Genomic DNA, 56,552 nt, shown 5'->3' with positions numbered 1-56,552 from the left:
CGCGGCCGGCTCACCGTGGTGGCGAGCCGGCGGTTTGCTTCCGGTTCCCGTCAAAGGTCGGCCAAGGCCGGGTCAGGCCTTCTTGACCACGCTGGACTTGAGTTGCATGGCGCCGAAGCCCTCGATGCGGCAGTCGATGTTGTGGCCGTCGACGCCGTCGACCAGGCGGATGTTGCGGACCTTGGTGCCCGCCTTGATGCCGGAGACGCTGCCCTTGACCTTGAGGGCCTTGATGACGGTCACGGTGTCGCCGTCGTTCAGCACGTTGCCGACCGCGTCCTTGACGACCCGCTCGCCGACGCCGGCCGACGCGACGGAGTCGCCCTCGGCGGGCACCCATTCGTGGCCGCACTCCGGGCAGACCATGAGGGCGTTCATCTCATAGGTGTACTCGCTGGAGCACTGCGGGCACGGGGGGAGGTTGTCGCTCATGTGTTCAGGATATCCAGTCGTGGTGGGGCGTTTTCCGTGGTCAGCGGGCACGGAAGGGCTCAGTGGCGGTTGCCGAGGGCGAAGAGCAGGATGACGAAGCCGGCGAACAGGTGGGTGCCGAGGATGTAGACCGAGGCGCGGATGAGCATGGCCTTGCGGCGGCTCTTCTCGTCGCTGGTGCTGTCGCTCATCGGGGCTCCTGGGCGGGTGCGGAGTGGCCGTCTTCTCGGGGCTGGGGGCGGATGTGGAGGCGTCGGCCGGTGGTGGCGGCTTCGGCGAGCAGCGTCTTGAGGGTCGTGAGGTCGACGGTCTGCGCGGCGGCGGGAGTGCCGTGGTCGTCGTAGGAGGTGACGGTGAAGCGCAAGAGTGGTGTTATTCCGGGGTCGTGGTGGGTGGGGTGAGCGGGAGGTGGACGAGGACGGTCTTGCCGCCGTCGGGGTCGGGCTGGACGGTCAGTTCTCCACCCAGGTGGCGGGCCAGGTCGGCGATGGCGGCGAGACCGCCCGTGGCGCCCTGGTGCGGCGGCAGGTCGAACAGACCCGGATGGCTGTCGCGGACGGCGACTTCGACGTGAGTGTTGGTGACGGCCAACAGCAGTTCGAAGAATGGGGAGCGCGACCGGGCGTGCCGGACGGTGTTGGTGACCAGTTCGGTGACGGCGAGGACGGCGGCGTCGTGGACGGTGGTCCTCGGCCGAACGCCCCAGCCGGTGAGGACGGTCACCGTGATGCGGCGGCTCACTTTGGCGGCGAGCCAGGTGCTGGCCAGGCTCATCCGGTACTTCCGATACCGACCGGATGGGGCTGCCAGGGCCGGGACGCGGTCATCACGACGGCCCCGGTCACGCCATCGGCGGATCACCATGGTGCTTCGGCTCGGGTCAACGGGCTGCTCCTGCGGCGAGGGGGAGATCGGCGGACTCGGTCTGACCGTGCAGGTGGTTGCGGGCGTAGGCGATGGCGTCGGGGGTGGTGGCGAACACGTGGCCGTCCGCGCGGAGCCGGTCGAGTGTGCCGAGGGCGTCGAGCGGGCGGTGGTGTTCGGCATGGATGCCGGAGACGAGCACCAGCGTGCCGCGGCGCTGGAGCTTGGTGATGGCGTCGCCGAGGACGGTGGCGCCGCTGGCGTCGATCGCGCTGACCCGGGACATCCGCAGGATCGCGACCTTGACCTCGGCGGATTCGGTGAGTTCCAGCAGGAAGCGGTGGGCCGCGGCGAAGAGCAGCGGGCCGTCGATGCGGTAGGCGACGATGTGTTCGGCGAGCAGCGCCTGTTCCTCGTCGTGGTGGTCGGCCGGGGGAAGGTCGGCGTACAGCGGGACCTGCTCGACGCGTGCCGCCTTGGCGACGGCGGCGAGCGCCAGGACGCCGGAGACGAGCAGGCCGACGACGACGGCGGTGACCAAGTCGAAGGCGAGGGTGGCGGCGGCGGTGAGGGCCAGGACCGCGGCCTCGCCGCGCCCGGTGCGGGCCAGCGCGCGCAGTGAGCCGACCTCGACCATGCGGACCGCGGTGGCGATCAGTACGCCGGCCAGGGCGGCGAGCGGGATCCCGGCGACCAGGGGCGCGGCGGCGAAGATGATCACCGCGAGGACGGCGGCGTGGACGAGGGCGGCGAGCCGGGAGGCGGCGCCGGAGCGGACGTTGACGGCGGTGCGGGCGATCGCGCCGGTGGCGGCGACGCCGCCGAACAGCGGGGCGGCCAGGTTGGCCAGGCCCTGGCCGAACAGTTCGCGGTCGCTGTCGTGGCGCTCCGAGACGCTCATCGCGTCGGCGGCGGTCGCCGACATCAGCGACTCCAGCGCGGCCGGTACCTGCGCGCCCAACGTTGCTCCTACCGGCGCCGCCGCGACACACTCGTGGCGGCCGTCAGGCCCGCCCCCGCTTTCGGCCGTTCTCAGCCGATGTCCCGGCGGCGCAGCCCGGCGAGACCGGTGCCGATCAGACTGGCGGCCACGAGAGTGAGGCGCAGCCGACGCGCTGCTCGGACGCTCCGCCCGGGAGCAGGGGCGGATGCCGGAACGGGGGTCGAATCCATTCGGGACGGGACGAGGCGGGCGCGTCGAGGGCCCGAGACCTCCCGAGGCCTTCACGAGGTCGGACACATCGATCGTCGCTGTCAGGTGCGCGAGTGCTCGGTCCGAAGTCGTCGTCATCGCGTCGAGGAGGCGGGGGAGCCGCCCGGACGGGCCTTCAGCGGTTGCGTACGGCGACTACCGGGAGGTCGTTCCGTGGGCGGGGTCAGGTCCGGGCCGGCTGTGTGAACTCGCATGGCAGGGACCGGTGCAGGCCGAGCAGCCGCAGCACCTTCGCGGGCTGTCGGGTGACACCGCGCAGGAACAGCCTGGTGCCCTTGGTCAGGCGCCGGTTCACCTGTAGGAAGGCGCTGGCCCCCGCGCTGTCGCAGAAGCTGACGCCGGACAGGTCCAGCACCAGCTCCCGGTCGCCGTCACCCGCCAGTCCCAGCAGTTCCGGGACGAGCTCGGACGCGGTGAGCATGTCCAGTTCGCCGCGCAGTCGCACCACCGTGGTGCGGGCCTGCGGATCGCGGGTGACCGATCGGACCACGCTGTGCCCGACCGTTTCTGCTGTCGCGTCCACCACAACCTCCTGGAGTCCCCGTCGTCTCGCGGCCCTCGCGCCCGGTCCTTCGAGCGGCGCGCGGTCCCGTGTCGTACCGGAGTCAATCAACTGCCGGGTGGAGAGGGGCAGAACCGATGGGCCCCGGTCTTGGGGCCAGTGGTCCCAGGGGACGTGGTCGGTTCGGGTAGTGCCCGTTCGCACAGCCTGGGGTGACCGGACCGGAGCCAGCCGTCCAGGCGGCGGTTGCCGGGGCGGCGCGCAGTTCGGCGCCGGTGCCGGTGCCGGCGCGGCGAGCGAGGCGGAGGTGCTCGTGCACGGAGCCTCCGCGCTCACCCGGACTGCGGGGACCCGGCTGCCTCGGTTCGTGGCCGTGTCACTGCTGGACGGGGCTCGACTGCGGGAGGTCGAGCCGGCGGAGCTGGAGGAGCCGGGTGACGTCGTGTGCGGTGACGACACCGGTCGGCCCGCCGGAGTCGAGGACGATGATCCGGCCTGCCGTTGCGACGGCGGATCGCTGGATCACGGCGGCCAGCGGTTCGTCCGGTTCCGCGGTGGTGCACAGGGCGAGCGGGGTCATGACGTCCCGTACCCGCAGGTCGTTCCGGCGCTCGGGCGGAACCGCGGCGAGCTGCCGTCGGGTGATCAGGCCGCTGGCCAGGCCGTCGAAGTCCACCAGGACCAGTGCGCAGTGGTGGCGGTTCGCGGCGATCTCGGTGCGGAAGCGTTCCACGGTGAGCCAGTCCGGGCCGGTCTCCACCGGGCTGGACATGGCGTCGGCCACGCGTACGCCCCGGAGCGTGCTTTCGAGGACCGAGCGGCGTCGTTCGGCTGCGGCGCTCGCGGCGAGGAAGAGCCCGACGGCCATGAGCCAGAGGCCGTCGCTCGCTCCGTCCAGGAGCAACGCGGTGCCGAGGGCGGCCAGCAGCAGGCCCACGGCCTGGCTGGCCCGGTCGGTCGTCTGTTCGGCCCCGTCCCGGTCGGCGCCGCGCCACCACAGTGCGGCCTGCAGGGTCTGCCCGCCGTCCATGGGGGCCGCGGGAAGCAGGTTGACGACACCGAGCACGAGACTGGCGCCTCCGAGCCAGGCGAGCAGCGCCGTGACCAGCGTCCAGTGCGCGTCCGGCCGGAGGAGGACGCCGGTGCCGAGGGCGAGGACTCCGACGGCCAGACTGGTGGCCGGACCGGCGGCCGCGATGACCAGCGCCGCCTTTGGTGACGCGGGCCGGTCGCAGCGGGTCGTCCCGCCCAGGGCCCAGACGGTGATGTCCGTTACCTTCAGGTGAGCGCGCCGGGCCGCGAGCGCGTGGGCGGCCTCGTGCAGCAGCAGGCAGGCCAGCAGTGCCACGGCCGCGCCCGCACCCGCGGTGGTGTAGCCGGCGGCCGAGTGGCCCGGGGACCAGCCGGGCAGCGCCTGCCGTACCAGGCCGTGGGCCAGCACGGCGGCCAGCAGGGGAGCACTCCAGTGCACGCGCAGCGGTGCACCCGCGAGGTGGCCGACGGGCAGGGATCCGGTCACCGGGGAGCCTCCACCGAAAAGACCGAGACGGTGATGCCCGCCGCCCCGGCGGCCGGTCCGCGCCATCGTGGACCCCGCCGGGACCGCGTTTCCGTACTTGCCCTGCCCCGCTCGTGGCGGGGCCTCGTCGGCCGTTCGGTATCCCTCATCTCAGCCCCTGCCTCTGCTACGCCGTCGTCGGTGTCACCAAGGAACACGACGGCCGCACCTCGGGGGAGAGACCGTAGGTCCCGATTCCGGCGGACCAACGGGCACATCTGCCAACAGCGCACGGGACCTTCCGGCGAGGACCCGTTTCAGCGGGGCTTCTGCCCACGGGCCAGGTGCGGTTGCGGTCCGGTGGCCGGCCGTGTGTGCCGACCTGGCGGTCCCGCCAGGTCGGAGGCGGTTCCTGCCTCGGCCGGCGGCGGTGGGCTTCTGCGACAATCGACCGGCCGGTAACAAAGACGGACGGAGGGAGGCCTGCGTGGGCGGGGACGGAGTGCGGTCGCGGATGCCGCAGCTGCGACTGGATGAGCTGTTGGAGGAACTCCAGGCGCGGATCGACGCGGCCCGGGGTACCCGGGACCGGGTGCACAGCCTCCTGGAGGCCGTGCTGTCGGTGGGCCGGGAGCTGGACCTCACCCAGGTGCTGCGGCGGATCGTGGAGGCGGCCGCCGTGCTGGTGGACGCGCGGTACGCGGCGCTGGGGGTGATCGGCCCGGACGGCGAGACGCTGTCGGAGTTCCTGACCGTGGGGCTGTCGGAGGAGGAGATCGCGAAGATCGGCCCGTACCCGACGGGTCGGGGCATCCTCGGCGAGCTGATCCGCAATCCCGAGGCGCTGCGGCTGACGGACCTGTCGGACCATCCGGCCTCGCACGGCTGCCCGGTGCACCACCCGGTGATGCGGACCTTCCTGGGCGTGCCGGTGCGGGTGCGCGAGGAGGTGTTCGGCAACCTCTATCTGACCGACAAGCGGGGCGGTGAGGAGTTCGACGCCGACGACGAGTCGGTGCTCTCGACCCTGGCGGTCGCTGCGGGGGTGGCGATCGACAACGCCCGCCTGTACGAGGAGGCACAGCGGCAGCAGCGCTGGCTGAGCGCGAGCGCGGAGATCACCCGGGGCCTGCTGTCGGGCAGTTCCCGCGCGGACGTGATGGAACTGATCGCGCGGCGGGCGCGGGAGATCACGGGCGCCGCGCTGGCGGACGTGTCGATCCCCGTCCCCGGTACCGACACGGTCCGGGTGGAGCTGGCCCTCGGGGGTGACGCGGCTGCCAGGCAGGGCCTGGTGGTGCCGCTGGACGGGACCCTGTCGGGGGAGGCGTGTGCGCAGGGCTCGCCGGCGACCACGGTCGACCTTTCCGGTGATCCGCGGCTGTCCGCCGGCCCTCGGAGGTTCGAGGGGCTCGGCCCGGCAGTGGCGGTCCCGCTGGGGCCGGCCGAGGGGCCGGTCGAGGGCGTGCTGCTGCTGGCGAGGGAGGTCGGTGAGCCGGCGTTCACCGAGCGGGAGACCGGTCCGTTGCTGGGCTTCGCCGACCAGGCGGCACTGGCCCTGGAGGTGGCGGAGCGGCGGCGCGACGCCGAGCAGCTGGCGATGCTGGAGGACCGGGACCGGATCGCCCGGGACCTGCACGACCTGGCCATCCAGCGGCTCTTCGCGACGGGGATGACGTTGCAGAGCGCGGCCCGGTTCATCGAGCACCCGGGTGCGTCGGACCGGGTGCTGCGTGCGGTCGCCGACCTGGACGAGACCATCAAGATCATCCGGTCGACGATCTTCGGGCTCCGAGCGCGCGAGGAGCAGGCCGGGCAGGGATTGCGGGCCAGGGCCGTGCGGGCCGTCGAACAGGCGCAGGCTGTCCTGGGCTTCCCACCCAGGCTGAGCATGGAGGGCTTGCTCGACACCGATGTTCCCGCGGAGGTCGCGGAACACGTCGTGGCCGTGCTGGGGGAGGCGCTGAGCAACGCGGCCCGGCATGCGAAGGCGAACCGGGTTGAGGTGGTGCTGCACGCCAGCGGGCAGCGGGTCGTGCTGACGGTGCAGGACAACGGTGTCGGCGTCCCCGAGCAGGGGCGGCGCAGCGGCCTGCGCAATCTCGCCGAGCGGGCGGAGGGCCTCGGCGGCGCGTTCGAGGTGATCGTCCCAGCTGAGGGCGGGACCCGGCTGACCTGGTCGGCTCCGCTGGTGTGAGAGTCGGATGCCGATGTTCGCGGGGCTCGTCACGCCTCGTAGACCGGTGAGCCGGGCAGGGAACGCCCGGTCACCAGTTCCGGGCGGATCCGGATGGTCACACTACCGGCTGTTCTCGCGGGGGCGGGCACGACGGCCGGAATGGTGCGGCCCTCCTCGATGTCGGAGGTGACGTCCGCCCGCCCGAGGACGGTGACGCTCCAGCCGCTGCCGTCGGCTTCGTCGAGTTCGCTCGCCTCGAAGGCGACGATCGCGTCGGCGACGGCTCGGGTGATCTCGGAGTCGGTGTGAGCGTGGAGCAGGACGCTGCCGTCCGCCGCGATCCGGTAACGGACCGGCATGACGGCCGGCAGCGCACCAACGGTGTAGACCAATCGGCCGACGGCTGTCCCGCTGAGAAGCCTCAGACAATGCAGCTCGTCCAGTGGTGTGAATTCGGCGGTCATGACATCCATGCTCGGTGGGGGCATGTCCTTCCGCGAGGGGCTGATGGTCCCCCGGGAGGCCTCCGGGTGGTCCCCGTACACCGGGTGCTTTCGGCCCGGGCACGAGTGCCGCTCAGACGGTCCTGCGGGCCGCCAGGTGGCCCTGGCCCGTCAGTACCTGGGTGGCGATGATCGCGGCCTGGACGCGGCGCTCCACACCGAGCTTGGCGAGCAGGCGGGAGATGTGGTTCTTGACGGTCTTCTCGGCGAGGTAGAGCCGCTGGCCGATCTGCCGGTTGGTCAGGCCCTCGCCGACCAGGGCGAGGATCTCGCGTTCGCGCTCGGTGAGCTGCGGGGCATCGGACGGCTGCTGGGTCGCGGCCTCGCCGCGCAGCCGGGCCATCAGCCGGGTGGCGGCGCCGGAGTCGAGCATGGACTGTCCGGAGGCGACCGTGCGGACCGCGGAGACGAGGTCGGTGCCGCTGATCTGCTTGAGGACGTACCCGGCGGCACCGGCCATGATCGAGTCGAGCAGGGCCTCCTCGTCGTCGAAGGAGGTGAGGATCAGGCAGGCCAGCTCCGGCATCCGCGAGCGCAGTTCGCGGCAGACCGTCACGCCGTCGCCGTCGGGCAGTCGCATGTCCAGGACCGCGACGTCCGGGCGCAGCGCCGGAACGCGGGTGAGCGCCTGCGCCACCGTGGAGGCCTCGCCGACCACCGTGAAGCCGGGCTCCGCGTCCAGCAGGTCGTGCACACCCCGCCGGACCACCTCGTGGTCGTCGAGGAGGAACACCTTCACCGGGTCGCCCGCGCCTGCCGCGTTGTCCGCCATCACCACTCCGCGCTCAATGTCTGCCCCCAGCGGCAGGTCATACAGATCTCATCGCAGTCTGCCGGACGCCGGGCGGGGCCGATAGGGCCGGAGGGCCCTAATCGTGAGGGGTGTCCGGACGCCGTGTGTGCGGGTCGGCCGTCAGGCCACCGCGGCGGCGGGCTCCGGTACCGGCTGATCCGTCGGGGGTACGGGCATGCGGCGCGGGGTGGGAAAGCCCACAGGGCCGTACCCGGCACGCAGCAGCATCTGGGGTGCGCCGCGCTGCGGCAGGGCCCGGGCCATCCGGCTGCGCAGGTCGGGCCACTCCAGGGCCTGGTGGAGCATCGACGCGCGCAGCCCGTGGAGGGTGAGGATCAGCAGGGCGTGCTGCAGGGCCTGACCCGCGCGCAGCCAGTCGGCGGGGTGGTCGCTCCGGGTGGCGAGCATGAGGAGGTGCGGGTCGGGTTCGTACTTGGCCTTCGGCCGGCCTGCCGTGCGTTGCGGTGTGAAGTTCCGCATCGGCAACAGGCCGTCAGAGTCCAGGGTGCCCAGGGCGCGGGGCGGCACACCGGTGTCGTCGCCGGGCCCGGCGATCCAGTTCAGGCCCTCGGCCAGGCGCTCCGGGGCCAGGCCGTTGCGCTGTTCCGCCTCCGCTGTGAGTTCGAGCAGGCGGATCCGGGAGGTGTGTTCCGGCAGCCACAGCGTTGCACCGTCCTGGTGTGCGGCCTCGGTGGCCTCGGCGAGGTCGGCGGAGGGCACGGGCTCGGGGGTGAACGGGAAGCGGCTGCTGCGGCGCTGCCGGACGGCTCGGTACAGGTCCGGCCTACGGGTCAGCGAGGCCCGGGGCCGACCGGCGAGACGGACGACGGCCAGCAGGTCGGGGACGCCGGGTCGGGCAGCAGCCGGACCACCGGTTCCCGACCCAGATGCACCGCGGCGACCCGGGGGTTGAACAGGGCGGCGCCAATCGAGAGGTGCAGTGCCCGGCCCTGGGGGTCGGTGCGCGGCAGCCTCCGCAACGGGTGTGAGAACACCTCGATGGTGTCCGCCTGCGCGTCGGTGCGGAACAGCCAGGGTTGCGTGTTGTGGATGGACGGGGCGGCGCACGCAGCGGCGATGAGAATCCTGTGGACGGGATCGTTGACATCGCGGCTGCTGGCGGACTGTGCGGACATCGGGGTCTTCTCCTTCCGAGTGGCCGGTGCGGTCAGCCCGCCCGGTTGTCGCGTGAGGCGCGGCCGCTCCACACGGGCTCCAGCAGGGCCCAGGAGTGCTGCCATGCCTGGTCGGCCCGGCGGTCCAGGACGTCCAGACGGATGCCGAGACCGGTGACGACGAGGACGCCGAGGCCTCCGAGGAGGAACAGCCCGAGGCAGGCCGCCTTGGCGGCGATGGCGGCCGATCCGAGCGGGGACGCCACGGAACGGCCGGCGTCGTCGACCCATATGCCGATGGTCGAACCGGGGGCCGTACCGCCCGGCACCGGGACGCTGCCCGTGGTGCGCTGCCCGGTGGGGTAGACCCAGACGGCGTCGGCCTCGTACCGCCGCCTGCCGGCGCCGGTGTCGGCCTCCCGCTGCGCCGGAGTCAGCACGACCGCCTGGACCTGGTGCAGGCGGGCGGCCGTCACCGAGGCCTGGTGCCGGACAACGGCGAAGTCGGCCGCCGCCGCGCCCGCGCTGCCGAGCACGGCAAGTCCGATGCCGAGCACGGCTAGGACCAGGGCCCGGCTGCGTGAGCGGTCGATCGTGCGACCCAACGGATTCCGGCCCTTCCCGAGAGCCTGCCGCAGGTGGTGGCGGAAGGGCGGCACCGGGCCGGCTTGCTCGGGCGCGGTGTTCATTTCCGGTCCTCCTTCATGGACGGTCTGGCAGATGGTGGCAACCGGCACGGGCCGGTCTTCAGGGGTGGGGGACGACCGCCACCGGGGCGGTGGAGTGGTGGAGTACGGCGTGTGCGACAGGTCCGAGCAGCATGCCGATGTGGTGACGGCGCTCGCGTCGACCGATGACGACCAACTCGGCACCGGCGGAGGCGTCCAGGACGGCCTTCGCCCCGCTGCCGAGCCGGACGTCCTCGACGACGGCCACGCCCGGATAGTTTGCCAACTGACGGGTGAGGTGCTGTGACAGCAGAGCCGCCTTCGTGCCCTCCTGGCCAGGGATGTCCACCGGAGGCGGCATCATGCCTCCGAAGGCCCAGGCCGGGGCCGGGTCCCAGCCGTGGACGGCGCGCAGCCCGGCGCCGCGGCGCTCCGCCTCTGCGAAGGCGAATTCTAGGACCGCTTCGCTAGGTTCACCGGAGTCGATGCCGACCACGACGTCGCCGACGGCGGCGGTGCTCGCGCGAGGGAGGGGCCCTGCCCCGCGGACGAGGACCGTCGGGACCGTCGCGCGGGCGGCGACCGCGAGGGAGACCGATCCGACGAGCAGGCCGGCGAATCCCCCGAGACCCCGGGAGCCGAGCACCAGCATCTCCTGTCCCCGTGCTTCGGCGACCAGTCCGTCGACCGGGTCGTCGGGCCTGACGGCGGTCTCTACCGACAGTTCCGGGTGGGCGAGGCGGATTCGGTCGGCGACGCGGGCGAGGGCGTCGAGCGCGGCGGGCCTGAAGTCGCCGGGCTCGGCCCGGTCCGCGTTCTCGCCGTTCAGCCAGGGCCAGACGTGCAGGAGGCGCAGGGCCGCTCCGAGCCGCTGGGCCTCCGCCGCCGCCCACAGGGCGGCGGTCTCGCTCTGCGGTGAGCCGTCGAGGCCGGCCAGGACGTGTCGCGTCGTCACGGACGCTCCTTTGGAGTCGGGCTGAGGGCCGGGCTCGACCGTGGCCCGGCGAGCACCAATCTCCCGCGGGGCCTCGCGGGACCCCAGGGCCGGACGGAACCCGTCGGTGGGCCGGTGGTCCCGAGGGGGCGGATCCGGCAATGCGTCACGCGCCGTGCGCCGGTGGGCGGTCCGGTGCTGTCGGGACCATCGGACAGGGAAGACAGGGACCGCCGGTGCGGGAAGCGGGACCGTTGGCCCATGGGGTCGGCCGCTCGCGGATTCGAGGATCTTCTCAGCGGGCCACGGCGGAGACCGGGCCCGTCAGCGCGGTCAAGCACCTGGCAAAGGAGCCCCTGATGTCCGTACACGACAGCGGAAGACCACCGGCGAGCACGCCGGAGGACGGCCCACAAGGGCGGAACACATTCTTCGGGCTGCCCGCGGCGACGGCGCTGGTGGTCGGCAGCATCATCGGTACCGGCGTGTTCGCGCTGCCGTCGGCGCTCGCGCCGTACGGGCCGATCGCGCTGGTGGCGTTCGTGCTGGTGACCGTCGGGGCGCTGGCGCTGGCGGTGACCTTCGGGCGGCTGTCGGAGCGGGTGCCCGGCAGTGGCGGGCCGTACGTCTACGCCCGAGAGGCGTTCGGCGAGTTCGCCGGGTTCCTGACCGCCTGGTCGTACTGGATCACGGCCTGGGCCGGGAACGCGGCCATCGTGGTGGCCTGGGTCGGCTACGTCGAGGTGTTCGTCAACAAGGGCCACCACACCGGGGCTTCGGTCGCGATAGCCCTGGTGGGCCTGTGGCTGCCGGCGATCGTGAACCTGGCCGGTGTGCGCAGCATCGGGGCGTTCCAGGTGGTCACCACGGTGCTGAAGTTCCTGCCGCTGGCGTTCATGGCGACGGCCGGCCTGTTGTTCGTGAAGTCCGGCAACTTCGGGGCCTTCAACGCGAGTGGCGGTTCGGCGCTGGGCGCCGTGTCGGCGGCCGGGGCGATCGCGCTGTTCAGCTACATCGGCCTCGAGACCGCCTCGGTGGCGGCCGGGCGGGTGCGGGACCCGAAGCGGAACGTGCCCCGGGCGACCGTCTACGGCACCCTGGCCTGCGCGGCGATCTACCTGCTCGGCACCCTGGCCGTGTTCGGCACCGTCCCACACGCGCAACTCGGTTCCTCCACGGCGCCGTTCACGGACGCGATGAACAACATCGCGGGCGGCACCTGGGCCGGGAACCTGGTCGCCGTCGCGGCGATCATCTCCGGGCTCGGGGCACTGAACGGCTGGACCATGATCTGCGCGGAGATGCCGATGGCCGCCGCCCGCGACGGGCTGTTCCCGTCCGCGTTCGCCGGCACTCGGGGCCGTGGTGCGGTGCCGGCCTTCGGCATCGTCTCGGCGACGGTCCTCGCGTCGGTGCTCACCGTGATCAGCTACACGCGGTTCACGCAGGTGTTCACCGAGATCGTGCTGCTGAGCGTGCTGACCGCTGTCATCCCGTATCTGGTCTCGGCGGCCGCGCAGCTGTACTGGCTGGTGCTGCACGGTCGGGAGGAGCTGGACCGGCGCCGCTTTGCGCGGGACGTCACCGTCACCGCCCTGGCGCTGGCGTTCTCCTACTGGTCGATCCAGGGCAGCGGCTACCAGACCGTCTACTACGGCCTGTTCACGGTCCTGCTCGGCATCCCGGTCTACATCTGGCTGAAGCGACCGCACGCCCGGCCCGAGGCGGGGGCCCTCACCGGCGCCGCCGCCCCGCTCACCGCCACCGAGCCGGCCCGCCACGACGAGCCGCCGCTGAAGGCGGCCCGCACCGTACGGCCCGTCGGCCTGCCGACCATTCTCCGGCGCGCACTGACCCCGCGCCACCTGCACTGAACTCCGAGGAGCACCACCGATGTCCACCCTGCGTGTCGATTCCGAAGCGGGCCGCCTGCGTCAGGTGATCCTGCACCGTCCGGGCCTGGAGCTGTCCCGGCTGACCCCGCGCAACGTCGACGACTTGCTCTTCGACGACATCCTGTGGGCCAAGCGCGCCCGCGAGGAGCACGACGCCTTCGCCCAGGTACTGCGCGACCACGGCGTGCGCGTGCACCACTACGCCGACCTGCTCGCCGAGACCCTCGACCTGCCGCCGGCCCGGTCCTGGCTGCTGGGGCAGGTGGTCACCCCGGCCGTTGTCGGCCCTGCCCTGGTCGAGCCAGTGCGCGAGCTGTGCGCGCAGCTCGACGGCACCACCCTCGCCGAATACCTGATCGGCGGCGTGCTCAAGCACGACCTGCCGCTGCGCAGCCCCCGCAGCCTGCACTGGAACACCCTCGGCGAGCAGGACTTCGCCCTCCCGCCGCTGCCCAATCACCTCTTCCCGCGGGACAACTCCTGCTGGATCGGCGGCCGTTACAGCCTGAACCCGATGGCGAAGCCGGCCCGCAGGCGGGAGACCCTGCACACCGCCGCGATCTACCGTTTCCACCCGCTGTTCGCCGAGACCGCGCCCCCGCTGCTCGACGGAACCACCACGCCGCCTGGGCTGAGCCTGGAGGGCGGGGACGTCCACGTCGTCGCCCCGGGCGTCGTCATGGTCGGGATGGGCGAGCGCACCACGGCGCAGGCCGTCGAAACCCTCGCCCAGCAGCTGTTCCTGACCGGCACCGCGCACCGGCTGATCGCCGTCCGCCTGCCGGAGAGCCGGGCGTTCATGCACCTGGACACCGTCCTGACGATGATCGACCGGGACACCTTCACCGTCTATCCGGGCCTGGCCGACGACATGCGCTCCTGGACCCTCACCCCCGCCCCCGAGCTCCCGACCGGCTTCGACGTGCGGACCGACACCGACCTCGCCGCCTCGCTCGCCGAGGCCCTCGACCTGGACAAGGTCCGGTTCCTGTCCGCCGAACAGGACGAGCGGGCCGCCGAGCGCGAACAGTGGGACGACGGCAGCAACTTCCTCGCCCTCGCCCCCGGCGTCGTCGTCGGCTACGAACGCAACACCGCCACCAACACCTACCTGCGCAAGCAGGGCGTCGAGATCGTCACCATCGCCGGCTCCGAGCTCGGCCGCGGCCGGGGCGGCCCGCGCTGCATGAGCTGCCCGATCCAGCGCGACCCCGCCAACTGACCGCCGAGCCCACTGACCGCCTAGGAGCAACCGCCATGACCGTCGACCTCACCGGCCGCCACTACCTGCGCGAACTCGACTTCACCGCCGCCGAGATCCACCACCTGCTCGACCTCGCCGCCGAGCTGAAGGCGGCCCGGCGGACGGGCACCGAGACGCCCCGGCTGACCGGCCGCCGGATCGCCCTGATCTTCGAGAAGAGCTCCACCCGGACCCGCTGCGCCTTCGAGGTCGCCGCCGCCGACCAGGGCGCCATGACCACCTACCTGGGCCCGGACGGCTCGCACATCGGCCACAAGGAGAGCATCGCCGACACCGCCCGCGTCCTCGGCCGGATGTACGACGCCATCGAGTACCGCGGCTTCGACCAGGACGCCGTCACCGAACTCGCGGCCCGTGCCGGTGTCCCGGTGTACAACGGCCTCACCGACCAGTGCCACCCCACCCAGAGCCTGTGCGACGTGTTCACGATGCGCGAGCACAGCGCAAAGCCGCTGGGGGAGATCTCCTTCTGCTACCTCGGCGACGCCCGCAACAACACCGCCAACTCCCTGATGGTCATGGCCAGTCTGCTCGGCATGGACGTTCGCATCGCGGCCCCGCGCGACCTGTGGCCCGATCCGGAGCTCGTCTCGGAGTGCCTCCGGCTCGGCCGGGACAGCGGCGCCCGGTTCACGCTCACCGACGAGGTCGAGGAGGCCGTGCGCGGAGCGGACTACCTCTACACCGACGTATGGGTGTCGATGGGCGAGGACCACGCCCGATGGTCCGAGCGCATCGCCCGGCTGCTGCCGTACCAGGTCAACGCGAAGACGATGGCGGCGACCGGCAAGGCGGACACTGCGTTCCTGCACTGCCTGCCCGCCCTGCACGACCGTCGCACCGACCTTGGCGCCGAACTCGCCGCAGAACACGGGCTCGACGGCCTCGAAGTCACCGACGAGGTCTTCGAGTCGCCGGCCTCGCTGGTCTTCGACCAGGCCGAGAACCGCATGCACACCATCAAGGCGATCCTCGTCGCCACCCTCGGGAGGAAGTGACCATGCGCATCGTCGCCGCACTCGGCGGGAACGCCCTGCTCCAGCGGGGCGAGCACCCCGACGCCGCCGTCCAGCAGCACCACGTCCACGACGCGGCCCGCTCGCTCGCCGAACTCGTCGCCGCCGGGCACGAGTTGGTGATCACCCACGGCAACGGGCCGCAGATCGGCCTGCTCGCGCAGGAGAGCGAGGCCGACCCGGCGCTCACCGCGCCGTACCCGCTGGACGTCCTCGGCGCCCAGACCCAGGGCATGATCGGCACCCTGCTCGCCCGCGAGCTCATGGGCCGACTGCCGGGCCGCGCCGTCACCGCACTGGTGACCCACACCGAGGTCGACCCCCACGATCCCGCCTTCCAGCGGCCGGGCAAGTTCATCGGCGGGCAACTCACCGATCACCAGGCCAGGATGATGGAGGTCGAGCGGGGCTGGACGATCGCGCGGGACGGTGAGCACCTGCGCCGGGTCGTTCCCTCACCCCGTCCCACGGCGATCGTCGAACTCCCGGCCATCCGGGCGCTCCTGGCCACGGGCTCGGTGGTGATCGCCGCCGGGGGCGGCGGTGTCCCGGTGAAGCGGAACCCGGACACCGGCCTCGTCCACGGTGTCGAGGCGGTCGTTGACAAGGACCTGGCCGCGGCGCTGCTCGCCGAACAGCTCGACGCCGACGCGCTGCTGATCCTCACCGACGTCACCCATGTCTTCACCCGCTTCGGCTCCACTCGTCCCGGCCCGCTGGTCAGCGTCACACCCGACCGGCTGCGCGAACTGGACCTGCCGGAAGGGTCGATGCGGCCCAAGGCCGAGGCCGCCGCCGCCTTCGCGGAGCGGACCGGCCATCTCGCGGCCATCGGCCCCCTCGACAACGCCCTCGGCACGATCCTCGGCACCACCGGCACCACCGTCCGCGCACTGCCGGGCGCCGCAGGGGAGGGACCCAAGGCGTTGCCGGCGGGACCTTCGACCCTCGGCCCGGCCGATCAGCGCGCGGCAGTCTGACAACCACCCGGAAGGAAACTGCGATGACCCGTCTGCAGGCCCGACCCGCCACCGAGGTCCTGGTGGCGACCCGCGGCGAAGTCTCCCTGGCCGCACCCGACTACGCCCGGACCAAGCTGCTCGCGGTGCTCGAACGCCTCGACGAGCCGGTCCTCGCGGTCCGGGTGAAGCTCACCCAGGAGCCCAACCACGCCGTGGCCAAGCCGTCGACCGCCCAGGCCACGCTCGACCTCAACGGCCGGCCCGTCCGGGCCCACGTCGCCGCCACCACCATGCAGGAAGCTGTCGACCTGCTCCAGGACCGGCTGAACGCCAGGATCGCTCGGGTCCGGACCCACCAGCGGCACCACCGCCACCACACCGAGCCGCCCGCGGCCAGCGGGCGCGAGCACAGGCCGCAGCGCCGGGTGCTGGATGCCGAGGAGCGCCGCATCGTGCGGCACAAGAGCTACAGCCTCGCGCGCCAGACCATCTGGGCGGCGGTGTTCGAACTGGAAGCGATGGACTACGACTTCCACCTGTACACCGACGCGGCGACGGGCTGCGACAGCGTCGTCCACCACGACGGGGCGACCGGGACGTACCGGATCGTCTCGGCCGGGCCCGCACCCGAAGCCGAGCCGGGCATCGCGGTGAGCACCACGGCCGTGCCCGAACTGACCGTCGCCGACGCCGTCTCGCGCCTCGACCTGAGCGGCCTGCCGTTCGTCTTCTTCACGAACGGCGAGACCGGTCGTGGCAACATCCTGTACCACCGCTACGACGGCCACTACGGCCTCATCACACCCGCGCAATAGCCAGCGCGAGCCGGGGGCCAGCCGGGACCGGTAATGCGAGCGGGGGAGCGGTTGGGGCCGTCCTCCGGCCGCCCTGGAGCGGCCCTGGACATCCGCGCGCATGACCCGCCACCGAAGCCACGGTGGCGGGCCGTGGCGTTGGGCGCTGCTCTGGACGCGAGGCTGTTCCACACGCACTGCTGAGTGCGGATCCACGCTGCCGCGTCGGGGGTGATCCTTGTCTGCCGGTCGTTCACTTCTGCCGATGCCCGCCGAACCCACGCACTTCGCGGAGCACTGACCGGCGCGGGCGCAGGTCGAGCGCAGGCCGGAAGCCGGATGCCGCGTCCACCTGGGGTGGACGCGGCATCGGAGCGTCATCGCTTTGCGCCCGGTACCCCGGAGGGCACCTGCGCCGTTTCAGTCGTGCGGGATGACGGCGACCGGCGCCTGTGCGTGGTGGATCACCGCGTGGGCGACCGGTCCGAGGCGCAGGCCGAGGTGGTGGCGGCGCCGGTGGCGGCCGACCACGACGAGTGCGGCGTTGCCGGATGCGTCCACCACCGCGCCGGCGCCGCCGGCGATCCGGCTGTCCTCGACCACCGCGACGTCCGGGTACTTGTCCCGCCGCACGCTGAGTGCCTGGCTGAGCAACTCGTCCTCGATGGTGCGGAACTGCTCGGTCTCGATCCGCGGTGCCACCCAGCCCGCGTAGCCCCAGACCGCCGGAGGAGTCCAGCCGTGAACGGCACGCAGCACGGTGCCGCGGGCCGCGGCTTCCCGGAACGCGAAGTCGATGACCTCGTCCGCCGGGGCACGGGTGTCGATGCCGACGACCACCTCGGCGGCGTCGCGGGCGTCGGCCTGCTGCGTCTGGGCGGCGGCCCGGACCAGGACGACGGGCACGTCGCATCGTGCCGCGGCGTTCAGACCGACCGATCCCACTAGCAGACCCTCGAAGCCGCCCAGGCCCAGCGAACCGACGGCGAGCAGTTCGGATTCGGCCGCGGCAGCGAGCAGGGACGCGGTCGGCTCGTGGCCGGGCAGAAGGCCGGTGTGCACCTCCAGCCCCGGGTGGGCCGAGCGCACCTGCCGCGCGGCGTCGGCGAGCATGCGCTCGGTCAGGGCGCGCACCTGCGCCGGTTGGCCGGGATCGGCGTGGACGTCGTCCTCCCAGGTCCAGGCGTGGACGAGTCGCAGGGCGTGGCCGCGGCGCACCGCTTCGTCGGCCGCCCACTGCGCTGCCGCGGTGCTCTCGGCCGAACCGTCGATACCGGCCAGAACGAACTTCCTCATGGCAGTGCCCTACTTTCCGCTGCTCGGGACCGCCTCGGGCGCACCCGCCTGAGGCTCGGGATCAGCCTGGCCGAGGGCGATTGTGCATCCCAGGGCCGGCCGGGTCCGCAGGCGGGGCCCAAGGTCCCGAATGGCCGAAGGCGGTCTTCAGCGCCCGGAACGCCGTCTTCGGATCGGAGAGGGCGTGGTGGACGGGCGGAATCGGCTTGTCGAGGCCGAGCAGTTGGTACACGGCGTGCATGGCGCCGCGCACCGAGTACTCGACGGTGAAGACGACGTCCTCGGGGATCTCGACGTACTGGCCGAGGAAGGCGAAGTTCCGGGCACCGTGCGGGATCACCCGGGGCCGGTCGTGGACCGAGCGGCGGGCGAACTGGCTGGTGATGTAGGGCATCATCACGGTGGTGACGGTGGTGGTGGCGCGGACCTCGTCGGCGATGTCGTCGAAGCCGAGCTGGCCGAGGAGTTCGGTGAGGATCTCCCGTCCGGTGGACTCGGCCATCGTCGTGCCGGTGTGCTCGCCGGGTGTGTCGATGAACAGGCCGTAGCCCCAGAGGGTGAAGACGTCCTCGGGCTGGCCCTCGAAGTGCGGCGGGCGGGGAACGACGATCGACATCAGCCAGGGCGAGTCCTTGAAGGTCATCAGCGCGCCGGTGCCCGGGGCGTTGCCGCTGAACTCCTCGATGCGATCGAGCAGTGCGGGGCTTCGCATGGTCAACGTGAAGGATTCCCAGGCGGCTTCGCCGATGTTGCCGTTGAAGACCGCCGGCTGGCCGAAGTCCGGCGCCTTGCGGGAGAGGGTCTCCCACAGTGTCCAGTTGCCGTCCCGCTTGTCCCGGACCAGCTCCGGTGCGGTGTCGTCGTCGCCGTAGGCGGCGTCGGCGGTCATCGAGCCGAGCGTGATGAACGCCAGGTCGAGGTCGGCGAGTTCGACGGTCTCCCGCTGGCCGTCGCGGAGCAGGTGGAGGCGCTTCGCGCGGCGGATGCCGTCCTGCTCGGTGAAGTCGACGTCGGTGACGGTGACGCCGTGCTCGAAGCGCACACCGTGCTCCTGCAGCCACCGGGTGAGCGGCCGGACGATGGAGTCGTACTGGTTGAGGCGGGTGCGGCGCACGCCCGCCAGGGTGTGGATGCGCGGGAACTCCTGGAGGAAGCGCAGGAAGTAGCGCTTGAGCTCGATCGCGCTGTGCCAGTTCTGGAAGGCGAAGGTGGTGCGCCACATCGCCCAGAAGTTCGTGGCGAAGAAGTGCTCGGAGAAGAACTGGTCGATCCGGCGGTCGCCGATCACCGACTCCGGCAGGACGAGCAGCCGGGCGAGCTCGACCCGGTCCTGGGCGTCGAGACCCAGGCGCGCGGCGTCGAGGACGCGGTGGTCCCGGTCGATCAGCCGGGCCCTGGCAAGGGTGGGGCAGTCCCGGTTGAACCGGATGATCTCGTCCCGCACCGAGACGTTCTCGTCGTCGAGGGTGGGGATCGTCCCCAGGAGGTTCCACAGGCAGGTGTACGCCTCGTCCTCCAGCATCCGCCCGCCCCGGGTGACGTACGCCCGTTCCGGGGACCCGCGCCCGTCGAGCGAGCCGCCGGCCAGCGGCAGCTGCTCCAGGACGTGGATGTTCTCGCCGGGGAACTCGCCGTCGCGGATCAGGAAGGCCGCGGCGGCCAGTGCCGCTATGCCGCCGCCGACCAGGTAGGCCTTCGTCCCACGCCCGCTGTCGATCATGATCTGTCCCACTCGTCCACGCGTCCGCGCCGTGCGGCGCGCCTGCACGGGGTGTGCAGGTGCCGCCAGCCTCTGGCACGCGACGCACCTGCACGCAGGGCCAGCGGTCCCCACTTCGGGGCCGTACGTCCCGGGGCGGAGCGCGGTGCGGGGCCGTCCGGATGAAGTCGTGGACAGCAGGGACCACCGGCCCCCAGCATCCCGTGGAACGGGGCCTGTTCGGCCCTGCGCGGACCTCGGCCGAGGGGTAAGGATGAAGGTCGGCCGACCGTCGGCGGTCGGTGAAGCCGACAGACTCCGAGGAGTGCACAGTCATGTCCGTCACCCCAAGTTCGGCTCCCGGTGAACCCTCCGAGGAGGAGATCCGGGCGCTCGACGCCCACTGGCGGGCCGCCAACTACCTCGCGGCCGGCCAGATCTACCTGATGGCGAACCCGCTGCTGCGCGAACCGCTGCGCCCGGAGCACATCAAACCCCGCCTGCTGGGACACTGGGGCACCTCGCCCGGCCTCAACCTGGTGCACACCCACCTCAACCGGGTGATCAGCGCACGGGACCTCGACGCCGTCTGCGTCTGGGGCCCCGGGCACGGCGGGCCCGCCGTCCTCGCGAACTCCTGGCTCGACGGCAGCTACACCGACACCTACCCCGACATCACCCGCAACGAGGCCGGAATGGCCCGGCTGTTCCGCCAGTTCTCGTTCCCCGGCGGTGTGCCCAGCCACGTCGCACCCGAGACGCCCGGCTCCATCCACGAGGGCGGCGAACTCGGCTACGCGCTCTCACACGCCTACGGTGCCGCCTTCGACAACCCCGGCCTGCTGGTCGCCTGCGTGATCGGCGACGGTGAGGCCGAGACCGGCCCGCTGGCGGCCTCCTGGCACGGCAACAAATTCCTCGACCCGGTCCACGACGGCGCGGTGCTGCCGATCCTGCACCTCAACGGCTACAAGATCGCCAATCCGACCGTGCTCGCCCGCCTGCCCGAGGCGGAACTCGACGCCCTGTTGCGCGGCTACGGCCACGACCCGCTGTACGTCGGCGGCGATGACCCGCTCACGGTCCACCGGGCCATGGCCGAGGCCATGGACACCGCCCTCGACCGGATCGCCGCCATCCAGCACGAGGCCCGCGCCGGCGGCAGCACCCGCCGACCGCACTGGCCGCTGATCGTGCTGCGCACGCCCAAGGGCTGGACCGGACCGGCCGAGGTGGACGGCCTGCCGGTCGCGGGCACCTGGCGCGCCCACCAGGTGCCGCTCGACCAGGTCCGCGACAACCCCGCGCACCTGCGGCAGCTGGAGGACTGGCTGCGCTCCTACCGGCCGGAGGAACTCTTCGACGAACACGGCCGTCCATCGGCGCAGGTCCTCGGCCGCGTCCCCGAAGGCCCCCGCCGCCTCGGCGCGAATCCGCACGCCAACGGCGGCCTGCTGCTGCGGGACCTGCCGATGCCGTCACTTGAGCGCTACGCCGTACCCGTGGACAAGCCCGGTGCGACACTGCACGAACCGACCCGGGCCCTGGGCGACCTGCTCGCCGACCTGACGGCCGCCACCGCCGAGCGCCGGGACTTCCGTCTGGTCGGCCCGGACGAGACCGCCTCCAACCGCCTCCAGGCCGTCTACCGGGCGACCGGCAAGGCGTGGCAGGCCGAAACCCTGCCCGTCGACGAACACCTCGCCCACGACGGCCGGGTGATGGAGATCCTCTCCGAACACACCTGCCAGGGCTGGCTGGAGGGCTACCTCCTCACCGGCCGACACGGCCTCTTCTCCTGCTACGAGGCCTTCGTCCACATCGTCGACTCCATGGTCAACCAGCACATCAAATGGCTGCGCACCACCCGCGCCCTGCCCTGGCGCGCTCCCGTCGCCTCGCTCAACTACCTGCTCACCTCCCACGTCTGGCGCCAGGACCACAACGGCTTCTCCCACCAGGACCCCGGCTTCGTCGACCACGTCCTCAACAAGAGCCCCGAAGCCGTGCGGGTCTACTTCCCACCGGACACCAACACCCTGCTCGCCACCGCCGACCACGTGCTGCGCAGCCGCGACTACGTCAACGTCGTGGTCGCCGGCAAGCAGCCCTGCTTCGACTGGCTCACCCTCGACCAGGCCCGCGCCCACTGCGCCCGAGGTGCCGGGATCTGGGAATGGGCCGGCAGCGAGGACGGCACCGAGCCGGACGTCGTCCTCGCCTGCGCCGGGGACGTGCCGACCCAGGAGGCCCTGGCCGCCGCCGACCTGCTCCGCCGGCACCTGCCCGGCCTCCGCGTGCGGGTGGTCAACGTGGTCGACCTGGCCCGGCTGATGCCCGCGGAGGAGCACCCGCACGGGATGCCCGACGCCGAGTTCGACGCCCTGTTCACCCGTGATCGGCCGGTGATCTTCGCCTACCACGGCTACCCGTGGCTGATCCACCGCCTCGCCTACCGCCGGGCCGTCCACCCGCAGCTGCACGTGCGCGGCTACAAGGAGTCCGGCACCACCACCACGCCCTTCGACATGGTGGTCCGCAACGACCTGGACCGCTACCGCCTGGTCATGGACGTCATCGACCGCGTCCCCGGCCTGGCCGTGCGCGCCGCCGCCCTGCGCCAGGAGATGACAGACCGACGTACCCGTCACCACGACTGGATCCGCGAGCACGGCACCGACCTGCCCGAGGTCACCGACTGGACCTGGCAGGGCTGACCCGAAACCAGGGGGGCCGACCGTCAGGAGAACAGCATCATGGACCTGCCCGTCACCGTCGGAGTCGACGGCTCCGAAGCCAGCCTGGCCGCCGCCGACTGGGCCGCCCGCGAGGCGCTGCTGCGCGTGCTGCCCGCTACGCGTCCTGCACGCCCTGCCCCTGATGCCCCAGCTCCTGCCCAGCCGGTCCGCCGGGCGGCGCCCCGACCCGGGCGCCCTGTTGCACGAGGTCCGCCACGTCCTGGCGGTGCGCTACCCGCAGCTGGAGACCCGCACCGACGAGGTCCACGACCTCGCCACCGTCGCGCTGGTGGCCGCCGGGGAGGACGCCGAACTGGTCGTCGTCGCCGCCCGCGGCGCCGGCGGCTTCCCCGGGCTGCGCGTCGGGGCCACCGCCCTGCACCTGGCCGCCCGGGCCGGCTGCCCGGCGGTGGTGCTCCCGGTGGACCCGCCGGGCCCGGAACCGCGCGAGCAGGTCGTGGTCGGGCTGGACGCCCGGCGGCCCGCCGAGGCCGCCCTGGAGTTCGCCTTCGCCGCCGCACACCGCCACGGACTGCCGCTGCACGTCGTGCACGCCTCGGGCACCGGGGTGCCGGACGACGAGGACGAACTTCTCGCCCGCGTCCTTGCACCGTGGCAAGCCGCCCATCCCGAGGTCGAGGCCGTCGCGGACAGCACGGGCGCGGGAGCGGGCCTGGCGCTGGTGGAGGCGTCGGCCAAGGCCCGACTGCTGGTGCTGGGCAGGCGGCCCGCGTTCCTGGTCGGTGCGCTCGGCCCGGTTGGCCACGCCGTCCTGCACCACGCGCTCTCCCCGGTCGCCATCGTCCCCGAGGCGTGACCGGGACCTTCGGGCCGTCCCTGGGGCTGCTCGGCCCCTGGGGCCGGCCCGCGGCGACCGCGATCGTGGATCGCACACTGGGGTCGCCGGTATCCGCGCCGCGACCGTCGAATGAGGGAGGGCTGTCATCATGCCGTACGCCGTAGTGGTCGGGGTCGACGGATCGGAGCCGAGTACGGCCGCGGCCGAGTGGGCCGCCCAGGAGGCGCACCGCAGCGGCCGGCCGCTGCGGCTGCTCCACGTCGGGGGCGCGAGCTCGCCCGCGCCCGGGGAGGCCGACCGTGGCGGCGAGCCGCTGCCGCCGTCGGTGCTCGCCACCCGGGACCACATCGCGAGCGTGCTGCCCGGGCTGGAGTTGACCTGCGAGCACGTCCCCGGGAATCCGGCCTACGCGCTCGCCGCCGCCGGTGGCCGCAACGGTCTGCTGGTGCTCGGCTCGCGCGGGCTGGGAGGGTTCGCCGGGCTGCTGGTCGGCTCCGTCTCGCTGCGGGTGGCGGGCCACGCGAACTGCCCCGTCGTGCTGGTCCGCGCCGGGGCCGACGGCCAGGGCGGCGGCCAGGGCGACGTGGTGGTCGGGCTGGACAGCGACCAGGCATGCCCGGACGTCATCGCCTTCGCCTTCGAACAGGCCGCGGCACGGGGCGCGACGCTGCGCGTGCTGGAGAGCCGGAAGGTGCCCGCGGGGCCCTACTCGACCGAGGTCGTGGTGGACCAGCGGGAGATCAGGGAGGCGTTGGAAGCCGCGGAGCTGATGCGGCTCCAGGACGCCCTGGCCCCCTGGCGGGAGAAGCACCCGGAGGTCCGGGTCCAGGCCGAGCTCACCGCCTGGCCGGCCGGGCGGGCCCTGGTGGAGGCCTCCCGGAGCGCCTGCCTGACGGTGGTGGGACGCCGCCGGCCCAGGCTCCACCCGGCCGCGCCCTGGCTGGGCTCCGTCGCCCACGCCGTCCTCCATCACGCGCACAGCCCAGTCGCGATCGTGCCGCACGACTGAGAACGACCCCGCACAGGGCCGTGGGGGGGGGGGGGCCCCCGGCGCCCCCCCCCCCCCCCGGGGGGGGGGGGGGCCCCCCCGGCGCCCCCCCCCACGGCCGTCGGCGTGTCCACAGGGGACCACGCGGGCGAACGAGGGGACCTTCGGCCCGCGGGACTACCCCCAATGGCCGGGGCCCGGCCCGTACCGGCCGGGAGAGGCTGTCGGTGGACAGCCCGACCGGACATCTGCGGGCGCCAGCTTCCCCGGAAACCGAAAGGTGGTCCAGCCCATGCCCCGCCAGACACAGACCGAGGCGAAAGCCCCCTCCGCCCCGGTCCAGGCCCAGGTCGTAGCGCCGACCGCGGACATCGCTGTCGACCGTCTGGTGCGCAACGCGCTCGACGCGCTGGCCGCGTACGCGCCGTTCACCCAGGAGCAGGTCGACCACATCGTCAAGAAGGCCTCGCTGGCCGCGCTGGAGCGGCACACCTCGCTGGCGGTGCTGGCGGTGGAGGAGACCGGGCGCGGCGTGTTCGAGGACAAGGCGGTGAAGAACGTCTTCGCCTGCGAGAACGTCACCCACGTGATGGCCCGGACGAGGACGGTCGGGGTGGTGCACCGGGACGAGATCGACGGCATCGTGGAGATCGCCGAGCCGGTCGGCGTGGTCGCGGGCATCACCCCGGTCACCAACCCGACCTCGACCGTGATCTTCAAGTGCCTGCTGGCGCTGAAGACCCGCAACCCGATCGTCTTCGCCTTCCACCCCTCGGCCCAGCGCTGCTCCGCCGAGGCCGCCCGGATCGTCCGGGACGCGGCGGTGGCGGCCGGCGCGCCGACACACTGCGTCCAGTGGATCGACCAGCCCTCGATGGACGCCACCCACGCCCTGATGAACCATCCGGACGTGGCGACGATCCTGGCCACCGGCGGCAACGCGATGGTGCGGGCCGCGTACTCCTGCGGCAAGCCGGCCCTGGGCGTCGGCGCGGGCAACGTCCCGGCGTACGTGGAGCGGAGCGCCGATCTGCGGCGGGCGGTGAACGACATCGTGCTGTCGAAGTCCTTCGACAACGGGATGATCTGCGCTTCCGAGCAGGCGGTGATCCTGGACCGGGAGATCCGGGACGCGGCGCTGGCCGAGTTCCGCACGTTGAAGGCGCACCACGCGAGCGCCGAGGAGAAGGCGCTGCTGGAGCGGTACCTGTTCGGCTCCGGAGCGGGCGCCTCCTGCTCGGGCGGTCGGCTGAACTCGGCGGTGGTGGGCCGTTCGGCCGCGCAGGTGGCCGAGGCGGCGGGCTTCGTGGTGGCGGCCGACACCTCGGTGATCCTGGCCGACTGCGAGCGGGTCGGCCCGGCCGAGCCGCTGACTCGGGAGAAGCTCTGCCCGGTGCTGGCCGTCCTCACCGCCAGCTCCCGCCCGGAGGGTGTGGAGCTGGCCGCCGCCACGGTGGAGTTCGACGGGCTCGGGCACTCGGCCGCGGTGCACACCGAGGACGCGGCGTTCGTGGAGGAGTTCGGGCACGCGGTCAAGGCCTGCCGGATCATCTGGAACGCGCCCAGCTCGCAGGGCGGCATCGGTGACGTCTACAACGCCTTCACGCCCTCGCTGACCCTGGGCTGCGGCAGCTACGGGCACAACTCGGTGTCCGGGAACGTCTCGGCGCTGAACCTCGTCAACATCAAGCGGATCGGGCGGCGCAACACCAACATGCAGTGGTTCAAGGTCCCGCCGAAGATCTACTTCGAGCGCAACTCGGTCAAGTACCTGGCGAGCATGCCGAACGCGCACCGGATCGTCGTCGTCACCGACCGGACCATGGTGGAGATCGGCCACCTGGAGCGGATCCGCGGCGTGCTCGACCACCGCCGTGACCCGGTCGAGGTGCGGGTCATCGACTCCGTCGAGCCGAATCCGAGCATCGACACCGTCCGCAAGGGCGCCGCCCTGATGCGGGAGTTCGAGCCGGACACCATCGTCGCGCTGGGCGGCGGCTCGCCGATGGACGCGGCCAAGGTGATGTGGCTGATGTACGAACACCCGGAGGTCGAGTTCGCGGACCTGAAGGAGAAGTTCTTCGATATCCGCAAGCGCGCCTTCACCTTCCCCGACCTCGGCGCGAAGGCTCGACTGGTGTGCATCCCGACCACCTCCGGCACCGGCAGCGAGGTCACCCCCTTCGCGGTGATCACCGACACCGCCACCGGCCAGAAGTACCCGCTCGCCGACTACGCGCTCACCCCGAGCGTGGCCATCGTCGACCCGGCACTCACCACACACCTGCCGAAGGACGTCACCGCGGACACCGGCTTCGACGCCCTCACCCACTGCATCGAGACCTACGTCTCGGTCTACGCCAACGACTTCACCGACGGGCTCGCGCTCCAAGGCATCCGGCTCATCTACGAGAACCTGGAACGGGCCGTGCTGAACGGCCCGGACGACCCGGTGGCCAGGGAGAAGATGCACAACGCCGGGACGATCGCCGGCATGGCCTTCGGCTCGGCCTTCCTGGGCGCGGTCCACGCCATGGCGCACACCCTCGGCGCAACCTTCCATATCGCCCACGGCCGCACCAACGCGCTCCTGCTGCCGCACGTGATCCGCTGGAACGGCTCCGCCCCGGCCAAGGTCACCGGCTGGCCCAAGTACCAGAGCTACACCGCCCCCGAGCGCTACCAGGCCATCGCCCGGACGCTCGGCCTGCCGGCCGCCACCCCGGAGCAGGGCGTCGAGTCCCTCGCCGCCGCCGTGGAGGAACTGCGCGACAAGGTCGGCATCCCGCGCTCCTTCAAGGCCGCCGGCGTGGATGAGGCGGCCTTCCTCGCCGCCCTGCCCCAGCAGGCGATGAACGCCTACGAGGACCAGTGCGCACCCGCCAACCCCCGCATGCCGATGACCGCCGACCTGCAGCAGCTGATGCGCCAGGCCTACTACGGCGACCAGGCCTGAGAGAGGACACCGACATGACCACCTCGCAGCAGGAAAACACCACGAGCGCCTGGGACGGCTTCAAGGGCGGACTCTGGCGGGACGCCATCGACGTCCGGGACTTCATTCAGCACAACTACACCCCGTACGAGGGCGACGCCGCCTTCCTGGCCGGCCCCACCGAGCGGACCACCGCGGTGTGGCGGCAGATCACCGCCCGCTTCCCCGAGGAGCGCGCCAAGGGGGTCCTCGACATCGCGTACGACGTCCCGTCGAGCATCACCGCGCACGCGCCCGGATACATCGACCGGGAGCGGGAGTTGATCGTCGGCCTGCAGACCGACGCCCCGCTCAAGCGCGCGATCATGCCCTACGGCGGCTGGCGGATGGTCGCGGGCGCGCTGCGGACCTACGGTTACCCGGTCGACCCGCAGCTGGAGAAGGTCTTCACCGAGTACCGCAAGACCCACAACGACGGCGTCTTCGACGCGTACACCCCCGAGATCCTCGCCGCCCGCAAGGCCGGCGTCATCACCGGCCTGCCGGACGCCTACGGGCGCGGCCGGATCATCGGCGACTACCGCCGCGTCGCCCTCTACGGCGTCGACCGTCTGACCGAGGCCAAGCTCGCCGAGAAGGCCGAACTGGACGCCGCGCCCACCGACCCCGCCCGGCTCGAGGAGACGATCCGCGAACGCGAGGAACTCGCCGAGCAGATCCGGGCGCTGGGCGAACTCAAGCAGATGGCCGACGGCTACGGGTACGACATCTCCGGCCCGGCCGTGACCGCCCGCGAGGCGATTCAGTGGCTCTACTTCGCCTACCTGGCGGCGGTCAAGGAGCAGAACGGCGCGGCCATGTCGCTCGGCCGCACCTCGACCTTCCTTGACGTCTACCTCCAGCGCGACCTGGAAGCAGGGCTGCTGACGGAAGACCAGGCCCAGGAGCTGGTGGACGACTTCGTCATCAAGCTGCGGATCGTCCGCTTCCTGCGCACCCCTGAGTACGACGAGCTGTTCTCCGGGGACCCGACCTGGGTCACCGAGTCGATCGGAGGCATGGGAGCGGACGGGCGGACGCTGGTCACCCGGACGTCCTTCCGCTACCTGCAGACCCTCTATAACCTGGGCCCGGCGCCCGAGCCGAACATGACCGTCTTCTGGTCACCGCAACTTCCGCAGGGCTTCAAGGAGTTCTGTGCCCGGGTCTCCATCGACACCTCCTCGGTGCAGTACGAGTCCGACGAGCTGATGCGCCCGCGCTTCGGCGACGACACCGCGATTGCCTGCTGTGTCTCCGCGATGGAGGTCGGCCGGCAAATGCAGTTCTTCGGCGCGCGGGTCAACCTCGCCAAGACCCTCCTCTACGCGATCAACGGCGGCCGGGACGAGCTGACCGGCGCCCAGGTCGGCCCGGCCACCGATCCGGTCGACGGAACCGTGCTCGACTACGACGAGGTGCTGGCCCGCCTCGACGAGCAGGTGGAGTGGCTGGCCGGGACGTACGTCCACGCCCTGAACGTCATCCACTACATGCACGACAGGTACGCCTACGAGCGGATCGAGATGGCCCTGCACGACCGGGACGTCCGGCGCACCATGGCCTGCGGCATCGCCGGGCTCGCGGTGGCCGCCGACTCGCTGTCGGCCATCAAGTACGCGAAGGTCCGGCCCGTGCGGGACCAGACCGGGCTGGTCACCGACTACCTGGTCGACGGGGAGTACCCGGCGTACGGCAACAACGACGACCGGGTGGACTCGATCGCCGTCCGGCTGGTCGAGGACTTCATGGCGAAGGTGCGCAAGCACCCCACCTACCGGGGCGCCGAGCACACCCAGTCCGTCCTGACCATCACCTCCAACGTCGTCTACGGCAAGAAGACCGGCAACACCCCGGACGGACGGCGGGCCGGCGAGCCGTTCTCCCCCGGCGCCAACCCGATGAACGGGCGCGACGCCCACGGCTACGTGGCGAGCGCGCTGTCCGTCGCCAAGCTGCCGTACGACCAGGCCGAGGACGGCATCTCGCTCACCAACACCGTCACCCCGGACGCGCTCGGCCGCACCCCCGAGGACCGGGTGTGCAACCTGGTCGGCGTCCTGGACGGCTACACCACCTGCCGCGGCTTCCACATGAACGTCAACGTCCTGGACCGGGACACCCTGCTGGACGCCATGGACCACCCGGAGAAGTACCCGCAGCTGACCATCCGGGTCAGCGGCTACGCGGTCAACTTCGTCCGGCTCACGCGGGAGCAGCAGCTCGACGTGATCGGCCGCACCTTCCACGACGCCCTGTAGGCCGCATCCGCCGCTCGCGGTGCCGGCGCTTCCCCGACCAAGGGCGCCGGCACCGCGCTTTACCGGGAGATTCCCATGCCCGATCCCGTTCTGCCCGTCCATCTGTCGAGTCGATCCGCGTCGGCTGAGACACCGGCCGCCGTCGCCGGCAGGCGCCCGGCCGGCGGAATGTTCCACTCCTGGGACCTGTCCACGGGCGTCGACGGCCCCGGCACCCGCTTCGTCGCCTTCCTGGCCGGGTGTCCGCTGCGTTGCCTGTACTGCCACAACCCCGATACCTGGCACTTGCGTGACGGGCGACGCATCCGCGCGGACGAGATCGTCGGTGCGGCGGCCGGGTGCGTCGAGTTCATCCGCGCCGCCGGCGGCGGCGCCACCGTCAGCGGTGGCGAGCCGCTGCTTCAGCCGGTTTTCACCGGGGAGTTGCTGCACCGCTTCAAGCACGACCTCGGGCTGCACACGGCGCTGGACACCTCCGGCTTCCTGGGCGCCCGTGCCACCGACGCGCTGCTCGCCGACACCGACCTCGTCCTGCTCGACATCAAGTCCTGGGACCGCTCCCTCTACCGGCACCTCACCGGACGGGAGCTGGCCCCCACCCTCGACTTCGCCCGCCGTCTGGCGGATCTCGGCAAGGAGGTCTGGGTCCGCTTCGTCCTCGTCCCCGGCCTGACGGACCCGGTCGAGAACGTCGAGGGGGTCGCCGCCTTCGCCGCCTCGCTGGGCAACGTCACCCGGGTCGATGTCCTCCCGTTCCACAAGCTCGGCATGGCGAAGTGGCGTGCGCTGGGCCTGGAATGCTCGCTCGCGGAGACCCCGGTGCCCACCAGCGACCAGATGGCGAAGGTGCGTGCCGTGTTCGAGGCCCACGGCCTGCACACCGTCTGACAGCCCTGATCGGCCGCGGACGCATCGCGCGAGAGCGAGGCTCCCAGAGGGGAAGCCTCGTTCTCGTGTGCCCGGGAGTCGAAGCGCCGTGGCTGGTGGGCGCCGCGGCCTGACACGGTGCGCCGGCCTCGGTCTGGCTGCCCCAGCCGACAAGGGACGCCTGCCGGTGTGGTGTCGGAGATCAGGGGCGCGCTGAACCGGAAACCGCCGGAGCCGACGGCACCCTTCCCCGTGGAGGGGTTGGTGCCGCCGGCTCCGGCAGCGGGGCCTCGGCGTGCGGTGCTTCCGAGACGGCGGTGGGGTCTCAGCGGAGCCAGGCGTGCTCGCGGACGACCGGGAGGGCGGCCCAGCGGCGCCCCAGCCCCCACGTGTCGCCGGCGCCGACGGCGGCCAGCGCGATGAGCAGCAGCGCGTAGACGACGTGGTAGTCGACGACGGGGTTGCTGGAGCCGCTGGCGGCGCCGTTGGCCAAATGGCGGGCGGGTGGCCACTCGGCGGCCCACATCAGGGCCAGCAGCAGGGTCCCGCCACCGGCGGCGACGCGCATCCCGACGCCGCCGACGAACGCGAGGCCGATGCCGAGCAGGCCGAGCATGAACAGCCAGTCGGCCCAGGCCTGCCCGGCCCAGGCATGGAAGGTGGACTGGAGCGGACCGGCCCAGACGTGGCTGAGGAAGCCCTTCGTCGGGGAGCCGCCGTTGAGCCAGGAGCCGGCCTCTCCGGTGGCGTAGCCGAGGCCGAACGTCTTGTCGAGGAAGGCCCAGAGGAAGACGAAGCCGACGGTGATCCTGGCGCCCGCGATGGCGAGCCCTGTTCCGGTGGTCAGGGCGACGGCGCCCGATGCCTCCGGGGAGCGCCGGGTCGCGACCGGGCGCCAGCCCGTGGTGAGACGGTGGGTGAACCGGGGGAGGTGCGGGTGATGGACGGCCATGGCTAGCTCTCCTTGTCGACCTCACGGTGGATCGGTCGTTCTGTGGCGCCGGGACAGGACGGTCGGCCGGGCCTTGAGGCGCCGGGCTCCAAGGCGCCGGGCCGGGTCGTGCGGGTGGAGTGGGGAGGCGGGCGGTGCCCGCCTCCCCCGGGCGCGCCGGGCGGGCTACTTGCGGTGCATGGTGTGCAGGGCCTCAGCCAGGACGTGCGGGTCGTGGTGGCCCTCGTGGACGGCCGGGGGCTGCCGGTCGAGGTCGAGCAGTTGTGCGACGGCGGCCCAGGCGGTGCGTACGGAGTACTCGACGGTGAAGACGACGTCGTCGGGGACCTCGGCGTACTGGCCGATGAAGGCGAGGTTGGTGGAGCCCTTCGGGACCACCTGCGGCCGGTCGCCGTGACTGCGCGCGAGGAACTGGCTGGTGATGTACGGCATCAGGCAGGGGATGGCGGTCGAGGTCCCGGTGATCTTCTCGGCGGTGTCGGGGTCCACGGCCAGGTGCTGGAGGACTTCCTGGAGGATCTCCGCGCCGCTGCACTCCCGCATCGACTTCTTGACGAAGGTGCCGGGCCTGTCGGGGAAGAGGCCGTAGCCCCACCACACGGATACGCCTTCGGGCTGCTGCTGGTAGACCGGCTGGCGGTTGACGACGACGGTGAGCAGCCACGGGGAGTCGGTGAGGGTGAGCAGGCCGCCGCGGCCGGTCGGGCGGCCGGTGAACTTCTCCATCCAGTCGAGGAAGGCGGGGTCCTTGGCAGTGACGGTGAAGGACTCCCAGGTGGATTCGTCCGGGTGGTGATCGAAGACGGCGGGGTTGCCGAAGTCGTCGCGGCCACGGGCGATCCGGTGCCACAGCAGGAAGGAGTCGGGACTGAGAGAGGTGTTCGGGCTCGCCGGCGGGGCGGTGTGGGAGCCGAGGACGGAATCGGCGGTCATCGATCCGTTGGTGACGAACACTAGGTCCTCCTCGGCGACCGGGATGTCGGCGTGCGCGCCGGTGAAGTGGATGCGCTCGACGCTCGTTCCCGGCCCGCGCCGGAAGGCCAGGTCCGCGACCCGGCGGCCGGTGTGAAGGTGGACTCCCTGCTCCAGGAGCCAGGCGGTGAGCGGGCGGACGATCGAGTCGTACTGGTTGTAGCGGGTCCGGTAGATCCCGGACATCGTCTGGAACTCCGGGAAGAGGTGGACGAAGCGCTTGAGGTAGCGCCGGAACTCGATGGCGCTGTGCCAGGGTTCGAACGCGAAGGTGGTGCACCACATGTACCAGAAGTCGGTGGTGAAGAAGCCCTCGTCGAAGCAGTCCGTGATGCGCTTGCCGTCCAGCAGCCGCTCGGGCGTGGCCAGGCACTTGACCAGTTCGAGCCGGTGACGTTCGGAGAAGCCCATGGCGTGTCCGTCGCAGATCTCGCCGCCCGCCCGCACCAGCCGGGCGGTGTCGTCCCAGGGGGACTCGTCGTGCGAGTCGAGGATGTCCTGCGTGGCCGACTTCGACGGGTCGTCCAGCGACGGGATGCCGGATAGCAGGTCGTACGTGCAGCGGAACTGGGCCTCGAACATCCGGCCGCCGCGCATCGTGTACCCCGTCTCGGGCGTACCGCCCGCGTCCAGGCTGCCGCCGACCACCCCCTGGTCCTCGTAGAGGTGGATGTCGTCGCCGGTGAAACCCGCGTCCCGGATGAGGAACGTTGCTGCGGACAGGGCGGCGATGCCGCCTCCGACCAGGTGGGCCTTGGGCATCGGAGGTCTCCTCAACTGCCGTGCAGTGAACCGCCATCGGCTGGATGAGCAGCGATCCCGGCGGTTGGTGCCGGGCGATCGAGTCCATCGATCGGGGGTGCGAACGACAGCTTGCTCCCGGGCCGGCCGGCGGGTCGTTGGGCCATTGGTCACCGGTGGCGGAACGACGGTCCCGGTGGCATCCCGGGTTCGCGGGACCGGTGGACCGGGACCTTCGGGCCCTGCCGCGGGGCAACGTGGACCCTGTCGAACAGCGTGCGCGAAGGAAGGGTTGATCGGGCGGACACCTATCGCAGGACCCGAGGAGGAGACCCATGAACAGTCGCGGACCGACCCCCGCCGTGCCCGCGCCCGGGCCCGAGCCCGTGGCCCTGCTCGGGCCCGTGGTCGTCGGCGTCGGCCGCTCCGCGGCCAGTCATGGAGCCGTGACCTGGGCGGCGGACGAGGCCGCCCGCACCGGCCGGGCTCTGCGGCTGGTCGCCGTCCTGGAGTGACCGCAGACCGATCAGGGTGGGGACCCCCGCGGCTGCTGGACGATCACCTCCGGGGCGGGGCGACATCGTCCTGGCGCAGGCGCGCAAGCTCGTCGAGCAGTGGCACCCCAGTGTGGAGACCGAGACCCGCGCGGTCGACGGGCCGCAGGCGCGCGGGCTGCTGGAGCAGGCCGCGGACGCCTCGCTCCTGGTGGTCGGAGGCAAGCGCAGGCCGGTTGCCGAGCAGGTGTTCACGCTCCCGCCGATCGGTGTCCCGCTCAGCTCCCACGCCCCCTGCCCGGTGGCGGTCGTCCGCGAGGCGGATACCGCCGTGAATGCCCCCAGGCCGCTGGTCGTCGTCGAAGTGGACGGATCGCCGGGCTCCCTGGTGGCTCTGGAACTCGCCTTCGCGCAGGCCGCGGCACACAGTGCCGTGCTGCGCGTGCTCCAGGTCTGCCGGGCCCGTCCAGGGCGGACCTCCGCCGCGCACACGGAGGCTGCGGGCCGGGCTGAGGCCGAGCTTCTCCGTGCAACCGGCGAGTTGCGCAAGCGCGATCCGCGAGTCGAGGTCGAACACGAAGTGGTGTTCGGGCGCCCCGTGGGAGCACTGCTGGGCGAGGCTGCTCGGGCCCTGTGTCTCGTCGTCGGTTCGCGTCGCCTCGGCGGCTTCCGGGGCCTGCTCCTCGGGTCGGTGAGCCATGCCCTCGTCGAGCACGCGGAGTGCCCGCTGATCGTCGTCCCCGTGCAAGGGGCGCTGAGGGGCATGGCGTGGATCCCGACCTCGGCCGCTCACACGGTCCGGGCGGGACCGTCACGCCCAAGACCGCACCGCACGGCATCGCCCTCGGCAGAGAACTCACATTCCTGTGCCGGGCAAGGACCGGGCTGAAGGTCCCGGCCTCCGGGACCCGTTCGGTCCTTCGCAACTTCGCCAGCAGTGCCGATGGTTGAGACCAACGAGAACACGAAGGAGAAGGCACATGGGCGAGCAGACCGGACCGGAGCAGCGGATCGTGGTCGGTGTCGACGGATCGCCGGCATCGGTCGACGCACTCCGATGGGCCATCGGCCAGGCCCGCATACAGGAGGCCGTAGTGGAGGCCCTGATCGCGTGGCAGCACCCGGTGGCCACCGGCTGGACGGTGCCGATCGAGGCCTACGAGGATCTCCCGGGCATCGCGCGGAAGACCCTCGACGACAGCGTCACGGAGGCGACCGGCTCCGACGCCCCGGTTGAGATCAGGACCCGGGTGCAGGAGGGCGGCGCCGCGGCGTGCCTGCTGGACGCGGCCCGCGGCGCCGACCTCCTGGTCGTCGGCAGCCGGGGCCACGGAGGCTTCGCCGGAGCCCTGCTCGGCTCGGTCGGCCAGCACTGCGTCCAGCACGCGCCCTGCCCCGTCGTCGTGGTCCGCCACCGGAACGACTGACCCGCACACCCAGCACCAGACGCGCGGCCGCGCCGCCGATCGGAAAGGAGCGAACCGACCATGCGACACCGGATCGTGGGAGAACTGATGACCCCGGCCGTCGTGCACGTACGGCCCGACACCGGCTTCAAGGAGATCGCCCGACTGCTCGCCGAGCACGACATCACCGCCGTGCCCGTCCTGGACCACGAGGACCGGCCACTCGGCCTGGTCTCCGAAGCCGACCTGCTGCTCAACGAAGCGGCCCAAGAGGACCCCGCCGGCCTGCTGCTCACCCCGGACCTGCCGCCCCGCGAGCGCGCCCGCAGCCGGGCGACCACCGCCGTGGGCCTCATGACCACCCCGGCCGTGTGCGCGCGCCCGGAGTGGACGGTCGTCGAAGCGGCCCGCCTGATGCAGAGCGAGCGCGTCAAGCGCCTGCCCGTCGTCGACGAGGCCGGCCGCCTGGTGGGCATCGTCAGCCGCAGCGACCTGCTCCGCGTGTTCCTACGCCACGATGCGGCGATCCGCGAGGAGATCCGCGCCGAGGTCCTGCGCCGCCTCCTGGGCATCGACCCGGACACCGTGGACGTCCGGGTGCAGGACGGCCGCGTGACCCTCACCGGCGCGCTCGGCCACGGCGGCCAGGCGGCGGTGGTCGAGCGCCTGTGCCGCGGCGTGGACGGCGTCGTCGACGTCACCAGCCACCTCGACCACCGCACGAAGGCCACCACTGCCCTGAACCGGGCCGGCTGACTCTCCCCCGCCGCAACCACCCGCGGCATCCGGCACCGGCCGCCGTCGACGACTTCGACGGCGGCCGATGGGGGCAAGGGGTCGCAGGTTCAAATCCCGTCGTCCCGACCGCGAGTTTTCGCAGGTCGGAGGGCGCTTCCATCGGAATGATGGAAGCGCCTTTTTGTGCGTGTCGCGGGGTGGTGGTCGCATGGTGGACGCCCCCTGACCGGCCTGGGAACGCCGCCTGATGGTGGGCGGTGCTAAACAACTCGCCGCAGTCAGGCTGGAGTTGAGGCTGGATGGTCAAGCGTGGTGCCTCGCGGTCGGAGGACCTCAGCTCTCCTGAATGGGTGACATGTTGCCGTCGAGTTGACGGGCACCATGCGTGATCTGCCCCGTCGGTGACTGATCCGTGCAGATTTGTTCGAATTTCTGGGCCTGAATCCTCGCTCGCAGTTCGGTCGAGTGATCGTTCCGGTGCGACCACCACGCGATCACCAGAACCTGGCCGTGCTCGCTGAGCTGCTGTCACCCCTTGAAAGTGCGACAAGGAAAGCTCTTCGTAGCCGGAAAGCGTTGCCAAGCCCTCGGGTCACGGTCGCTGAGCAGCTTGCTCTGCGTCTATGTGCTATCGGCTTGGGGTCGCGATGCTCAGCCAGGAAATGCGCTGGCTTCGGTTGGGTCAGATCTTCGCGGCTAATGTTCCGCTGGCGTTGTTCCAGGAACTGCCGCTGGCGTGTTTCCGGTGGCCGTCCGTTCTGGGAAGGCTTCATGGTGGAGCGGACTGCGCGCAGCTGCGATCCGCGCTGGCGGTTCACCGTTCGGAAGTGCCGCTGATCTTTGCGGTCGGGGAGTTGTGCACGCATTGCGCGTGGCCGGTTCCGGCAGGGCCATCCACTCGTCGTGTTCACTGAGGCGCCGGCATATCTGACGCCGTTGAGGGCGTGGACGGAGTTGTCCGGTGGTTGTGGTCAGTTGCCGGACAGGCCCAGTACCTCGACGACGGTGTCGGCAGGCACACCGCCCGGCGGTACCACGGCGAGACCGTCGGCGAGGGCCAGTCCGCGCAGCATGGCCGGGCCGTCGAACGGCAGCGGGCTTGCGGTGGACTCCTTGAGCGCCACCGGCACTAGGCGGGTGTCCCGCGGGTGGCCCGGTAGGTTGGCGGCGGCGGTGACCTGGTGGGGTGAGTCCGTTCGGCCGGCCAGCCGTCGGAGCAGTGGCTGGGCCAGGGTCAGCGTGCCTGCCATGGCGGCGAGCGGATTGCCGGGCAGGCCGACCAGCGTGCGGGTCCGGCCGTGGACGGTGGGTGTGATTTCGGCGAGCAGCATCGGGTGGCCGGGGCGTACCGCGACGGAGTCGACCAGTAGCCGGGCACCCGTCTCGGTGAGCGCGCGGTGCAGGAAGTCCGCCGGCCCGGCGGCGGTGCTGCCGGTGGTGATCACGATGTCGGCGCGCGAGCCGCGCAGCGCGTCAGCGAGCAGCCCGAGGTCGTCTCCCACCCGGTGGACCCCGACCACGTCGGCGCCGCCGTTCCGCAGTAGGGGCGGCAGCAGGGGACCGAGGGCGTCGCGGACGCGACCCGCGACCGGGATGCCCGAAGTCAGCAATTCGTCACCGAGGAGGAGGAGTTCCACGGTAGGTCGACGGTGAACTCTCAGCCGGTCGTAGCCGGCGGCCGCCGCCAGGCCCAGCACGGCGGGGGTGACGGTCGTGCCGGCAGGCAGGAGCACGTCACCGTGGCGGCACTCCTGAGCGCGGGGCCGGACGTCGCGGTTCGGGGCCAGGTCCGGGGTGAGGTGGTGCAGGACATCGCCGCCGGATGCTGCCAGGCCACCGTGCTCGTAGCGCAGGACGGCCGTCGCGCCGGGAGGCAGGGGAGCGCCTGTGGCGATGGGTACGGCGGTTCCGCGGTCGAGCGGCACGGCCGGCGCGGCGCCCGCCAGGATGCCGCCGTCGCGCAGCCGCCACGGGCCCGGTCCGGCCACCGCCCAGCCGTCCATCGCGGAGGTGTCGAACGGTGGCAGGTCGGTGAGCGCCGTCAGTGGCTCGGCGAGGGCGTGGCCGAGGGCCTCAGGGAGGAGGCGGGAGACGGCGGGCAGCGGGCCTTCGGCGCTGTTCTGGGCAGCTGTCCGCGCCTGTTCCCAAGTCATGCTCCGTACGCCGCGTTCGGTTCGGTGCGATGTGCCGTGCTCGGCGCGGTTGGGGAGTGTCAGGTGGTTCATGCCGTCCCCGCGTCCTCGGGCTGCTTCGCCGTCCAGTGCTCGGCCAGTCGGGAGACCGTGCGGTTGGCTTCGGTGACCGCTTGGGGGTCACCGCCGCTGCGGGCGGCCGCGTAGCCGACCAGGAACGCGGTCAACGGAGCGGCGGGGCGGGCCACCTCGTGGGCGACGATCCGGGTCATGTCGAGCAGATCGTTGACGTCGACGTCGAGGTCGATGCCGAGTTCGTCCTTCACCGCGTCGATCCATCTCTTCATTCGGTGCTCCTCATGCGCTGGTGATCGTCCGTCGGGTCTGCCTCAGGCTCAGGCTTGGCGGCGCGCCGCTGTGCTCCGGCTGGGACGCCTCGTCGGTTGGGCACGTCGGCGGTAGACGAGGTAGGGGCGGACCAGGTAGCCGATCGGGACGCTCCACACGTGGACCAGCCGGGTGAAGGGCCAGGCGGCGAACAGCAGGCAGGCGGTGAGGGCGTGCAGTTGGAACAGCAGCGGTGCTCCGGCGATGGCCTCGGGCCTGGGGTGCAGGGCGAACAGGCCGCGGAACCAGACCGAGACGGTGGAGCGGTAGTCGTAGCCGCCGCCGAGGACGTTGTGCACCGTGGTGGCGCTGATGCCGAGCAGCACGGTGGCGGACAGCAGAGGGAACAGCAGCCGGTCGCTGCGGCTGGTGGTGAGGCGGATCCGGCGGGTGAGCAGGCGTCTGGCGCACAGCATGCCCAGTCCGGTGACCATGGCCGTGCCGGCGACGGAGCCGAGGGCGACGGCGGTGGCGTGGTAGGAGTCCTCGCTGATGCCGGCCGCCTCGGTCCAGGAGGCGGGCACAGCCAAGCCCACGACGTGGCCGCCGATCACGGCGAAGGCGCCCAGGTGGAAGAGCGGGCTGCCCCAGCGCAGCCAGCTCTTCTCCAGGAGTTGGCTGGTGTGCGAGGTCCAGCCGAACTGGTCCTGTCGGTAGCGCCAGACGTGTCCGACCACGAAGACGGCGAGGCAGACGTAGGGGTAGGCGACCCAGAGCAGCAGGTCGGTTCCGCCGGTGGCGGCGGCGAGCGGGTGGATGGGGGCGCTCATCGGGCGGGCTCCGGGTCGTGGGTGGCGGCCGGCGCGGTGACCGGTCGGGGCGGCACTATGCTCGGGGGCGCCGGCAGTGGTGGGACGAACGTCTGGGGCGGTGCGAACAGTTCGCCGCTGTACGGGTCCAGTCCCACGTCCTCGGTGGGCGGTCCTTCCGCGGCCAGCCGGGCCACTGCTTCGAGGTCGGCGGCGGTCGGTGGCGGAAGGAGGGTGAGCAGCGCGCCGAGCAGGTTCACGTAGGGGGAGTGGAAGTCCGTGAGCGAGTGGTGGATGAGCTCCAGTCCGCGCCGGTGGCGGCGCAGCGGTGCCTCGCCCGCGCCGGGGCCGGCCAGGGCCGCGAACTCCAGGACGACGGGCAGGTGGTCGGGCAGTTCGCCGCCGTCGACGGTCCAGCCGGCGGCGCGGTAGCTCTGGGCGAGGGTGAGCAGGGCCATGCCGCGGCGGCGGGTGTCGCCGTGCAGGTAGTAGGTGAGGTAGAGGCTGGACTTGCGGCGCAGGTCGAAGACCTCGACGTAGTGGCGTTCCAGTTCCTCCGGGTCCGCATCGCTGAACCAGGCGGTGAATTCCGCCAGTTGCTCGGCCGCGGGTGAGGGAGACAGTTCCCGGACGGCGGTGGTGAGCGAGGGACGGGCCGCGGTCAGTCCGGCGTCGGGGTACTGCAGCATCAGGGACAGCAGGCGCAGCAGCAACGCGCGTTCGGCGGTCTGTTCGGCCGTGAGGTGTGCGGGGCGGCTGGGGCGGCGGACCGCGGGCTGGACGAGGGTGCGCAGCGGCTTCACCGAGTACCTCCGGCGCTGCGGCGCAGGGTGGGGATGCCGAGCATCACGCGGCGGTTCGAACCGCCGGACGACGGGTCACCGCTGGTTTCGACCGGGCAGCGGTCCGACATGGCGCTCAGCCCGGCGGCGTCCTCCTTGTGGGCGGCGGGGACGACGTAGCGGTCGGCGTACTTGGCGACGGCCAGCAGCCGGTGCAGGTCCTGCGCCTCGCGGGCGGTGAGCCCGACGGCCTTGAGCGCGGTCTCGTCGCCGGCCTCGCCGAGGGTGCGCTGACGCATGTAGGAGCGCAGGGCGGTGAGCTTCATCAGTACGCCGGCCACTACGTCGGTGTCCCCGGCGGTGAAGAGCTCCGCGAGGTACTCCAGCGGGATGCGCAGCTGCGTGACGGCGGCGAAGACGTGGTCGGGGTCGTCCTGGTTCCCGCCCGCCGCGCTGACGGCGTCCAGGACGGGCGACAGTGGCGGCACGTACCAGACCATCGGCATGGTTCGGTATTCCGGATGCAGAGGCAGCGCCACCATGTAGCGCATGACGAGGTCGTACACGGGGGAGCGGCGGGCCGCCTCCAGCCAGTCCTCCGGGATCCCGGATTTGCGTGCCGCCGCGATCACCTCGGGGTCGGAGGGGTCGAGGAAGACGCCGCGCTGCGCGTCCAGCAGGTTCGTCTCGTCGGGGGTGGCCGCGGCCTCGCCGACGCGGTCGGCGTCGTAGAGCAGCAGCCCGAGGTAGCGCAGCCGGCCGACGCAGGTCTCGGAGCAGACGGTGGGTTGGCCGGCCTCGATGCGCGGGAAGCAGAAGGTGCACTTCTCGGCCTTGCCGCTGGCGTGGTTGACGTACACCTTCTTGTACGGGCAGGCGGTGACGCACATCCGCCAGCCGCGGCAGCGGTCCTGGTCGACCAGGACGATGCCGTCCTCCACTCGCTTGTACATCGCACCGGACGGGCAGGCCGAGACGCACGCGGGGTTGAGGCAGTGCTCGCACAGGCGCGGCAGGTGGAACAGGAAGGTCTGCTCGAACTCGAACTTCACCTTCCGCGCCCACTCACCGCTCAGGTTGGGGTCGCCAGAGGCGTGTTCGGGTGCACCGCCGAGTCCGTCCTCCCAGTTGGCGCCCCAGGTGATTGCGGTGGGCCGTCCGGTGAGGACCGAGCGGGGCCGGGCGACGGGCATGTCCGGTCCGGCGGGGGCGCTGACCAGGTTGTCGTAGTCGTAGGTGACCGGCTCGTAGTAGTCCTCGATGCCCGGCAGGTCAGGGTTGGAGAACAGGGACAACAGCCGCTTGACCCGGCCTCCGGAGCGCAGTACGAGGCGCCCGCGCTTGTCGAGCATCCAGCCGCCCTTCCACTGATCCTGGTCCTCGTAGCGGCGCGGGTAGCCGACGCCGGGTTTGGTCTCGACGTTGTTGAACCAGGCGTACTCGACGCCGGTGCGGTTGGTCCACGTTTGCTTGCAGGTGACCGAGCAGGTGTGGCAGCCGATGCACTTGTCGAGGTTCATGACCATCGCGATCTGTGCCATCACGCGCATGTCAGTACTCCACATCCTGCGAACGACGGCGGATGACCGTGACCTCGTCGCGCTGGTTGCCGGTCGGGCCGTAGTAGTTGAAGGCGTAGGTGAACTGCGCGTAGCCGCCCGCGAGATGGGTCGGCTTGAGCAGCAGGCGGGTCAGCGAGTTGTGGATGCCGCCTCGCTTGCCGCTGACCTCGGTCTTCGGCACGTTCACGTTGCGGTCCTGGGCGTGGTACATGTACACGGTGCCCTCGGGCATGCGGTGCGTGACCACGGCGCGGGCGGCGACGACGCCGTTGCGGTTGTACGCCTCGATCCACTCGTTGTCCTTGACGCCGATCTTCTCGGCATCGGCGGTGGACATCCAGATCACCGGACCGCCGCGGGATAGGTCGAGCATGTGCTTGTTGTCCTGGTAGTTCGAGTGAATGGACCACTTCGAGTGCGGGGTCAGGTAGCGGACGGTGACCTCAGCCCGGTCGCCCTCGTGCAGGTGTTCGTCGCCGTAGTGCCGGATGGCGTTCAATGGCGGCCTGTACACCGGTAGTTGTTCGCCGAGTTCGGCCATCCAGTCGTGCTGGACGAAGAAGTGCTGGCGGCCGGTGAGGGTGTGCCAGGGCTTCTTGTGCTCAGTGTTGATGACGAACGGCGAGTAGCGCCGGCCCCCGGTCTCCGAACCCGACCACTCGTACGAGGTGATGACCGACCGGGGTTGGGTGCGGGTGTCGGAGAACGTGATCCGTTCCGCCTCCCGTTCCGAGGCGAGTTCCACCAGTCCCTCGCTGCCGGTCTGCCGTTCGAGTTCGCGGAAGCCCTCGGTGGCCAGGCGGCCGTTGGTGGTGCCGGACAGGGCGAGGATCGCCTCGCACATATCGGAGGCAGTGGCCAGGGAGGGGCGGCCGGCGGCCATGCCCTCGCGGACCGTGCCGCAGCGGTGGCGCAGTTCGTCGAGCTCGCGGTCCGGGTGGACGGTGACGCCCTTGGTGGTCGTGCCGAGGGTGTCGAGCAGGGGGCCGATCGCTCGCATCTTCTGCGCGACCGCCGCGTAGTCCCTCTCGATGGTGACGAGCCTCGGCATGGTCCGCCCGGGTATCGGCTCGCACTCGCCGGCCTTCCAGTCCCGTACGACTCCGCCGGGTTGGGCGAGCTCGTCGGCAGTGTCGTGCTGGAGCGGTACGGCCAGGACGTCGGTGCGCTTTCCCAGGTGCTCGGCGGCGAGTTCGCTGAACTTGTCGGCGATGGTCAGGAACGTGTTGTAGTCGGTGCGGGCCTGCCAGGGCGGGGCGATGGCCGGGGTGAAGGCGTGTACGAAGGGGTGCATGTCCGTGCTGGACAGGTCGTCCTTCTCGTACCAGGTCGCCGCCGGCAGGACCACGTCGGACAGCAGCCCGGTCGAGGTCATCCGGAAGTCCATGGTGACCAGCAGGTCGAGCTTGCCCTCGGGGGCCTCCTCGTGCCAGACGACCTCCTCCGGCCGGTGCTCGGGTGGTGTCTCCTGGGAACGGACGGCGGCGTCGGTGCCGAGCAGGTGACGCAGGAAGTACTCGTTGCCCTTGCCCGAGGAGCCGAGCAGGTTGGCCCGCCACACCGTCAGGACGCGGGGGAAGTTGGCCGGGTTGTCGGGGTCCTCGACGGCGAACTTCAACCGGTTCGTCTTGAGCTCCTCGACGATGTGTTCGGCTACCGGGAGTCCCCGCGCGGCCGCTTCGTCGGCGAGGTCGAGCGGGTTGCGGTCGAAGCCGGGGTGGCCGGGCGTCCAGCCGAGCCGCACCGCCTGGGCGAGGGAGTCCGCGAACGCCTTGCCCTTGAAGCGGCCCTCACCCAGCGGCGAGGCCAACTCGTCGGGGCCGAAGGCCTCGTAGCGCCACTGGTCGGTGTTGACGTACCAGTAGGAGGTGCCGGCCATGTGCCGGGTGGGCCGCTGCCAGTCGAAGGCGAACGCCAGATGCTGGAAGCCGGTCAGCGGGCGGACCTTCTCCTGGCCGACGTAGTGGGCCCAGCCGCCGCCGTTGACACCCTGGCAGCCGGTCATCGTGGTCAGCGCGAGGAATGCCCGGTAGATCGTGTCGGAGTGGAACCAGTGGTTGGTGCCCGCACCCATCGCGATCATCGAACGGCCCCGTGTCCGCTCGGCGTTGCGGGCGAATTCCCGGGCGATCCGGGCCGCCTGCTCCGCGGGCACGGACGTGATCGTCTCCTGCCAGGCGGGGGTGTACGGCTCGGACGCGTCGTCGTAGGACGCCGGCCACGTGCCGGGCAGCCCGTCGCGGTGCACGCCATACTGCGCCAGCATCAGGTCGAAGACGGTCGTCACGAGCCGGCCACCGACCCGGCGTACCGGCACTCCGCGCACCATGACGGACCCGCCCTCGGTGGCGCCCTCGTCGAAGCGGGGCAGTGCCACCGCCACCGCCTGCTGTGCACGTCCGAGCAGGCTCAGCTCGGGTACGGTGTCGCCGAGATCCAGGTTCCAGCGGCCCTTCTCCGCCTTCCCCCAGCGGAAGCCGAGCGAGCCGTTCGGTACGACGGGCTCGCCGGTGGTGGCGTCGATCAGCACGGTCTTGGACTCGGCGTGCTCCGTGTCGTGTCCGAGGTCGGCTGCGGTCAGGAACCCGTCCGGGACGAGGCCGTGCTGCTTGTGCTCGCGCAGGGTCACCAGGAACGGCGCGTCGGTGAAGTGCCGCAGGTAGTCGGTGAAGTACGGCACCTCGCGGTCGACGAGGAACTCGCGAAGGATCACGTGGCCCATCGCCATCGCAAGCGCGCCGTCCGTGCCGGGGTGCGGGGCGAGCCACTCGTCGGCGTGCTTGACGTTGTCGGCGTAGTCGGGGCTGACCGCGACGACCTTGGTGCCGTTGTAGCGGGTCTCGGTCAGGAAGTGCGCGTCGGGGGTCCGGGTGACGGGGATGTTGGAACCCCACATGATCAGGTAGCCCGCGTTCCACCAGTCCGCGGCCTCCGGCACGTCGGTCTGGTCACCGAAGACCTGCGGCGAGGCGACCGGCAGATCCGCGTACCAGTCGTAGAAGGACAGCAGCGTGCCGCCGATCAACGACATGAAGCGCGAGCCCGCCGCGAACGACGCCATCGACATCGCCGGGATCGGGGAGAAACCGGCCACCCGGTCCGGGCCGAAGGCCCTGATGGTGTGGACGTGGGCGGCGGTGATCAGCTCGGTGACCTCGGCCCAGTCGGCGCGCACCAGGCCGCCCTTGCCGCGGGCCCGCTTGTAGGCGCGGGCCTTGGCCGGGTCGCCGGTAATCTCGGCCCAGGCCGCCACCGGGTCGCCCAGCCGCGCCCGGGCCTCACGCCACAGCTTCAGCAGCGCGCCGCGCACGTACGGGTAGCGGACCCGGCTGGGCGAGTAGGTGTACCAGGAGAACGACGCACCGCGCGGGCAGCCGCGCGGCTCGTACTCGGGGCAGTCAGTGCCGATCGAGGGGTAGTCCGTCGCCTGGTGCTCCCAGGTGATGATCCCCTCCTTGACGTACACCATCCAGGAGCAGGACCCGGTGCAGTTGACCCCGTGGGTGGAACGCACCACCTTGTCGTGCGACCAGCGGTCCCGGTAAAAGCCCTCCCACCTGGCGTCGCCGGTGCCGAACACGGCCCGGCCGTCAGCCGAGACCTCACTGCGCGTCAGCAGCCGCCGGGCGGCCAGCGGCCAGCCGTGCCCCCCTCTGGCTCCGGCGTCCGCGTTCTCCTCGTTTTCCATGACACCGAACGCTAAGCGCCGCACCACCGTCGTGCCTGGGCCCAACATCCCTGGTCACAGGGCCGTTGGTCCCTCGATGCCCCGTGGTGGAACGGGATCGGTCGAACCGCGCCGCAGAGGCCAGCTTGGGTGGTCCGGCCGGTGCTGCGCTGCCCGTCCGCCCATGTGGGCGCTGCAGGGCCGTTCAGTCCTGGCTCGGCGGTCGTTCGGCGGGCAGGGTGGCCTCGACCCCCGTCGTCCATCCGGTGGCGGCGTCGTCGGTGGCGATGGAGCGAGGGCCTGCTGGACGGGGGCAAGGGGACGTCCGGCCCTCGTCCGGTCATCCCTGCAGAGGTGAGCATCGAGGGTATGGAACTCGAACGCGAAGCGGTCAGCGAGCAGCAGTGGCTGGCTCTGCTGGCAGGACGGCAGGTGGGGCGGCTGGTGTACACGGTCGGCGCGCTCCCCGCTGTGCTGCCGGTCCGCTTCCGCCTCGACAGCGACGGGTCGCTGCTGCTGCGGGTGCCGGTCACGGCCGGCCTCGCACGGGCGGTCGACGGTGCGGTGGTGGCCTTCGAGGCGAGTGAGCTCAGCGAGGCGGACGGCAGTGGCTGGAGCGTCACCGTCCTCGGGCACGCCACCGCGACACCGGGAGCCGGAACCGTGCACCTGCGCTGCGAACTGGTGACGGGCCGACGGTTGGCGGCGATGGCGGCGGCCGAGTAGCGATGACCCGACGGTGGTGACCGCCGGCCGGCGGGCTACGCCCCGGTCAGCGGCGCCTGCCACATCAGCCGGGTTCCGTGGCCGTCCGGCGAAAGGGCCTCGAACGTGCCGCCCATCTTCTCTGCCCGTTCGGCCAGGTTGCGCAGTCCGCTGCGGCGTCCGTCGGGGGGGAGGCCGACGCCGTTGTCGGTGACGGTGAGGACCACGTCCGTTCCGGTGGCCCTCAGGACGATTTCTACCCGGTCGGCGCGGGCATGCCTGGCGGCGTTGCTCAGCGACTCCCGCAGCACGGCCATCACCTGCTCGGCCAACTCGGCGGGCACGTCGGTGTCGAGCAGCCCCTCCATGCTGAGCTGCGGTGCGAAGCCGAGGGCTTCCTGTGCTTCGCCGACGGCCAGGGCGACCTGGGCGCGGAGGCTGTGGGCGGCGTCCTGTTCGCGGGCACGCAGACCGAAGATCGTCGACCTGATGATCTTGATGGTCTCGTCCAGGTCACCCACCGCGCGCACCACCCGGTCCGCCGCACCCGGATGATCGATGAAACGGGCCGCGCTCTGCAGGGTCATCCCCGTCGCGAACAGCCGCTGGATCGCCAGGTCGTGCAGATCACGCGCGATGCGGTCGCGATCCTCCAGCAGCGCCAGCTGCTCGGCGTCGCTGCGGCGGGCGGCCAGCTCCAGGGCTAGCGCCGCCTGGTCGGCGAAGCCGAGCAGCGGGCCAATCTCCTCCGCGGTGAAGGTGGGATCTCCGGTGGGGCGTGCCAACAGCAGTACCCCTTGGACCTCGCCGGACGCCACGCCGAGCGGGACCGCGACGGCCGGGCCCAGACCGGCGAAACGGCGCGGCCCGGCGGTGAAGCGCGGATCCGCATCAAGATCGGCACTGGTGGCGGGCGTGGCAGTCGAGTACGCCGCGCCGGACAGGGTGCCCTCGGCCGGGACGGTCAGCCCCCGCCGCACGCAGGTGTCCCCGCCGACGGCGAGTTCGACCGTCAACCGGTCCGTCCCCGGCAGCGGCACTGAGACGTCGGCGAGCTCCGCCCCGGTGATCTCCCTGGCACGCTCGGCGATCAGCTCCAGCACCTCACCGCGCGGGCTGCCGGACAACAGGCTGCGGGTGATCTCAGCGCTGGCGTGCAGCCAGCGCTGCTGGCGCCGGGACTCCTCGTACAGCCGCGCATTGTCGATCGCCACACCGGCCGCCACTGCCAGGGTCGCGAGCACGGTCTCGTCGTCCGTGTCGAACTGGGCACCGCCGCGCTTGTCGGTCAGGTAGAGGTTGCCGAACACCTGCTCGCGCACCCGCAGCGGCACCCCGACGAAGCTCCGCATCGGCGGGTGGTTCGCCGGAAAGCCGTACGAGGAGCTGTGCGCGGACAACTCGGCCAGCCGCAGCGGCTCCGGGTGGCGGATGAGCTCCCCGAGGATGCCCTTGCCCGTGGGGTACGGGCCGATTGCGGCGATCTCCTCCTCGGACAGCCCCACGGTGAGGAACTGCGACAGGCTCTGCCCGTCGGGCCCGATCACGCCGAGCGCTGCGTAGCGGGCGTCCACCAGCAGGGCGGCCGCCTCGACGATGCGCCGCAGCACCTGGGTCAGGTCGAGCTCACGGCCGACGGAGAGCACCGCCTCCAGCAGGCTGTGCACCCGGTCGCGGGTGCCGCGCGCGGCGTCGATGCGGGCCTGCAACTCGTCCAGCAGCTCATCCAGGCGCAGCTGTGGCAGCGGCGATGGGGTTCCGTCTTCGCCCACCAGCGTCCTCCTTGATGTACCTGACCGGTCCAGGTTCACAGTAGCGGGCTGCACGGTGGCGGCGGCAGCCCACCCGGGACGTTGATCGGAACCGTGTCAGGCCGAAGGTCCCTGCTTGCGGAGCCGGCCGGCCCTGGGCTGCCGGGTGCCGGTCCGGTCATCGTGTGGAGCGACAGTGACGAGCGAAGGAGACGGACATGGGATCCGAGGTGCCGCAGGAGCGGCGGATCGTGGTGGGGGTCGACGGTTCCCCGTCGTCCCGGCAGGCGCTGCGCTGGGCCGTCGAGCAGGCCCGCGTCACACGAGGCGTGGTGGAGGCCGTGACCGCGTGGGAGTACCCGGCGACCTACGGCTGGAGTGTTCCGGTGGAGCCCGGTGGGTTGGCCCAGGCGGCCGGCCATGCGCTGGCCGACACCGTGGCCGAGGTGGTCGGCGCCGACCGCCCGGTGGAGATCCGGGAACGCGTGCAGTGCGGTAACGCGGCACAGGTTCTCCTGGAGGCTGCGCAGGAAGCCGACCTGCTGGTCGTGGGAAGCCGGGGGCACGGCGGCTTCACCGGCGCGCTGCTCGGGTCGGTCGGCCAGCACTGCGTGCAGCATGCCCCCTGTCCGGTCGTCGTCGTTCGTCACGGCCGCGACGAGAGGGCAGGACGGGCACGTTGAGTCAGACCGCGCTCACCCGCCGACTGCCGGAACCCGCCGACCGAGGGCGGGCCGACGCGCCGTGCGGCATGCCCGCACAGGCGGCCGGCGTCCTGCCCGTCGAGGACGTAATGGCCGAACTGCGCACCCGCCGCACCGGCCTGTCCTCGGGCGAGGCGCGCGAACGACTCGCGGCCACCGGTCCCAACGCCGTCCGGTCCCACCACGTCCGGGTCCTGACCGTGCTGGCCCGCCAACTGCGCAGCGCGTTGCTGCTCCTGCTGCTGGTGACCGCCGCGGTGTCGTTCTTCTTCGGCGAGCGCACCGATGCCGTGATCATCGGCGTGATCCTGCTGCTCAGCGTCGCTCTCGGGTTCGCCAACGAGCTCCGCGCGGAGCGCGCGGCCGAGGCGCTGCACTCGCGCGTGCGCCACACGGTCATCGCCGTGCGGGACGGCCGGGAGGCGGAGGTCGACGTCACCGACCTGGTTCCCGGCGACGTGGTGCGCCTGGCCCTCGGCCAGATCGTGCCCGCCGACCTGCGCCTCCTCGAGGCCACCGCCCTGCAGTGCGACGAGAGCGTGCTCACCGGCGAGTCCGAACCGGCAGACAAGGACACCGCGCCGGTCAGCGCCGGCACGGCCCTGGCCGAGCTGACCGGCTGCGCGCTGATGGGCACGGTGGTCCACGCGGGCAGCGGCACCGGGGTCGTGGTCGCCACCGGTGGGCGCGCCGAGTTCGGCCGGATCGCCCTGGGCCTGGGGGAGCGGCAGCCGGAAACCGACTTCCAGGTGGGGCTGCGCCGGTTCTCGATGCTGCTGCTCCAGGTCGCGGCGGTGCTCACCACGAGCATCTTCGTCACCAACATGCTGCTGCACCGGCCGCTGCTGGAGGCCCTGCTGTTCTCGCTGGCCATCGCCGTGGGCATCACCCCGCAGCTGCTGCCCGCCGTGGTCAGCACCAGCCTGGCCGCCGGTTCCCGGCAGCTGGCCCGCCGCAAGGTCCTGGTCAAGCGCCTGGTGTGCATCGAGGACCTGGGAGACATGGACGTCCTGGTCACCGACAAGACCGGGACCCTCACCGAGGGCCGGATCGCCTTCCAGAGCGCCCTCGACCCGCACGGCAATGACAGCGCGGAGGTGTTCCAGCTCGGTCTGCTGGGCACCGAAGGCGACCTTGACGGCGCCCACCTCGGAGGCAACCCGCTGGACAGCGCCCTCTGGCAGGCACCCGGCGCCACGGCAGCCGTCGCCGACGACCACCGCCGCCTGGCCGTACTGCCCTTCGACCACGAGCGCCGGCTCACCTCCTCCCTCGTCCAACGCCCCGACGGCAACAGGATCCTGGTGACCAAGGGCGCACCCGAAGCCGTGCTGGCACGGTGCACCGAGGTCCCCCAGCAAGCGGCCGCCGTACTGACCGATCTCTTCGCCGCGGGCAGCCGGGTGGTGGCCGTCGCCACCCGGCCCGCCGGACCCGCCACCGCGATCACCGCGGCCGACGAGTCCGGTCTGCACCTGGCCGGCTTCCTGGTCTTCCTCGACCCTCCGAAACGCAGCGCCGCCGACTCCCTGCGCCGCCTGGCCGAGCTCGGGATCGCCGTGAAGATCTGCACCGGTGACAACCCCTTGGTCGCCGAGAAGGTCTGCCGCGACCTCGGTCTGAAGGTCGGTCGCACGCTGACCGGTCAGGACATCGCCTCCCTTGGGGACGAACAACTCGCCGTGGCGGCACAGGAGTCCACGGTGTTCGCGCGGGTCTCACCGGAGGACAAGGCGCGGATCGTGCGAGCGCTGCGGCGGCGTGGACGAGCCGTCGGCTTCCTGGGCGACGGCGTCAACGACGCGCTCGCGCTGCACGGCGCCGACATCGGGCTCTCTGTGGACACCGCCACCGACGTGGCCAAGGACGCCGCCGACGTCGTGCTGTTGGAGAAGGACCTCGGCGTGCTGGCCGAAGGCGTCGCCGGCGGCCGCCGGATCTTCGCCAACACGATCAAGTACGTGCTCATGGGCACGTCCAGCAACTTCGGCAACATGTTCAGCGCCGCGGGGGCGTCCCTGGTCCTGTCCTTTCTGCCGATGCTGCCCTCGCAGATCCTGCTGAACAACCTGCTGTACGACTCCAGCCAGCTGACCATCCCGACCGATCGGGTGGACACCGAGCAGCTGGCGGCGCCGTCGCACTGGGACATCTCGCTCATCCGTCGGTTCATGCTGGTCTTCGGACCGGTGAGCTCGGTGTTCGACTTCCTCACCTTCTGGGTGATGCTCGGGATCTTCCACGCCGGGCCCGCCCTGTTTCGCTCGGGCTGGTTCGTCGAGTCGCTGGCCACCCAGACCCTGGTGATCTTCGCCATCCGCACCCGGCGCATACCCTTCCTGCGCAGCCGGCCAAGCTGGCCGCTGCTGGCCGCCGCCCTGGGCGTGGTCGCGCTCGGCGTCGTGCTGCCCATGTCGCCACTGGCTCCCGCCCTCGGCTTCCAGGCCCTGCCCGCGGGGTTCTTCCTGGCCCTGGCGGTGATGACCGCGCTGTACCTGGCCCTGATCGAGATCGTCAAGCGCCTCTTCTTCGGCCGGCCGACGCGGCCTACCAGCCCCGTCCGTCATCGCGGCCACGAGCACCGCGTCCAGCGCCGGGCCAGCCGCTTCAGCCACCTCGGCCCGCTCGCTCACCGCTGACACGCGCATACTCCTCGATGTCGATCGGCCGTCCGGAGGTCCCTTTCGGCCCTATGACCGCCGAGTCCGGGCGGGGCATGGTGGGAGTACGGACTGCCGACGCGAGAAGGGGCGCCCCCGGGGCGCACGATGAAGGCAGGGACCCAATCAGGCAAGACAACGTTCCTTGGGAGACCACGATGACCGTGCCGTCCTTGACCCTCGCGGAACTGCGGCTGCTCGCGGTCGCCGGGGGCGCGGCGCCGTCGCTGCACAACAGCCAGCCCTGGCGCTTCCGCCCCGCCCCGGACCACCGGAGCCTGATGGTCTTCGCTGACCGCGCCCGCGCCGTACCGTTGGCCGATCCGGATGGTCGAGCCCTGCACATCTCCGTGGGCGCGGCGGTGTTCAACCTGAGGACCGCGGCCCGGCACCTCGGGCGGGCCGCCACCGTCGCGCTGTGCCCGGAGCCGACGACCCCGGATCTCCTCGCTGTCCTCGACCTGTCGGAGCCAAGCTCGGCCGATGAGCCGGACCTGTACCCGGCGATCGAGCACCGTCACTCCAGTCGTCGGCCGTTCGCGAACCGTGACGTGCCCGAAGCCGTACTCGGGGAGCTGATCGAGGCCGCGACGGCGGAGGGCGCCACGCTGAGCGTGCTGGAAGAGGCTGAAGTGCGGCGGGTGCTGGCCCTCACCACCGAGGCCGAGCAGCGCATCAGCGCGGACATCGCCCGGCAGGCCGAGACGCGCGGCTGGCTCCGGTTGGAGGAGCCGGCCTCCGACGGCATCCCGGCAGCGGCGTTGGGGCCGCTCGACCACGACGCCAGGGTGCCCGTGCGCAGTTTCACCGGACATCCGCCCAGGCCCGCCGCCCACACCGAGCGGTTCGAGGCACTGCCGCAGGTCGCCGTCATCAGTACACACGGGGACCACCCGATGGACTGGCTGCGGGCCGGCCAGGCGATGGAGCGGGTTTGGTTGCTGGCGACGCTGTACGGGGTCCGCGCTTCGGTGCTCCACCAGGCGGTGGAGTGGGCCGACACCAGGTGGCGCCTTCGCGACCCGGCCGAGGGGCCGGGGCACGTCCAGATGGTGATGCGCCTGGGCTACGGCGCGCCCGGGGCTCCGACGCCGCGGCGAGCGGTGGAGGACGTCCTTGACCTGAGCGGGAGCACCGACGCGCTGTCGGTCGGCAACCGAACCGGCGGCCCGGCGCAGACCACGGACTCCGCCGTTCTCCAGGAGGACGCATGAACCAGCACCACACGAGGTCGGTCAGCCGAGACCTTCTTCACCGGATCGAAGTACGACGGGGGCAGCTCGGTCTCACCGAGGAAGAGCTGGCCGACCGAGCCGGCATGTCGCCCCGCTACTTCCACGAACTGCTCCACCTCGGGGTCGGTTTCTCCCCCAGCGGCTTCGTGAACATCGCGGCCGCCCTCGGAATGAGCTACCACCAGCTGGTGGAGGGCCGGAGCGATGCACCACCAGGGCAGCAGCCGGGAGCATCCGCACACCCCGTACTCGTGAAGCTCACGCCCCAGGAGTGCTGGGAGCGACTGGGCACGCACGGGATCGGTCGGATCGCACTGCCCGTCCACCCCGGGCCAGGGGTGTTCCCCGTCAACTACCTCGTCGACGGTCAGACGGTCGTCTACCGGACGAACCCAGCGGGCGTGGCAGCGCCGGAAGCCGGCAGTGAGGTCTCCTTCCAGGCCGACCACATCGACGAGCACCGGCGTGACGGCTGGAGCGTCCTGCTCGTCGGCACCGCCGAGCACGTCACGAACTCCACCACCATCCAGCAGCTCACGCAGCGGCCCGGCGCCGAGACCTGGGCCGGGGGCGTCCGCGACCTGTGGATCCGCGTCGTCCCGGCTCAGGTGAGCGGCCGGCGGATCCGCAGCCTCTGACGGAGCGCCCGCCCCCGTTCCGCCGGGCACCCTGCGAGCTGGGAGGAAGCCTGTGGACACCATCGCTTATGGAGTGCTTACCGACGAACGGGCCGCCCTGGAGTCGGCGCTCCAGTCGGCCTTCTCGGGCGCACACTCGCTGCGGTGCCTCGACCCGGCCTCGACCGGCACACCGCTCCCGCCGCGGCCGGGCACGAGGCCGTGCTGAGCAGCGTCAACGACACGCTCAACGCGCAGGTCCTGCGGATCCTCGCCGACGGCGGCACCCGGCTGATCGCCCAGCGCTCGACCGGCTACAACAACGTCGACCTGCGGGTGGCCGCCGACCTCGGGGTGACGGTGGCCCGGGTGTCCTCCTACTCCCCGTACGCCGTCGCCGAGTTCGCCTGAGCACTGGTGCTCGCCGTCAACCGCCGGATCGTCCGGGCCGCCATCCGCGCCCGCGAGTTCGACTTCCGCCCCGACGGCTTGCTCGGGCGCGACTTCCACGGTCGCACCGCCGGCGTCGTCGGCACCGGCAAGATCGGCAGCGTCTTCACGACCATCGCTCACGGGTTCGGCATGACGTTGCTCGGCTGCGACGTGGCCCCGAACCCCCGCCTGCGAACAACTCGGCATGACCAATGTCGAGCCGGACCGGCTCTTCGCCGAATCCGACCTGATCAGCCTGCACCTGCCGCTCACCCCCGAGACCCGTCACATCGTGGACGGTGCGGCGTTCGCCGGGATGAAAAACGACGCGATCCTCGTCAACTCCGGCCGCGGCGGGCTGATCGACACCGACGCGCTGGTCGCGACCCTTCGCGCGGGCAGGCTCCACGGGGTCGGCCTGGACGTGTACGAGGAGAAGGCCAGCCTCTTCCACCTCGACAAGTCCCTGGAAGTCATGACCGACGACACCCTGGCCCGGCTGATGACCTTTCGCAACGTCCTGGTCACCTCCCACCAGGCGTACTTCACCCGGGATGCCCAGGACCAGATCATCGCCGCCACCGTGGACAACGTGCGGGACTACCTGGCAGGCCGCACCAGCGCCAACACGCTGACCGCGCCTGTGCGCGTGCCGCAGCCGTGAGCGCGTAGCCCGCTCGGCCTCCCTGCTGGCAGCCCGGTGCAAGTGGGGGTGTCACGAGGTCGGGCGGCCGGTGGTGCGGTCGTGGGCGGCGAGGGTCTGCGTGGCGATGACGGCGGCCTGGACACGGCGCTCGACGCCGAGCTTGGCCAGCAGGCGGGAGATGTGGTTCTTGACGGTCTTCTCAGCGAGGTAGAGCCGCTCGCCGATCTGCCGGTTGGTCAGCCCCTCGCCGATCAGAGCCAGAATCTCCCGCTCCCGGTCGGTGAGTTGGGGGAAGTCGGGGGCTTGCGAGGCAGAGTCGCCCCGCAGCCTGGCCATCAGCCGGGTGGTGGCGCCCGGGTCCAGCATGGACTGGCCCGAGGCGATGGTACGGACGGCGGACACCAGATCGGTGCCGCTGATCTGCTTCAGGACGTAACCGGCGGCCCCTGCCATGATCGAGTCCAGCAGGGCCTCCTCGTCGTCGAACGAGGTGAGGATCAGGCAGGCCAGCTCCGGCATGCGCGAGCGCAGCTCCCGGCAGACCGTCACCCCGTCGCCGTCGGGCAGGCGCATGTCCAGGATCGCGACGTCGGGGCGCAGCGCGGGGACGCGGGCCAGCGCCTGCTCGACGGTGCCGGCCTCGCCGATCACGCTCAGGTCCGGCTCGGCGACCAGGAGGTCGTGCACGCCGCGGCGGACCACCTCGTGGTCGTCGAGGAGGAACACCTTGACCGGGCTGCTCGCCTGACCTGCCACGTTCTCCGTCATGCCGCCTCCGTTGTGCCGTGCCCGCTGCTCTGGCAGCGAATCTGTCCAAAGAGCAGTCTGCCGTCGCTGCCGAGGGGAGCGGTAGGGCCGGATGCCCTACTTCCCTCGTGGCGGTGTACCGGGTGTGGGTCACCGTGTGGTGGTTGCATGCCGGTCGTACTGCTCGAGGAGGGTGGTGGCGTGGTGACGTGGTGTGGGGTAGCCGGCCGGGCCGCAACCGATGCGAATGAGCATCTGTGGAGCGCAGCGATAGGGGGAGGTGTCGGCGACCCGGGCGCGCAGATCGGGCCATTCCAGGGCCTGGTGCAGCATGCAAGCACGCAGGCCGTGGAGGGCCAGCAGGAGGAGGACGTGCTGGAGGGCCTGGCCGGTGCGCAGCCAGTCGGCGCGGTGGTCGTGGCTGCGAGGCGGACCGCAAGTTCGAACCCCCCTTCGAGCCGTCCAGCGGCGGCGCGATGCTGTGGCAGCACCTGTTCTGGTTCTTCCGGCACACCGAGGTCTACATCCTGGCGCTGCCATTCTTCGGGATCGTCTCGGAGAACAAGCCGGTCTTCGCCCGCAAGCCGATGTTCGGCTACTCCGGCCTGATCGCCGCGACCATCGGCATCGCAGGCCTCTCGGTGACGGTGTGGGCGCACCACATGTACGTCACCGGCCAAGTGCTGCTGCCCTTCTTCTCGTCCATGACCTTCCTGATCGCCGTTCCGACCGGGGTGAAGTTTCTTCAACTGGGTCGGCACCATGTGGAAGGGCTCGCTCAACTTCGAGGCCCCGATGCTCTGGACCGCGGGCTTCCTGGTCACCTTCCTCTTCGGCGGCCTCACCGGCGTCATCCTCGCCGCACCCCCGCTCGATTGCCGCGTCTCCGACTCGTACTTCGTCGTTGCCCACTTCCATCACACACTGTTCGGCGCGGTGATCTACGCGACGATGGCCGGATTTCACTTCTGGTAGCCCAAGTTCACCGGAGAAATGCTCGACGAACGGCTCGGCAAGATCACCTTCTGGACGCTGACGATCGGCTTCAACGCCACCTTCCTCGTGCAGCACTGGCTCGGCGTCGAGGGCATGCCCCGCCGCTACGCCGACTACCTGGCCTCGGACGGCTTCACCACGCTGAACACCGCCTCCACCATCGGCTCGTTCCTGCTGGGCCTGTCGATCCTGCAGTTCCTCCGTAACGTCTGGAAGACCGGCAAGTACGGCAAGCGCGTCACCGAGGACGACCCGTGGGGCTCAGGGCCGTACCGACGCCGGCGCGCACGGCGTCGACGGCCTCCCACTGCTCGGCGTCCAGGCTGATCAAGGCGGCGGGGAAGACTCCGTCCTGCTCCTTGAGGATGTGGTCGCGCAGCATCGCCAATGCCTCCAGCAGTTGCTCCGGCCAGGACGGATCGGTTGGTGTGCCCGCCGCGGCCTGGTGGAGGACGGCCTCGATCCGGCGGTGTTCGGCCTCCAGCGCCGCGATCTGGTCGGGGAACTCCTGGGCCAGGGCGGGGAACAGGCCGCCTTCCTCGACCTCGGTGTGCGGGGCCAGCACGGCGGCGATCCGTCGCGCCGTCGCGGCCATCCGGGGAACGTCGCCCGTGGAGTGGGCGGCGCGCACGTCGCCGATGAGGTTGACGACCGCGTCGTGCTCCGCGGTCAGGGTGGCGATGGCCGGCAGGGTCTGGCAGCCGCAGTATTCGCACATGGTGTGGTCCTCCCTGGTCCGTGGCGCTCAGACGGTGGCGGGGCGCTGGGCCGAGCGGCGGTTGACGGCCTTGCGGACCCTGGTGGTGGTGAAGGCCAGCGCCGCGGCGGAGACCAGTGCGAGCAGTACCAGGCCGAACCCGTAGGAGCTGGTGGCGCCGTAGATGGCGCCCATGACCAGCGGGGGCACGAAGCCGCCCAGGCCGCCGGCGGCTCCGACGACGCCGGTCACCGCGCCGACCTTGTCCGCTGGGGCCAGCAGCGCGACCAGGGCGAAGGTGGCCCCGCTGCCGGCACCGAGCGCGGCCGCCATCAGCAGGAAGGCGATCGTGCCCAGCGGCGCCAGGGCAGGGGTGAAAGCCTGCACGACGGCGCCGAGCACCACCAGCGCCAGGGCCGAGTCGAGCACACGCACCGCTCCGATCCGGTCCGACAGCCAGCCGCCGACCGGCCGCATCACGACCGCGACCAGCACGAACCCGGCCATCCGGTTCGCCGCGTCGGCC

48 protein-coding genes and 3 pseudogenes (1 of these 51 cut by a window edge) are annotated in these 56,552 nt (G+C 71.6%); 23 read left to right on the top strand and 28 right to left on the bottom strand.

What is annotated here, in order from left to right:
• Positions 1-72 precede the first annotated feature (72 nt).
• From ACIRVF_RS32075 to ACIRVF_RS32045, 7 genes and pseudogenes are all read right to left on the bottom strand, one after another.
• Positions 73-432 (bottom strand): zinc ribbon domain-containing protein YjdM, encoded by a 360-nt coding sequence (locus ACIRVF_RS32075; RefSeq protein WP_402825615.1) that lies wholly within the window; start codon positions 430-432, stop codon positions 73-75.
• Positions 433-491: 59 nt separating this feature from the next.
• Positions 492-623 carry a DUF6126 family protein gene (locus ACIRVF_RS32070; protein WP_223241548.1) on the bottom strand — a complete coding sequence of 44 codons (132 nt, stop codon included), beginning with the start codon at positions 621-623 and terminating at the stop codon, positions 492-494.
• Complete coding sequence (locus tag ACIRVF_RS32065; protein WP_402825612.1) at positions 620-796, bottom strand: hypothetical protein; 177 nt, start codon at positions 794-796, stop codon at positions 620-622. The genes ACIRVF_RS32070 and ACIRVF_RS32065 overlap by 4 nt, the downstream gene beginning before the upstream one ends.
• A gap of 8 nt (positions 797-804) precedes the next feature.
• Complete coding sequence (locus ACIRVF_RS32060; protein ID WP_402825609.1) at positions 805-1,206, bottom strand: ATP-binding protein; 402 nt, start codon at positions 1,204-1,206, stop codon at positions 805-807.
• A 106-nt stretch (positions 1,207-1,312) separates the two neighbouring features.
• A pseudogene (locus ACIRVF_RS32055) lies at positions 1,313-2,239 on the bottom strand (SulP family inorganic anion transporter); the annotation flags it as partial.
• A 433-nt stretch (positions 2,240-2,672) separates the two neighbouring features.
• Positions 2,673-3,032: an STAS domain-containing protein gene (locus tag ACIRVF_RS32050; RefSeq protein ID WP_402825606.1), complete on the bottom strand. Its 360-nt coding sequence runs from the start codon at positions 3,030-3,032 to the stop codon at positions 2,673-2,675.
• A gap of 355 nt (positions 3,033-3,387) precedes the next feature.
• Positions 3,388-4,530 carry a site-2 protease family protein gene (locus ACIRVF_RS32045; protein WP_402825603.1) on the bottom strand — a complete coding sequence of 381 codons (1,143 nt, stop codon included), beginning with the start codon at positions 4,528-4,530 and terminating at the stop codon, positions 3,388-3,390.
• A 493-nt stretch (positions 4,531-5,023) separates the two neighbouring features.
• Here ACIRVF_RS32045 and ACIRVF_RS32040 point away from each other — a divergent pair, with 493 nt between their 5' ends.
• The gene (locus ACIRVF_RS32040) at positions 5,024-6,706 is read left to right on the top strand and encodes a GAF domain-containing protein (RefSeq protein WP_402825600.1); all 1,683 of its coding nucleotides are present in this window, start codon (positions 5,024-5,026) and stop codon (positions 6,704-6,706) included.
• Between the two features lie 29 nt (positions 6,707-6,735).
• Here ACIRVF_RS32040 and ACIRVF_RS32035 read toward each other — a convergent pair whose 3' ends face one another.
• The 6 genes from ACIRVF_RS32035 to ACIRVF_RS32010 all read right to left on the bottom strand — a co-directional run bounded on the left by ACIRVF_RS32035 (position 6,736) and on the right by ACIRVF_RS32010 (position 10,722).
• Positions 6,736-7,152, bottom strand: a complete 417-nt coding sequence (locus tag ACIRVF_RS32035) for a pyridoxamine 5'-phosphate oxidase family protein (RefSeq protein WP_402825597.1) — start codon at positions 7,150-7,152, stop codon at positions 6,736-6,738.
• A gap of 112 nt (positions 7,153-7,264) precedes the next feature.
• On the bottom strand, positions 7,265-7,963 hold the full coding sequence (locus tag ACIRVF_RS32030; RefSeq protein ID WP_188302048.1) for a response regulator transcription factor: 699 nt from the start codon (positions 7,961-7,963) through the stop codon (positions 7,265-7,267).
• Positions 7,964-8,104: 141 nt separating this feature from the next.
• A complete protein-coding gene (locus tag ACIRVF_RS32025) occupies positions 8,105-8,704 on the bottom strand; it encodes a hypothetical protein (RefSeq protein WP_402825594.1) in 600 nt (199 codons plus the stop codon).
• A gap of 71 nt (positions 8,705-8,775) precedes the next feature.
• Positions 8,776-9,120, bottom strand: a complete 345-nt coding sequence (locus ACIRVF_RS32020) for a hypothetical protein (RefSeq protein WP_402825592.1) — start codon at positions 9,118-9,120, stop codon at positions 8,776-8,778.
• A gap of 32 nt (positions 9,121-9,152) precedes the next feature.
• Positions 9,153-9,788 carry a DUF3592 domain-containing protein gene (locus tag ACIRVF_RS32015; RefSeq protein WP_402825589.1) on the bottom strand — a complete coding sequence of 212 codons (636 nt, stop codon included), beginning with the start codon at positions 9,786-9,788 and terminating at the stop codon, positions 9,153-9,155.
• Positions 9,789-9,846: 58 nt separating this feature from the next.
• Positions 9,847-10,722: a universal stress protein gene (locus ACIRVF_RS32010; RefSeq protein ID WP_402825586.1), complete on the bottom strand. Its 876-nt coding sequence runs from the start codon at positions 10,720-10,722 to the stop codon at positions 9,847-9,849.
• A 338-nt stretch (positions 10,723-11,060) separates the two neighbouring features.
• Here ACIRVF_RS32010 and ACIRVF_RS32005 point away from each other — a divergent pair, with 338 nt between their 5' ends.
• Genes ACIRVF_RS32005 through ACIRVF_RS31985 form a run of 5 tightly spaced genes read left to right on the top strand, consistent with a single transcriptional unit; the run spans position 11,061 to position 16,653 of the window.
• The gene (locus ACIRVF_RS32005) at positions 11,061-12,575 is read left to right on the top strand and encodes an amino acid permease (RefSeq protein ID WP_402825583.1); all 1,515 of its coding nucleotides are present in this window, start codon (positions 11,061-11,063) and stop codon (positions 12,573-12,575) included.
• Positions 12,576-12,594: 19 nt separating this feature from the next.
• Positions 12,595-13,818 carry an arginine deiminase gene (locus ACIRVF_RS32000; protein WP_402825580.1) on the top strand — a complete coding sequence of 408 codons (1,224 nt, stop codon included), beginning with the start codon at positions 12,595-12,597 and terminating at the stop codon, positions 13,816-13,818.
• Between the two features lie 35 nt (positions 13,819-13,853).
• Positions 13,854-14,858 (top strand): ornithine carbamoyltransferase, encoded by a 1,005-nt coding sequence (argF, locus tag ACIRVF_RS31995; RefSeq protein ID WP_402825577.1) that lies wholly within the window; start codon positions 13,854-13,856, stop codon positions 14,856-14,858.
• A gap of 2 nt (positions 14,859-14,860) precedes the next feature.
• Positions 14,861-15,856: a carbamate kinase gene (locus ACIRVF_RS31990; protein ID WP_402825575.1), complete on the top strand. Its 996-nt coding sequence runs from the start codon at positions 14,861-14,863 to the stop codon at positions 15,854-15,856.
• A 23-nt stretch (positions 15,857-15,879) separates the two neighbouring features.
• A complete protein-coding gene (locus ACIRVF_RS31985) occupies positions 15,880-16,653 on the top strand; it encodes an HPF/RaiA family ribosome-associated protein (RefSeq protein WP_402825572.1) in 774 nt (257 codons plus the stop codon).
• A 399-nt stretch (positions 16,654-17,052) separates the two neighbouring features.
• Here the strand turns inward: ACIRVF_RS31985 and ACIRVF_RS31980 are convergent, their stop codons facing one another.
• Both ACIRVF_RS31980 and ACIRVF_RS31975 read right to left on the bottom strand, forming a co-directional pair.
• A complete protein-coding gene (locus tag ACIRVF_RS31980) occupies positions 17,053-17,928 on the bottom strand; it encodes a universal stress protein (protein ID WP_402825569.1) in 876 nt (291 codons plus the stop codon).
• A gap of 61 nt (positions 17,929-17,989) precedes the next feature.
• Positions 17,990-19,648 (bottom strand): oleate hydratase, encoded by a 1,659-nt coding sequence (locus ACIRVF_RS31975; protein WP_402825566.1) that lies wholly within the window; start codon positions 19,646-19,648, stop codon positions 17,990-17,992.
• Between the two features lie 314 nt (positions 19,649-19,962).
• Between ACIRVF_RS31975 and ACIRVF_RS31970 the strand changes: the two genes are divergently transcribed.
• The 6 genes from ACIRVF_RS31970 (at position 19,963) to pflA (ending at position 30,275) form a co-directional block, all read left to right on the top strand.
• Positions 19,963-22,344, top strand: a complete 2,382-nt coding sequence (locus tag ACIRVF_RS31970) for a phosphoketolase (protein ID WP_402825563.1) — start codon at positions 19,963-19,965, stop codon at positions 22,342-22,344.
• A 145-nt stretch (positions 22,345-22,489) separates the two neighbouring features.
• Positions 22,490-23,182 carry a universal stress protein gene (locus tag ACIRVF_RS31965; RefSeq protein ID WP_402825642.1) on the top strand — a complete coding sequence of 231 codons (693 nt, stop codon included), beginning with the start codon at positions 22,490-22,492 and terminating at the stop codon, positions 23,180-23,182.
• 130 nt (positions 23,183-23,312) lie between these two features.
• Complete coding sequence (locus ACIRVF_RS31960) at positions 23,313-24,173, top strand: universal stress protein (RefSeq protein ID WP_402825560.1); 861 nt, start codon at positions 23,313-23,315, stop codon at positions 24,171-24,173.
• 271 nt (positions 24,174-24,444) lie between these two features.
• Positions 24,445-27,108 carry a bifunctional acetaldehyde-CoA/alcohol dehydrogenase gene (gene adhE, locus ACIRVF_RS31955; RefSeq protein WP_402825557.1) on the top strand — a complete coding sequence of 888 codons (2,664 nt, stop codon included), beginning with the start codon at positions 24,445-24,447 and terminating at the stop codon, positions 27,106-27,108.
• Between the two features lie 14 nt (positions 27,109-27,122).
• Complete coding sequence (gene pflB / locus ACIRVF_RS31950; protein WP_402825554.1) at positions 27,123-29,387, top strand: formate C-acetyltransferase; 2,265 nt, start codon at positions 27,123-27,125, stop codon at positions 29,385-29,387.
• A 75-nt stretch (positions 29,388-29,462) separates the two neighbouring features.
• Positions 29,463-30,275, top strand: coding sequence for a pyruvate formate-lyase-activating protein (pflA, locus tag ACIRVF_RS31945; RefSeq protein WP_402825552.1), 813 nt, complete (start codon positions 29,463-29,465; stop codon positions 30,273-30,275).
• A gap of 304 nt (positions 30,276-30,579) precedes the next feature.
• Here pflA and ACIRVF_RS31940 read toward each other — a convergent pair whose 3' ends face one another.
• Positions 30,580-31,206 carry a hypothetical protein gene (locus tag ACIRVF_RS31940; RefSeq protein ID WP_402825549.1) on the bottom strand — a complete coding sequence of 209 codons (627 nt, stop codon included), beginning with the start codon at positions 31,204-31,206 and terminating at the stop codon, positions 30,580-30,582.
• Positions 31,207-31,371: 165 nt separating this feature from the next.
• On the bottom strand, positions 31,372-32,940 hold the full coding sequence (locus ACIRVF_RS31935) for an oleate hydratase (protein WP_402825547.1): 1,569 nt from the start codon (positions 32,938-32,940) through the stop codon (positions 31,372-31,374).
• Positions 32,941-33,254: 314 nt separating this feature from the next.
• Between ACIRVF_RS31935 and ACIRVF_RS31930 the strand changes: the two genes are divergently transcribed.
• From ACIRVF_RS31930 to ACIRVF_RS31915, 4 genes are all read left to right on the top strand, one after another.
• Positions 33,255-33,434, top strand: coding sequence for a hypothetical protein (locus tag ACIRVF_RS31930; protein ID WP_402825544.1), 180 nt, complete (start codon positions 33,255-33,257; stop codon positions 33,432-33,434).
• Between the two features lie 16 nt (positions 33,435-33,450).
• A complete protein-coding gene (locus ACIRVF_RS31925; protein WP_402825541.1) occupies positions 33,451-34,302 on the top strand; it encodes a universal stress protein in 852 nt (283 codons plus the stop codon).
• A gap of 91 nt (positions 34,303-34,393) precedes the next feature.
• Positions 34,394-34,840 carry a universal stress protein gene (locus tag ACIRVF_RS31920; protein ID WP_402825538.1) on the top strand — a complete coding sequence of 149 codons (447 nt, stop codon included), beginning with the start codon at positions 34,394-34,396 and terminating at the stop codon, positions 34,838-34,840.
• A 60-nt stretch (positions 34,841-34,900) separates the two neighbouring features.
• Positions 34,901-35,575, top strand: a complete 675-nt coding sequence (locus ACIRVF_RS31915) for a CBS domain-containing protein (RefSeq protein WP_402825535.1) — start codon at positions 34,901-34,903, stop codon at positions 35,573-35,575.
• A 953-nt stretch (positions 35,576-36,528) separates the two neighbouring features.
• On the opposite strand, the gene ACIRVF_RS31910 is transcribed toward ACIRVF_RS31915, so the two are convergent.
• The 6 genes from ACIRVF_RS31910 to ACIRVF_RS31885 all read right to left on the bottom strand — a co-directional run bounded on the left by ACIRVF_RS31910 (position 36,529) and on the right by ACIRVF_RS31885 (position 44,857).
• Positions 36,529-37,710, bottom strand: a complete 1,182-nt coding sequence (locus tag ACIRVF_RS31910; RefSeq protein WP_402825533.1) for a molybdopterin molybdotransferase MoeA — start codon at positions 37,708-37,710, stop codon at positions 36,529-36,531.
• A gap of 68 nt (positions 37,711-37,778) precedes the next feature.
• Positions 37,779-38,036: a DUF6457 domain-containing protein gene (locus ACIRVF_RS31905; RefSeq protein WP_402825530.1), complete on the bottom strand. Its 258-nt coding sequence runs from the start codon at positions 38,034-38,036 to the stop codon at positions 37,779-37,781.
• A gap of 48 nt (positions 38,037-38,084) precedes the next feature.
• Complete coding sequence (gene narI, locus ACIRVF_RS31900; RefSeq protein WP_402825527.1) at positions 38,085-38,846, bottom strand: respiratory nitrate reductase subunit gamma; 762 nt, start codon at positions 38,844-38,846, stop codon at positions 38,085-38,087.
• Positions 38,843-39,628, bottom strand: a complete 786-nt coding sequence (narJ, locus tag ACIRVF_RS31895; protein WP_402825524.1) for a nitrate reductase molybdenum cofactor assembly chaperone — start codon at positions 39,626-39,628, stop codon at positions 38,843-38,845. Before narJ ends, narI begins: the two co-directional genes overlap by 4 nt.
• Positions 39,625-41,157: a nitrate reductase subunit beta gene (gene narH / locus ACIRVF_RS31890; RefSeq protein ID WP_402825521.1), complete on the bottom strand. Its 1,533-nt coding sequence runs from the start codon at positions 41,155-41,157 to the stop codon at positions 39,625-39,627. Before narH ends, narJ begins: the two co-directional genes overlap by 4 nt.
• A 1-nt stretch (position 41,158) precedes the next feature.
• Positions 41,159-44,857, bottom strand: coding sequence for a nitrate reductase subunit alpha (locus ACIRVF_RS31885; RefSeq protein ID WP_402825519.1), 3,699 nt, complete (start codon positions 44,855-44,857; stop codon positions 41,159-41,161).
• A 348-nt stretch (positions 44,858-45,205) separates the two neighbouring features.
• On the opposite strand from ACIRVF_RS31885, the gene ACIRVF_RS31880 reads away from it, so the two are divergent.
• Positions 45,206-45,562, top strand: coding sequence for a pyridoxamine 5'-phosphate oxidase family protein (locus tag ACIRVF_RS31880; protein ID WP_402825516.1), 357 nt, complete (start codon positions 45,206-45,208; stop codon positions 45,560-45,562).
• 35 nt (positions 45,563-45,597) lie between these two features.
• On the opposite strand, the gene ACIRVF_RS31875 is transcribed toward ACIRVF_RS31880, so the two are convergent.
• Complete coding sequence (locus ACIRVF_RS31875; RefSeq protein WP_402825513.1) at positions 45,598-47,313, bottom strand: GAF domain-containing protein; 1,716 nt, start codon at positions 47,311-47,313, stop codon at positions 45,598-45,600.
• A 197-nt stretch (positions 47,314-47,510) separates the two neighbouring features.
• On the opposite strand from ACIRVF_RS31875, the gene ACIRVF_RS31870 reads away from it, so the two are divergent.
• From ACIRVF_RS31870 to ACIRVF_RS31850, 5 genes and pseudogenes are all read left to right on the top strand, one after another.
• Positions 47,511-47,975 carry a universal stress protein gene (locus tag ACIRVF_RS31870; RefSeq protein ID WP_402825511.1) on the top strand — a complete coding sequence of 155 codons (465 nt, stop codon included), beginning with the start codon at positions 47,511-47,513 and terminating at the stop codon, positions 47,973-47,975.
• On the top strand, positions 47,972-50,635 hold the full coding sequence (mgtA, locus tag ACIRVF_RS31865; protein ID WP_402825508.1) for a magnesium-translocating P-type ATPase: 2,664 nt from the start codon (positions 47,972-47,974) through the stop codon (positions 50,633-50,635). Before ACIRVF_RS31870 ends, mgtA begins: the two co-directional genes overlap by 4 nt.
• 179 nt (positions 50,636-50,814) lie before the next feature.
• On the top strand, positions 50,815-51,870 hold the full coding sequence (locus ACIRVF_RS31860) for an Acg family FMN-binding oxidoreductase (RefSeq protein WP_402825505.1): 1,056 nt from the start codon (positions 50,815-50,817) through the stop codon (positions 51,868-51,870).
• The gene (locus ACIRVF_RS31855) at positions 51,867-52,529 is read left to right on the top strand and encodes a helix-turn-helix domain-containing protein (RefSeq protein WP_402825502.1); all 663 of its coding nucleotides are present in this window, start codon (positions 51,867-51,869) and stop codon (positions 52,527-52,529) included. Before ACIRVF_RS31860 ends, ACIRVF_RS31855 begins: the two co-directional genes overlap by 4 nt.
• A 52-nt stretch (positions 52,530-52,581) precedes the next feature.
• Positions 52,582-53,604, top strand: a pseudogene (locus tag ACIRVF_RS31850) (2-hydroxyacid dehydrogenase).
• Positions 53,605-53,655: 51 nt separating this feature from the next.
• Here the strand turns inward: ACIRVF_RS31850 and ACIRVF_RS31845 are convergent.
• Entirely contained in the window at positions 53,656-54,354 is a 699-nt protein-coding gene (locus ACIRVF_RS31845) for a response regulator (protein WP_402825500.1), read from the bottom strand.
• Positions 54,355-54,483: 129 nt separating this feature from the next.
• Entirely contained in the window at positions 54,484-54,666 is a 183-nt protein-coding gene (locus ACIRVF_RS31840; protein ID WP_402825648.1) for a hypothetical protein, read from the bottom strand.
• Between the two features lie 92 nt (positions 54,667-54,758).
• Between ACIRVF_RS31840 and ACIRVF_RS31835 the strand changes: the two are divergent.
• Positions 54,759-55,596 (top strand): annotated as a pseudogene (locus ACIRVF_RS31835) (cbb3-type cytochrome c oxidase subunit I); the annotation flags it as partial.
• Here the strand turns inward: ACIRVF_RS31835 and ACIRVF_RS31830 are convergent.
• Together ACIRVF_RS31830 and ACIRVF_RS31825 are read right to left on the bottom strand one after the other, a co-directional pair.
• On the bottom strand, positions 55,568-56,047 hold the full coding sequence (locus ACIRVF_RS31830; RefSeq protein ID WP_402825497.1) for a hemerythrin domain-containing protein: 480 nt from the start codon (positions 56,045-56,047) through the stop codon (positions 55,568-55,570). The pseudogene ACIRVF_RS31835 and the gene ACIRVF_RS31830 sit on opposite strands and share 29 nt — an antisense overlap.
• A 27-nt stretch (positions 56,048-56,074) precedes the next feature.
• Positions 56,075-56,552, bottom strand: the 3' end of a protein-coding gene (locus tag ACIRVF_RS31825) for an MFS transporter (protein WP_402825495.1). 770 nt of this gene lie beyond the right edge of the window; only the last 478 of its 1,248 coding nucleotides appear in the window; the start codon falls outside the window, past its right edge — the gene reads right to left on this strand; it ends in the stop codon at positions 56,075-56,077.

This window comes from Kitasatospora sp. NPDC101157, assembly GCF_044768255.1.
In the GTDB taxonomy this organism is placed as follows: Bacteria; Actinomycetota; Actinomycetes; order Streptomycetales; family Streptomycetaceae; genus Kitasatospora.
Note: the sequence above shows the minus strand (reverse complement) of the source record. Positions and strands in the feature narration are given on the sequence as shown.

Excerpts from the sequence above, each read along its gene's own strand:
- ACIRVF_RS32075 (WP_402825615.1), bottom strand. The coding sequence starts at position 432 with ATGAGCGACAACCTCCCCCCGTGCCCGCAGTGCTCCAGCGAGTACACC.
- ACIRVF_RS32070 (WP_223241548.1), bottom strand. The coding sequence starts at position 623 with ATGAGCGACAGCACCAGCGACGAGAAGAGCCGCCGCAAGGCCATGCTC.
- ACIRVF_RS32060 (WP_402825609.1), bottom strand. The coding sequence starts at position 1,206 with ATGAGCCTGGCCAGCACCTGGCTCGCCGCCAAAGTGAGCCGCCGCATC.
- ACIRVF_RS32040 (WP_402825600.1), top strand. The coding sequence starts at position 5,024 with ATGCCGCAGCTGCGACTGGATGAGCTGTTGGAGGAACTCCAGGCGCGG.
- ACIRVF_RS32035 (WP_402825597.1), bottom strand. The coding sequence starts at position 7,152 with ATGACCGCCGAATTCACACCACTGGACGAGCTGCATTGTCTGAGGCTT.
- ACIRVF_RS32030 (WP_188302048.1), bottom strand. The coding sequence starts at position 7,963 with ATGGCGGACAACGCGGCAGGCGCGGGCGACCCGGTGAAGGTGTTCCTC.
- ACIRVF_RS32020 (WP_402825592.1), bottom strand. The coding sequence starts at position 9,120 with ATGTCCGCACAGTCCGCCAGCAGCCGCGATGTCAACGATCCCGTCCAC.
- ACIRVF_RS32015 (WP_402825589.1), bottom strand. The coding sequence starts at position 9,788 with ATGAACACCGCGCCCGAGCAAGCCGGCCCGGTGCCGCCCTTCCGCCAC.
- ACIRVF_RS32005 (WP_402825583.1), top strand. The coding sequence starts at position 11,061 with ATGTCCGTACACGACAGCGGAAGACCACCGGCGAGCACGCCGGAGGAC.
- ACIRVF_RS32000 (WP_402825580.1), top strand. The coding sequence starts at position 12,595 with ATGTCCACCCTGCGTGTCGATTCCGAAGCGGGCCGCCTGCGTCAGGTG.
- argF (WP_402825577.1), top strand. The coding sequence starts at position 13,854 with ATGACCGTCGACCTCACCGGCCGCCACTACCTGCGCGAACTCGACTTC.
- ACIRVF_RS31990 (WP_402825575.1), top strand. The coding sequence starts at position 14,861 with ATGCGCATCGTCGCCGCACTCGGCGGGAACGCCCTGCTCCAGCGGGGC.
- ACIRVF_RS31985 (WP_402825572.1), top strand. The coding sequence starts at position 15,880 with ATGACCCGTCTGCAGGCCCGACCCGCCACCGAGGTCCTGGTGGCGACC.
- ACIRVF_RS31980 (WP_402825569.1), bottom strand. The coding sequence starts at position 17,928 with ATGAGGAAGTTCGTTCTGGCCGGTATCGACGGTTCGGCCGAGAGCACC.
- ACIRVF_RS31975 (WP_402825566.1), bottom strand. The coding sequence starts at position 19,648 with ATGATCGACAGCGGGCGTGGGACGAAGGCCTACCTGGTCGGCGGCGGC.
- ACIRVF_RS31970 (WP_402825563.1), top strand. The coding sequence starts at position 19,963 with ATGTCCGTCACCCCAAGTTCGGCTCCCGGTGAACCCTCCGAGGAGGAG.
- ACIRVF_RS31960 (WP_402825560.1), top strand. The coding sequence starts at position 23,313 with ATGCCGTACGCCGTAGTGGTCGGGGTCGACGGATCGGAGCCGAGTACG.
- adhE (WP_402825557.1), top strand. The coding sequence starts at position 24,445 with ATGCCCCGCCAGACACAGACCGAGGCGAAAGCCCCCTCCGCCCCGGTC.
- pflB (WP_402825554.1), top strand. The coding sequence starts at position 27,123 with ATGACCACCTCGCAGCAGGAAAACACCACGAGCGCCTGGGACGGCTTC.
- pflA (WP_402825552.1), top strand. The coding sequence starts at position 29,463 with ATGCCCGATCCCGTTCTGCCCGTCCATCTGTCGAGTCGATCCGCGTCG.
- ACIRVF_RS31940 (WP_402825549.1), bottom strand. The coding sequence starts at position 31,206 with ATGGCCGTCCATCACCCGCACCTCCCCCGGTTCACCCACCGTCTCACC.
- ACIRVF_RS31935 (WP_402825547.1), bottom strand. The coding sequence starts at position 32,940 with ATGCCCAAGGCCCACCTGGTCGGAGGCGGCATCGCCGCCCTGTCCGCA.
- ACIRVF_RS31930 (WP_402825544.1), top strand. The coding sequence starts at position 33,255 with ATGAACAGTCGCGGACCGACCCCCGCCGTGCCCGCGCCCGGGCCCGAG.
- ACIRVF_RS31920 (WP_402825538.1), top strand. The coding sequence starts at position 34,394 with ATGGGCGAGCAGACCGGACCGGAGCAGCGGATCGTGGTCGGTGTCGAC.
- ACIRVF_RS31915 (WP_402825535.1), top strand. The coding sequence starts at position 34,901 with ATGCGACACCGGATCGTGGGAGAACTGATGACCCCGGCCGTCGTGCAC.
- ACIRVF_RS31910 (WP_402825533.1), bottom strand. The coding sequence starts at position 37,710 with ATGACTTGGGAACAGGCGCGGACAGCTGCCCAGAACAGCGCCGAAGGC.
- ACIRVF_RS31905 (WP_402825530.1), bottom strand. The coding sequence starts at position 38,036 with ATGAAGAGATGGATCGACGCGGTGAAGGACGAACTCGGCATCGACCTC.
- narI (WP_402825527.1), bottom strand. The coding sequence starts at position 38,846 with ATGAGCGCCCCCATCCACCCGCTCGCCGCCGCCACCGGCGGAACCGAC.
- narH (WP_402825521.1), bottom strand. The coding sequence starts at position 41,157 with ATGCGCGTGATGGCACAGATCGCGATGGTCATGAACCTCGACAAGTGC.
- ACIRVF_RS31885 (WP_402825519.1), bottom strand. The coding sequence starts at position 44,857 with ATGGAAAACGAGGAGAACGCGGACGCCGGAGCCAGAGGGGGGCACGGC.
- ACIRVF_RS31880 (WP_402825516.1), top strand. The coding sequence starts at position 45,206 with ATGGAACTCGAACGCGAAGCGGTCAGCGAGCAGCAGTGGCTGGCTCTG.
- ACIRVF_RS31870 (WP_402825511.1), top strand. The coding sequence starts at position 47,511 with ATGGGATCCGAGGTGCCGCAGGAGCGGCGGATCGTGGTGGGGGTCGAC.
- ACIRVF_RS31860 (WP_402825505.1), top strand. The coding sequence starts at position 50,815 with ATGACCGTGCCGTCCTTGACCCTCGCGGAACTGCGGCTGCTCGCGGTC.
- ACIRVF_RS31855 (WP_402825502.1), top strand. The coding sequence starts at position 51,867 with ATGAACCAGCACCACACGAGGTCGGTCAGCCGAGACCTTCTTCACCGG.
- ACIRVF_RS31845 (WP_402825500.1), bottom strand. The coding sequence starts at position 54,354 with ATGACGGAGAACGTGGCAGGTCAGGCGAGCAGCCCGGTCAAGGTGTTC.
- ACIRVF_RS31840 (WP_402825648.1), bottom strand. The coding sequence starts at position 54,666 with ATGCTGCACCAGGCCCTGGAATGGCCCGATCTGCGCGCCCGGGTCGCC.
- ACIRVF_RS31830 (WP_402825497.1), bottom strand. The coding sequence starts at position 56,047 with ATGTGCGAATACTGCGGCTGCCAGACCCTGCCGGCCATCGCCACCCTG.